At 74.0% G+C, this 46,808-nt stretch carries 31 protein-coding genes, 1 pseudogene and 1 riboswitch; of the genes and pseudogenes, 17 read left to right on the top strand and 15 right to left on the bottom strand.

Going from position 1 to position 46,808, the window contains the following annotated elements:
- Together ABZ576_RS27795 and ABZ576_RS27790 are read right to left on the bottom strand one after the other, a co-directional pair.
- Nucleotides 1-4,360, bottom strand: a 4,360-nt coding sequence (locus ABZ576_RS27795) for a beta-ketoacyl synthase N-terminal-like domain-containing protein (RefSeq protein ID WP_360746458.1), incomplete at its 3' end; no start/stop codon positions are given.
- Nucleotides 4,361-4,432: 72 nt separating this feature from the next.
- Nucleotides 4,433-20,449 (bottom strand): type I polyketide synthase, encoded by a 16,017-nt coding sequence (locus tag ABZ576_RS27790; protein WP_360746455.1) that lies wholly within the window; start codon nucleotides 20,447-20,449, stop codon nucleotides 4,433-4,435.
- A 149-nt stretch (nucleotides 20,450-20,598) separates the two neighbouring features.
- On the opposite strand from ABZ576_RS27790, the pseudogene ABZ576_RS27785 reads away from it, so the two are divergent.
- A pseudogene (locus tag ABZ576_RS27785) lies at nucleotides 20,599-21,423 on the top strand (SDR family NAD(P)-dependent oxidoreductase); the annotation flags it as partial.
- Nucleotides 21,424-21,572: 149 nt separating this feature from the next.
- On the top strand, nucleotides 21,573-22,292 hold the full coding sequence (locus ABZ576_RS27780; protein WP_360746452.1) for a lysophospholipid acyltransferase family protein: 720 nt from the start codon (nucleotides 21,573-21,575) through the stop codon (nucleotides 22,290-22,292).
- Between the two features lie 79 nt (nucleotides 22,293-22,371).
- On the opposite strand, the gene ABZ576_RS27775 is transcribed toward ABZ576_RS27780, so the two are convergent.
- From ABZ576_RS27775 to ABZ576_RS27740, 8 genes are all read right to left on the bottom strand, one after another.
- On the bottom strand, nucleotides 22,372-23,967 hold the full coding sequence (locus tag ABZ576_RS27775; protein ID WP_360746449.1) for an alpha/beta hydrolase: 1,596 nt from the start codon (nucleotides 23,965-23,967) through the stop codon (nucleotides 22,372-22,374).
- A 135-nt stretch (nucleotides 23,968-24,102) separates the two neighbouring features.
- Nucleotides 24,103-24,870: an urease accessory protein UreD gene (locus tag ABZ576_RS27770; RefSeq protein WP_360746445.1), complete on the bottom strand. Its 768-nt coding sequence runs from the start codon at nucleotides 24,868-24,870 to the stop codon at nucleotides 24,103-24,105.
- Nucleotides 24,858-25,535 carry an urease accessory protein UreG gene (gene ureG, locus ABZ576_RS27765; protein ID WP_360746442.1) on the bottom strand — a complete coding sequence of 226 codons (678 nt, stop codon included), beginning with the start codon at nucleotides 25,533-25,535 and terminating at the stop codon, nucleotides 24,858-24,860. The genes ABZ576_RS27770 and ureG overlap by 13 nt, the downstream gene beginning before the upstream one ends.
- 226 nt (nucleotides 25,536-25,761) lie before the next feature.
- Nucleotides 25,762-26,436: an urease accessory UreF family protein gene (locus tag ABZ576_RS27760; protein ID WP_360746464.1), complete on the bottom strand. Its 675-nt coding sequence runs from the start codon at nucleotides 26,434-26,436 to the stop codon at nucleotides 25,762-25,764.
- Between the two features lie 11 nt (nucleotides 26,437-26,447).
- Entirely contained in the window at nucleotides 26,448-28,169 is a 1,722-nt protein-coding gene (locus ABZ576_RS27755; RefSeq protein ID WP_360746439.1) for an urease subunit alpha, read from the bottom strand.
- Complete coding sequence (locus ABZ576_RS27750; protein WP_360746436.1) at nucleotides 28,162-28,473, bottom strand: urease subunit beta; 312 nt, start codon at nucleotides 28,471-28,473, stop codon at nucleotides 28,162-28,164. Before ABZ576_RS27750 ends, ABZ576_RS27755 begins: the two co-directional genes overlap by 8 nt.
- A 10-nt stretch (nucleotides 28,474-28,483) precedes the next feature.
- On the bottom strand, nucleotides 28,484-28,786 hold the full coding sequence (locus ABZ576_RS27745; RefSeq protein ID WP_360746432.1) for an urease subunit gamma: 303 nt from the start codon (nucleotides 28,784-28,786) through the stop codon (nucleotides 28,484-28,486).
- 224 nt (nucleotides 28,787-29,010) lie between these two features.
- Nucleotides 29,011-29,289: a type II toxin-antitoxin system Phd/YefM family antitoxin gene (locus ABZ576_RS27740; protein ID WP_360746429.1), complete on the bottom strand. Its 279-nt coding sequence runs from the start codon at nucleotides 29,287-29,289 to the stop codon at nucleotides 29,011-29,013.
- A gap of 85 nt (nucleotides 29,290-29,374) precedes the next feature.
- Here ABZ576_RS27740 and ABZ576_RS27735 point away from each other — a divergent pair, with 85 nt between their 5' ends.
- The 3 genes from ABZ576_RS27735 to ABZ576_RS27725 all read left to right on the top strand — a co-directional run bounded on the left by ABZ576_RS27735 (nucleotide 29,375) and on the right by ABZ576_RS27725 (nucleotide 31,372).
- Nucleotides 29,375-30,010 (top strand): ATP-dependent Clp protease proteolytic subunit, encoded by a 636-nt coding sequence (locus ABZ576_RS27735; protein ID WP_360746426.1) that lies wholly within the window; start codon nucleotides 29,375-29,377, stop codon nucleotides 30,008-30,010.
- Between the two features lie 7 nt (nucleotides 30,011-30,017).
- The gene (locus ABZ576_RS27730; protein ID WP_360746423.1) at nucleotides 30,018-30,323 is read left to right on the top strand and encodes a hypothetical protein; all 306 of its coding nucleotides are present in this window, start codon (nucleotides 30,018-30,020) and stop codon (nucleotides 30,321-30,323) included.
- Between the two features lie 341 nt (nucleotides 30,324-30,664).
- Nucleotides 30,665-30,895: riboswitch (cyclic di-AMP (ydaO/yuaA leader) on the top strand.
- A gap of 3 nt (nucleotides 30,896-30,898) precedes the next feature.
- Complete coding sequence (locus tag ABZ576_RS27725) at nucleotides 30,899-31,372, top strand: C40 family peptidase (protein WP_360746420.1); 474 nt, start codon at nucleotides 30,899-30,901, stop codon at nucleotides 31,370-31,372.
- A gap of 509 nt (nucleotides 31,373-31,881) precedes the next feature.
- Here the strand turns inward: ABZ576_RS27725 and ABZ576_RS27720 are convergent.
- Nucleotides 31,882-32,340, bottom strand: a complete 459-nt coding sequence (locus ABZ576_RS27720) for an ATP-binding protein (RefSeq protein WP_360746417.1) — start codon at nucleotides 32,338-32,340, stop codon at nucleotides 31,882-31,884.
- A 212-nt stretch (nucleotides 32,341-32,552) separates the two neighbouring features.
- Between ABZ576_RS27720 and ABZ576_RS27715 the strand changes: the two genes are divergently transcribed.
- Nucleotides 32,553-33,413: a helix-turn-helix transcriptional regulator gene (locus tag ABZ576_RS27715; RefSeq protein ID WP_360746414.1), complete on the top strand. Its 861-nt coding sequence runs from the start codon at nucleotides 32,553-32,555 to the stop codon at nucleotides 33,411-33,413.
- 9 nt (nucleotides 33,414-33,422) lie between these two features.
- Nucleotides 33,423-33,644, top strand: a complete 222-nt coding sequence (locus ABZ576_RS27710) for a DUF397 domain-containing protein (protein WP_360746411.1) — start codon at nucleotides 33,423-33,425, stop codon at nucleotides 33,642-33,644.
- Nucleotides 33,645-33,701: 57 nt separating this feature from the next.
- Here the strand turns inward: ABZ576_RS27710 and ABZ576_RS27705 are convergent, their stop codons facing one another.
- Complete coding sequence (locus tag ABZ576_RS27705) at nucleotides 33,702-34,829, bottom strand: 8-amino-7-oxononanoate synthase (protein ID WP_360746408.1); 1,128 nt, start codon at nucleotides 34,827-34,829, stop codon at nucleotides 33,702-33,704.
- A gap of 147 nt (nucleotides 34,830-34,976) precedes the next feature.
- Between ABZ576_RS27705 and bioB the strand changes: the two genes are divergently transcribed.
- The 4 genes from bioB (at nucleotide 34,977) to ABZ576_RS27685 (ending at nucleotide 39,127) form a co-directional block, all read left to right on the top strand.
- Entirely contained in the window at nucleotides 34,977-36,200 is a 1,224-nt protein-coding gene (gene bioB, locus ABZ576_RS27700) for a biotin synthase BioB (RefSeq protein WP_360746405.1), read from the top strand.
- On the top strand, nucleotides 36,193-37,473 hold the full coding sequence (locus tag ABZ576_RS27695; RefSeq protein WP_360746401.1) for an adenosylmethionine--8-amino-7-oxononanoate transaminase: 1,281 nt from the start codon (nucleotides 36,193-36,195) through the stop codon (nucleotides 37,471-37,473). Before bioB ends, ABZ576_RS27695 begins: the two co-directional genes overlap by 8 nt.
- Nucleotide 37,474: 1 nt before the next feature.
- Nucleotides 37,475-38,191, top strand: coding sequence for a dethiobiotin synthase (bioD, locus tag ABZ576_RS27690; RefSeq protein ID WP_360746398.1), 717 nt, complete (start codon nucleotides 37,475-37,477; stop codon nucleotides 38,189-38,191).
- A 228-nt stretch (nucleotides 38,192-38,419) separates the two neighbouring features.
- Nucleotides 38,420-39,127, top strand: a complete 708-nt coding sequence (locus tag ABZ576_RS27685) for a class I SAM-dependent methyltransferase (protein WP_360746395.1) — start codon at nucleotides 38,420-38,422, stop codon at nucleotides 39,125-39,127.
- Nucleotides 39,128-39,358: 231 nt separating this feature from the next.
- On the opposite strand, the gene ABZ576_RS27680 is transcribed toward ABZ576_RS27685, so the two are convergent.
- Together ABZ576_RS27680 and ABZ576_RS27675 are read right to left on the bottom strand one after the other, a co-directional pair.
- Nucleotides 39,359-39,733: a fic family toxin-antitoxin system, toxin component gene (locus ABZ576_RS27680; protein WP_360746392.1), complete on the bottom strand. Its 375-nt coding sequence runs from the start codon at nucleotides 39,731-39,733 to the stop codon at nucleotides 39,359-39,361.
- 45 nt (nucleotides 39,734-39,778) lie between these two features.
- Complete coding sequence (locus ABZ576_RS27675) at nucleotides 39,779-40,021, bottom strand: toxin-antitoxin system HicB family antitoxin (protein ID WP_360746389.1); 243 nt, start codon at nucleotides 40,019-40,021, stop codon at nucleotides 39,779-39,781.
- Between the two features lie 226 nt (nucleotides 40,022-40,247).
- Here ABZ576_RS27675 and ABZ576_RS27670 point away from each other — a divergent pair, with 226 nt between their 5' ends.
- From ABZ576_RS27670 to mug, 6 genes are all read left to right on the top strand, one after another.
- A complete protein-coding gene (locus ABZ576_RS27670; RefSeq protein WP_360746386.1) occupies nucleotides 40,248-40,673 on the top strand; it encodes a GNAT family N-acetyltransferase in 426 nt (141 codons plus the stop codon).
- 165 nt (nucleotides 40,674-40,838) lie between these two features.
- On the top strand, nucleotides 40,839-42,200 hold the full coding sequence (locus ABZ576_RS27665; RefSeq protein ID WP_360746383.1) for a hemolysin family protein: 1,362 nt from the start codon (nucleotides 40,839-40,841) through the stop codon (nucleotides 42,198-42,200).
- On the top strand, nucleotides 42,197-43,216 hold the full coding sequence (locus ABZ576_RS27660; protein ID WP_360746380.1) for a hemolysin family protein: 1,020 nt from the start codon (nucleotides 42,197-42,199) through the stop codon (nucleotides 43,214-43,216). The genes ABZ576_RS27665 and ABZ576_RS27660 overlap by 4 nt, the downstream gene beginning before the upstream one ends.
- Nucleotides 43,217-43,357: 141 nt before the next feature.
- Nucleotides 43,358-44,146 (top strand): SGNH/GDSL hydrolase family protein, encoded by a 789-nt coding sequence (locus ABZ576_RS27655; protein WP_360746377.1) that lies wholly within the window; start codon nucleotides 43,358-43,360, stop codon nucleotides 44,144-44,146.
- Between the two features lie 215 nt (nucleotides 44,147-44,361).
- Nucleotides 44,362-45,804, top strand: a complete 1,443-nt coding sequence (purB, locus tag ABZ576_RS27650) for an adenylosuccinate lyase (RefSeq protein ID WP_360746374.1) — start codon at nucleotides 44,362-44,364, stop codon at nucleotides 45,802-45,804.
- Between the two features lie 29 nt (nucleotides 45,805-45,833).
- A complete protein-coding gene (gene mug / locus ABZ576_RS27645) occupies nucleotides 45,834-46,397 on the top strand; it encodes a G/U mismatch-specific DNA glycosylase (RefSeq protein WP_360746461.1) in 564 nt (187 codons plus the stop codon).
- Here the strand turns inward: mug and ABZ576_RS27640 are convergent.
- Nucleotides 46,358-46,801, bottom strand: a complete 444-nt coding sequence (locus ABZ576_RS27640; RefSeq protein WP_360746371.1) for a hypothetical protein — start codon at nucleotides 46,799-46,801, stop codon at nucleotides 46,358-46,360. The genes mug and ABZ576_RS27640 overlap by 40 nt on opposite strands.
- Nucleotides 46,802-46,808 lie beyond the last annotated feature (7 nt).

Raw genomic sequence — 46,808 nt, 5'->3', positions numbered from 1 at the left:
CCAGACCCTCCACCCCCGGCCCGACCCCGACCACCACCCCCGCACCCTCACTCCCGATCCCCCACTGCCCCGGCACCATCCCCAACGCCACCAGCACATCCCGGAAATTCACCCCCGCCGCCCGCACCGCCACCCGCACCTGACCCGGCCCCAACACCCCCACACCAGCTTCCGACTCCACCACACCCACCCCCTCCAACAACCCCGACCCACCACACCCCACCCGCCACCCCGACCCTCCCGGCAACACCAACCCCCCACCCACACGCCCCAACCGCGCCACCCACACCCCACCACCACGCACCACCACCTGCTCCTCCCCACACACCACAGCACCCCCCACAACACCCCACACCTCACCCGACACATCAGCCGGCGCATCAGCCGACACCCCACCAACCCCCACCACATCCCGGCCCACGTCCACCAGAACAAACCGGCCCGGATGCTCCACCTGCGCAGAACGCACCAAACCCCACACCGCCGCCCCCGCCACATCCACCCCACCCTCACCAGGACCAACAACCACCGCACCACGCGTCACCACCACCAACCGCGCAGGCTCCGGATGGTCCTCCGCGAGCCAGCCCTGCACGGCCTCCAACGCAGCAGCCGTCACATCGGCCACCTCACCACCCGGGCACTCCCACACCGTGAACTCCGGCACACCACCATCACCCCGCGCCTCCCACGGAACCCACTGCACCTCGAACAACGCCCCACGCCCAGCCGCCAGTCCCGCCAACGACACCGGTCGCAGGACGAGGGAATCCAACGAGAAGACCGGCGCGCCCGCGTCATCGGCCACCCGCAGAGCCACCGTCGTACCGGCCTCGTCCGCAGGCGTCATACGCACCCGCAGCCTGCTCACACCCCGCGCATGCAGCGACGCACCACTCCACGCATACGGCAGGCACTCCTCGGAAGCCACCAGTCCGGCGAGCTGAACAGCAGCATCCAGCAGCGCCGGATGGATCCCGAACTCCCCGCAACTGACCAGCACTTCGTCCGGCAGCCCGACCTCGGCCACCAGCGACTCACCGCACCGCCAAGCCCCTGCCAGCCCCTGGAAGACGGGCCCGTAGACGAACCCGGCGTCCGCCAACCGGTCGTAGAACCGGTCGAGATCGACAGGCTCGGCACCCGCAGGCGGCCAGACGCCGGCCAAGAGCTCGTCCCCGACCGGCTGACCGACAGCAGACGCGCTCAGAGCGCCTTCCGCCTGCCGCGTCCACACACCGTCACTCCAGTCGTCACCCACCGACCGCGCGTACACGCTCAGCGCACGACGTCCGGACTCGTCCACCGCCGCGACCACCATCTGGATCATCACGTCACCCGCCTCGGGGATGACGAGCGGTGTGTGGAGCGTCAGTTCCTCCACGCGGGGGCAGCCGGTGCGTTCACCGGCATGCAGGGCCATCTCCAGCAGCGCGGCACCAGGAAGCAGGACCGTACCGGCGACGGAGTGGTCGGCGAGCCACGGATGAGTCGCCAGTGACAACCGACCGGTGAACACCACGGCGTCACCGTCGGCGAGTTCGACCAGGGCTCCCAGCAGAGGGTGCTCACTCGCCTGGACCCCCGCGGCCGCCAGGTCTCCCGCGCCGGGCTGCGCATCCAGCCAGTAGCGGGTGCGTTGGAAGGGGTAGGTGGGCAGGTCGAGGTGGGGGGTGGGCCGGGTGTGGTGGGCGGTCCAGGTGACGGTGTGGCCGGTGGTGTGGGCTTGGGCGAGGGCGGTGAGGAGGCGCTCGGTGTCGTTGTCGTGGCGGCGCAGGGTGCCGATGGCGGTGAGGTGGTCGCCGTGGTCGGCGATGGCGGGGGTGAGGGTGGGGTGGGGGCTGGTTTCGATGAAGGTGTGGTGGCCTTCGGTGGTGAGGGCGGTGACGGCCTGGGTGAAGCGGACGGGCATGCGCAGGTTGCGGTACCAGTAGCCGGCGTCCAGGGCGGTGGTCTCCAGCCAGCCGTCCTGGACCGTCGAGTAGAACGGCACCGCCGACTCAACCGGGCTGATGTCACCCAGCACATCGAGGAGTTCGTGTTCGATGGTCTCGGTGTGGGGGCAGTGGGAGGCGTAGTCGACGGGGATGCGGCGGGCGCGGGTGCCGGTCTCGGTGCAGTGGGTGAGGAGTTCGGCCAGGGCGTCGGTGTCGCCGGAGACGGTGGTGGCGTACGGACTGTTGCCCGCCGCCACCCACAACCGCCCCGCCCACCGAGCCCCGATCAACTCCTCGACCACACCCACCGGTTGCGCGATGGAGGCCATGCCGCCCAGGCCGCGCAGCGCGGCCAGGGCGCGGCTGCGCAGGGCGACCACCTTCGCCGCGTCCTGGAGAGTGAGCGCGCCGCAGACGTGGGCCGCGGCGATCTCGCCCTGCGAGTGCCCGAGGACGGCGTCGGGTTCGATGCCGTAGGAACGCCACAGCGCCGCCAGGGACACCATGACGGAGAAGAGGACGGGCTGGACGATGTCGGCCTGTTCCCATGCCGGGTCCTCGGCGTCGCGGTGCAGCATGCCGGTGAGTGACCAGGACACGTACGGCGCCAGCGCCTTCTCGCACGCCTCGATCCGCTCCGCGAACACCGGCGAGGTGTCCAGCAGGTCCAGGCCCATACCCGCCCACTGCCCACCCTGCCCCGGAAACACAAACACCACCCCACCGCGCCCGTCCACCGCCCTGCCCCGGACGACGGCCGGATCGGGCTCACCCGAAGCGATCGCTCCCAGCGCCCGCACGAACTCCGCACGCCCGGAAGCGACCACCACCGCACGGTGCTCCAGCACCGCCCGCCCCCGCGCCAACCCCGCACCCACCGCCACCGGCCCGGCCTCGGGGTTCTCCCGGACGAAATCCCGCAGTGCCGCCGCCTGTGCCCGGAGCGCGGGCTCGGAGCGGGCGGAGAGTACCCACGGGAAGGGCGGTTCGTGGTCCGCCGTCGCTGCCTCCTCGGGGATGACGAGCGGGGCCTCTTCCAGGATCACGTGGGCGTTGGTGCCGCTCACCCCGAACGACGACACTCCGGCGCGCCGTACCCGGCCCTCTTCCGCGGTCCACGGCCGGTCCTGCGTGAGCAGCCGCACGGCGCCCGTCGACCAGTCCACCTGCCGTGAGGGCTCATCGACGTGCAGGGTCCTGGGCAGCGTCCCGTGGCGCAGGGCCATCACCATCTTGATGAGTCCGCCGACGCCCGCCGCGGCCTGCGCGTGGCCGATGTTCGACTTCACCGAGCCCAGCCACAACGGCGTTTCCGGCGGCCGTGCTTGCCCGTAGGTGTCGAGCAGGGCCTGGGCCTCGATCGGGTCGCCCAGCGTGGTGCCCGTCCCGTGCCCCTCCACCGCGTCCACGTCCGCGGGCCTCAAGTCCGCGTCGGCCAGCGCCTCACGGATCACCCTTTCCTGGGAGGGGCCGTTGGGGGCGGTCAGGCCGTTCGACGCGCCGTCCTGGTTGACCGCGCTGCCCCGCACCACGGCCAGTACCGGGTGCCCCGACCGCAGGGCGTCCGAGAGCCGTTCGAGGAGGAGCATGCCGACGCCCTCGCCCATGCCCGTGCCGTCGGCGGCCGCCGCGAAGGACTTGCAGCGCCCGTCCGTCGACAGCCCCCGCTGCCTGGAGAACTCGACGAACAGGTGCGGGGTGGACAGCACGGTGACGCCGCCCGCCAGGGCCAGGTCGCACTCGCCCGCGCGCAGTGACCGGCAGGCGAGGTGGAGGGCCACCAGGGAGGACGAGCACGCCGTGTCGACGGTGACCGCCGGGCCTTCGAGGCCGAGCGTGTAGGCGACGCGTCCGGAGGCGACGGCGCCGCCGCTGCCGTTGCCGATGTAGCCTTCGAACCCTTCCGGGATGGTCGTCAGGCGGGCCGCGTAGTCGTGGTACATCATCCCGGCGAAGACGCCCGCCCGCGTTCCGCGGGCCGAGGAGGGGTCGATCCCGGCCCGTTCGAACGCCTCCCAGGAGGTTTCCAGCAGGAGTCGCTGCTGCGGGTCCATGGCGAGGGCCTCGCGGGGCGAGATGCCGAAGAAGCCGGCGTCGAACTCGGCGGCGTCGTGGAGGAATCCGCCGTGGCGGGTGTAGGTGGTGCCGGGGTGCTCGGGGTCGGGGTGGAAGAGCTTGCCGAGGTCCCAGCCGCGGTCCGTGGGGAACTCGTCGATCGCGTCCCCGCCCGATGCCACCAGTCGCCACAGGTCCTCCGGCGAGCGGACCCCGCCCGGGAAGCGGCAGGCCATGCCCACGATGGCCAGCGGTTCCCGGGTGGCCTCGGCGGCGGCGGTGAGCTGTTGGTTGTGCCGCCGCAGTGTCTCGTTGGCCTTCAGGGATGCCCGCAGCGCCTCTACGAGCTTCTCGCTGGGCGTAGCCATGGGTGTCTCCAAGTCTGGTGGTGCCGAGTACGGGGAGGGGGAGGCCGGTGGTGGGGAGGGGGGGGGAGTGCGTCAGTGGGGCCCGTCGGCGAGGTCGGTCAGCCATGCGTGGACGTGCCGTGCGGTGGCGTCCGCGTACTGTTCGAGCATCGTGAAGTGGTTGCCGTCGACGTCGTGGACGGCGTGCGGCCGTCCCCACGCCGGGGGCGGCTCCTCGCTGTCGCGGGCGCGGAGGAAGAGCGCGGGTGTCGTGAGGTCGGGTGGCCGCCAGCCGGCGAAGATGCGGAAGTAGCCGCCCATGGCGACCAGGCGGGCGTAGTCGAGGTCCACGAACTCGGTGACCCGGTCGAAGATCTCGTTGGTGAGGGCGGCCGCGACGGGCTTCATCCCTTCGTCGGGCAGGTAGGCGTCCATGGCGATCACGGCTCGCGGCGGGACGCCCAGCTGTTCGAGGCGGCTGGTGACGGCGTAGGCGAACCAGCCGCCCGCGGAGTGTCCGGCGAGGGCGAAGGGCGCTCCGTCGGTGTGGCGGAGGACGGCCTCGGCGAACAGCTCGGTGACGGTGCCGACGTCGGCGGGGAGGGGTTCGCCGTCGATGAAGCCGGGTGCGGGCAGATACCAGACGTCGCGCAGCCCGTCGAGGGCGGCGGCGAACCGCGAGTACTGGTAGACGCTGGAGACGGCGGCGACGGTGGGCAGGCAGATCAGCGGGGGGCTGGTGTCGCCCTGGGCGATCCGGACGAAGGACGGCGTGGGCACCGCCGTGGGGTCGGTGAAGGCCGGCCGGAAGGCGGAGGCCGCGGAGAGCAGGGCCATGGACTCCTCGACGCGCCCGCTGTCGTGGCCGATCCAGAAGAGTGCCTCCACGGTGTCGGCGGACGGTCCGGCGCCGGTGTTCTCCCGGGTGTCGTCGGTCCGCGCCGTCTGCGGCGTCCGTGCCTCGGCGGCGGTCACGTCCGCGGCGAGCTGCGCGGCCAGGTGGTCGGCCAGGGCCTGGGGGGTGGGGTGGTCGAAGACGAGGGTGGTGGCCAGGCGGAGGCCGGTGAGGGCGTTGAGGCGGTTGCGGAGTTCCACGGCGGTCAGGGAGTCGAAGCCCAGCTCGCGGAACTCGTCGTCGGGCGGCACCGTGTCGGTCCCGGAGTGGCCGAGGACGGCGGCGGCGTGGGTGCGGACCAGCTCGGCGAGGACGGCGGCGCGTTCGGCGGGCGTGGGGGTCGCGGCCAGCCGCTCGCGCAGTTCGGCGGGGGCGTCGGTGGCGACGGCGTGGTCGGCGGTCGGGCGGGCGGGGGTGCGGACCAGCCCGCGCAGGACGGGCGGCAGCGTGCCGGTGGTCGCCTGTCGGTGCAGGGCGCCCGGGTCGAGCGGGGTGGCGAGCAGCAGGGGTTCGTCGCGGCCGAGGGCGGTGTCGAGGAGGGTGAGCCCGTGCGCGTCGGTGAGGGGGAGCAGTCCGCCGCGGGCCATCCGGGCGAGGTCGGCCGTGGCGAGGTGTCCGGCCATGCCGCCGGCTTCGGCCCAGCGCCCCCAGGCGAGGGACTGGCCGGGCAGGCCGAGGGCGTGGCGGTGGTGCATCAGGGCGTCGAGGAAGGCGTTGGCTGCCGTGTAGTTGCCCTGGCCGGGGCTGCCGAAGGAGGCGGCCGCGGAGGAGAACACGACGAAGGCGTCGAGTTCGGTGTCGCGGGTGAGCTCGTGCAGGTGTGCGGCGCCGTACGCCTTCGCGCTCAGGACGGCGTCCAGGCGGTGGGGGGTCAGTGAGGTGAGGATGCCGTCGTCCACGACGCCCGCGGTGTGGATCACGGCCCGGAGCGGGTGCCGGGCCGGGATCCCGGCCAGCAGTGCGGCGACGGCCGTGCGGTCGGCGATGTCGCAGCCGACGACCGTGACCTTCGCCTGCGACTCGGCGAGTTCGGCGACGAGTTCGCCGGCGCCGGGTGCGGTGGGGCCGCTGCGGCTGGTCAGCAGCAGGTGCCGGACGCCGTGGTGGTGGACGAGGTGGCGGGCGACGAGCCGGCCGAGGTAGCCGGTGCCGCCGGTGATGAGGACGGTGGCGTCGGGGTGCCGGTGGACGACGGGTTCGCTCCGCGTGTGGGCCGGGACCCTGGCCAGCAGCGGGGTGTGGGCGGCTCCGCCGCGCAGGGCCGTCTGGGGTTCGGCGGAGTGCAGGGCGGCGGTGAGGGCGTGCCGGCTGGCGTCGGTGTCGTCGAGGTCGACGAGGAGGAACCGGCCCGGGTGCTCGGTCTGCGCGGACCGGACCATGCCCCAGACGGCGGCGTGGGCGAGGTCGGGGACTGCTTCGCCCGGTGTCGTGGCCACGGCGCCGCGGGTGACGAACGCCAGGCGGGAGTCGGCGAACCGCTCCTCGGCGAGCCAGCCCTGGAGCAGTTCCAGCGCCCGGGTGGTGGCCTGCCGGGTGGTCTCGACCGGGTCGGTGGTGGCGTCGCCGGGTTCGCAGTGGACGACGACCACGTCGGGCGGGCCGTCGGCCGCGAGCTCCGCCAGGTCGGCGTACTCCCGTGCGCCGGGGGTGCCGGGGTGGGCCGGGCCCGAGCCGAGTACCGCCCGGACGGGGTGCGCCGGTGCCGCGGCGGGGAGTGGCGCCTTTGGCCAGTCGAGGTGGAACAGGGCGTTGTGCGTGTCGGTCCGGGCCGCTCGGAGCCGGTCGGCCGTGACCGGCCGGAAGGCCAGGGACGCGGCCGTGAGGACGGTCCGGCCGGCCGGGTCGGTGGCCGTCAGCGCGATCGTGTCGGGCGAACGGCGGCTGAGGCGGACACGGAGCGCCGACGCGCCGGAGGCAGCCACCGTGACGCCGTTCCAGGAGAACGGCAGCCAGCCGTGGCCGTCGGTGGTTCCGGCCTCGGCGAAGCCGGGGACGACGGGGTGGAGGGCCGCGTCGAGCAGCGCCGGGTGGACGGCGTAGCGTCCGGCGTCGCCGGCCGGGCCGTCGGGCAGGGACACCTCGGCGTACAGCTCGCCGCCGTCCCGCCACAGGGCGCGCAGGCCCTGGAACGCGGGTCCGTAGCCGAGGCCGGCGCCGGCCAGCGTGTCGTACCAGTGGTCGAGGTGCACCGGTGTGGCGCCGGTGGGCGGCCAGGGCCCGGCGGGGGTGCCGACGGGGGTGCCGGCGGTGGACCGGCCGCGGGTCAGGACGCCGGTGGCGTGGCAGGTCCAGTCCGCTCCGGTCAGCGCGGTGGGCGGGGTGAGGGCGTCGTCCTGGCGCGCGTGGAGGGCGAAGGTGCGCCGTTCCGTGCCGTCCGGCGTCGTCTCGGGCTCGCCGACCGTGAGTTGGAGGAGTACCGAGCCGCGTTCGGGCAGGGCCAGCGGGACCTGGAGGGTGAGTTCCTCGACGGCCGTGCAGCCGGCTTCGTCGCCCGCGCGTACGGCGAGTTCCAGGATGGCCGTGCCGGGGAGGAGGACGGTGCCGAACACGGCGTGGTCGGCGAGCCAGGGGTGGGTGCGCAGCGAGATCCGGCCGGTGAGCAGGAGTTGCTGGGACTGCGGGGAGCCGGCCAGGGCCACCGCGGAGCCGACCAGGGGGTGAGCGGCCGCGGAGAGTCCGGCGGCCGCGACGTCCCGGGCCGTCGTCGATGCGGGGTCCAGCCAGTAGCGGCGGTGGTCGAAGGCGTAGGTGGGCAGGGCGAGGTGGCGGGCCCGGGCCGGCACGGCGCCGGTGACGGCGGTCCAGTCGACGGCCGTGGCACGGTGGACGTGGAGCCGGGCGAGTGCGGTGAGCAGCGCCTGCGGCTCGGGGACGTCGGCGCGCAGCAACGGGATGGGCGGCGCGCAGGACGCATCGTCCGGGCACTCCTCCAGGCACTCCTCGGCGAGGGCGCAGAGGGTGCCGTCGGGGCCGAGTTCGAGGAAGGTGCGGACGCCGTGCTCGTGCAGGCGGCGGACGGCGTCGCCGAAGCGGACGGTGTGACACACCTGGCGGACCCAGTACTCGGGGTCCGTGAGTGTGGCGGCGGGGGCGAGGTCGCCGGTGACGGTGGAGACCAGGGGGATGGTCGGCTCGGTGTAGGTGACGGCGGCCGCGGTGCGCCGGAACTCCGCCAGGACCGGTTCGGTGAGAGGGGAGTGGAAGGCGCGGTCGGTGGTCAGGCGCTTGGTGCGGATGCCGCGGGCGGCGAGGGCGGCCGCGGCGTCCAGCACGTCCGGCTCGGCGCCCGACAGCACGACCGAGCGCGGCCCGTTGACCGCGGCGACGGCCAGCCGTGCCGTCCGTCCTTCGAGCGTCCGGGCCGCTTCGGCCTCGCTCGCGCGGACCGCCACCATCGCTCCGCCCGACGGCATCCGCTCCTGCATCAGGCGGGCCCGGGCGGCGACCAGCCGGGCGGCGTCGGCGAGCGTGAGCACTCCGGCGACGTGTGCGGCGGCGAGTTCGCCGATCGAATGGCCGGCGATGTGGTCCGGGCGGACTCCGGCGTGCTCCAGCAGCCGGAAGAGCGCGACCTGGAGGGCGAACAGTGCCGGCTGGGCGTCGCCGGTACGGTCCAGGGGTGCGGCCGTGTCGAGGAGCAGCGGGCGCAGAGGGCGGTCGAGCAGGGGATCCAGCTCGGCCAGCACCTGGTCCAGCGCCTCGGCGAAGACGGGCTGGGCCTCGTACAACTGCTTTCCCATGCCGGGCCGTTGGGTGCCCTGGCCGGAGAAGAGGAAGGCCAGTTTGCCGCGCGAGGGTCGGGCCGGGGGCGCGATCAGCCCGGTCGCGGGCGTGCCGTCGGCGAGGGCCTGGAGGGTGCGCAGGAGGTCGTCGCGGTCGCCGGTCACCAGCGCCGCCCGCCGGTCGAGGACCGGCCGGGTGGTCAGGGCGCATGCGACGTCGCCGAGCCGGACGTCCGGGTGGGTGGTCAGGTAGGTGTGGAGCCGTCGGGCCTGTGCGCGCAACGCGGACTCGGTCTTCGCCGAGAGGAGCCAGGGCAGCGGCGGCGCCGGGTTGGGGGTGGGGGTGGGGGTGGGAGCAGTGGCAGGAGGGGCGCCGGGGCGAGTGCCGGTGGCGTCGCTGGTGCCGGTGCCCGTACCGGCACCGCCGCCGGTGCCCGTACCGCTTCCCCTGCCGGTCTCGGTGCCGATCCCGGTCCCGGTCTCCGTGCCGGGCGGTCGGGCGTCGTACGGGGGCTCCCCCAGGGCGTCGTACGGGGGCTCCCCCAGGGTGTCGTACGGGGGCTCCCCCAGGGTGTCGTGCGGGGGCTCCCCCAGGGTGTCGTGCGGGGGCTCCTCCAGGGTGTCGTGCGGGGGTTCCTCCAGGATCAGGTGCGCGTTCGTGCCGCTCACCCCGAACGCGGAGATGCCCGCACGGCGGGTGCGGTCACCGCGCTGCCACGGCACCGCTTCCGTCAGCAGCCGTACCCCGCCCGCCGACCAGTCCACGTGGGGTGCCGGCTCGTCGATGTGCAGGCTCGCCGGGAGCGCCTCGCCGCGCAGCGCCATCACCATCTTGATGACCCCGGCCACGCCCGCCGCCGCCTGGGCGTGGCCGAGGTTGGACTTCACCGAGCCCAGCCACAGCGGCCGCTGCCCCGGCCGGTCCCGGCCGTACGTGGCGAGCAGCGCCTGCGCCTCGATCGGGTCGCCGAGCGTGGTGCCCGTCCCGTGCCCCTCGACGGCGTCCACGTCGGCGGCCGCCACGCCCGCGTTGGCGAGGGCCTGGCGGATGACGCGCTGCTGCGAGGGGCCGTTGGGCGCCGTCAGGCCGTTGGACGCACCGTCCTGGTTGACCGCGCTGCCCCGCACCACCGCGAGGACGCAGTGCCCGAGCCGCCGCGCGTCGGAGAGCCGTTCCAGCAGCAGGACGCCGACGCCCTCGGACCAGCCCACCCCGTCCGCCGCCGCCGCGAACGCCTTGCACCGGCCGTCCGGCGACAGGCCCCGCTGCCGCGAGAACTCCACGAACGCGCCCGGCGTCGACATCACCGTCACCCCGCCGGCCAGCGCCAGCTCCGACTCCCCCGACCGCAGCGACTGGCACGCCAGGTGCAGCGCGACCAACGACGACGAACACGCCGTGTCCACCGTCACCGCCGGGCCCTCCAGGCCGAAGGTGTAGGACAGCCGCCCGGAGAGCACGCTCCCGGAGACCCCGGTGAGCGCGTAGCCCTCCAGGTCCTCGCCGCCCTGCCGGACGAGGTCGGCGTAGTCCTGGTTCGCGACTCCCGCGAAGACGCCGGTGCGGCTGCCGCGCAGCTCCGCCGGATCGATGCCCGCCCGCTCCAGCGCCTCCCAGGACACCTCCAGCATCAACCGCTGCTGCGGATCCATCGCCAAAGCCTCACGCGGCGAGATCCCGAAGAACCCCGCGTCGAACTCCGCCGCCCCGGACAGGAAACCACCCCACCGCGTGTACGACCGTCCCGCCCGGCCCGGCTCCGGATCGTAGAGCGCCTCCAGATCCCAGCCCCGGTCCACCGGGAACTCCCCGATCGCGTCCCCACCCGAAGCCACCAGCTCCCACAACTCCTCCGGCGACCCCACACCCCCCGGGAAACGGCACCCCATCCCGACGATCGCGATCGGTTCGTCGGCGTTCGAGGGGGTGACGGCCGGTGCCGGGGCCGCCGGGGCCGTCCCGCACAGTTCGTCCCGGAGGAACCCGGTCAGCGCGAGCGGGTTGGGGTGGTCGAAGACCACCGTGGTCGGCAGCCGCAGCCCGGTGGCACCGTTCAGGCGGTTGCGCAGTTCGACGGCGGTGAGCGAGTCGAAGCCGAAGTCGCGGAAGGCGCGGTCCTCCGGGACGGCGTCGGCGTCCCGGTGTCCGAGGACGGCGGCCGCGTGGCCGCGGACCAGTTCGAGCAGGGCCTCGGTCCGGGCCTGTGGTGCGAGCGCGGCGAGCCGGTCGCGCAGGGCGGTGCCGTGGGCCGGGGCGTGGCCTGCGGTGCGGGCGAGGGCCCGCACCTCGGGAAGGTCTTCGGTCAGGGGCGTACGACGGCCGGTGGCGCCGGTGTGGGCGGTGAAGCGCTCCCAGTCGATGTCGGCCACGGTCAGGCCGCTCTCGCCGTGGGCCAGTACCTGGGCGAGGGCGGCGAGTGCGCGTTCGGGGGCCAGCTCGGCCAGGCCCCTGCGGCGGAAGCCGGCAGCCGCGTCCGGCCGGGCGGCGGCGCCGTGCCCCGCCCAGGGGCCCCAGGCCACCGCGGTGGCCGGCAGCCCGAGGCCGCGCCGGTGGGCGGCGAGCGCCTCCACGTACGCGTTGGCCGCGGTGTGGCCGCCCTGGCCGGCCGAGCCGAAGGTCGCGGCGGCGGAGGAGAAGAGGAGGAAGGCGGAGAGGCCGGCGTCCCGGGTGAGCTCGTGCAGGTTCCGCGCGCCGGCCGCCTTCAGCGCCAGCGCCTGCTCCAGTCGCCGCGGGGTCAGGACGTCGAGGGTGCCGTCGTCGACGGTCCCGGCGGCGTGGACGACCGCACCGAGCGGGCAGTCGGCGGGAACGGCGGTGGCGAGCAGGTCGGCGAGCGCCGCCCGGTCGGTGATGTCACAGGCCGCGCGCGTCACCTCGGTGCCGGGGACGGCCGGCACGCCGGTGTCCCCGAAGCCGTCGCCGGAAGCGTTGACCAGCAGGAGGTGTTCGGCCCCCCGTTCGGCCAGCCACCGGGCCAGGTGGGCGGCCGGCTGGTCGGCGTCGGCGTCCTCGCCGGTGATCAGGACGGTGCCGCGCGGCAGCCACTCGGCCGGCTCGGCTGCCTCGGTCGCCTCCGTGCGCGGTGACGGTGCACGCACCAGACGCCGTACGAACACCCCGGACGCCCGGACGGCGAACTCGCCCTCGTCGTCCGGGTCCGCCAGCACCGCGAGCAGGCGTTCCACCGCCCGCTCGTCCACCACCGGCGGCAGGTCGACCAGGCCGCCCCACCGGTCCGGCACCTCCACGCCGGCGACCCGGCCCAGCCCCCAGACCACGGCCGCGCCGGGATCCGGCAGCGGGTCGCCCTCCCCCACCGACACCGCTCCGCGCGTCACGCACCACACCGGTGCCCCGGCGGCCCCGGCCGCCTGGAGCAGGGTCAGCGCCCGGCCGGCGGCCGGAAGTCCCCCGCACAGCACCAGGATCCCGCGCGGGGCGTGGTCCGTCACGGCCTCGGCGAGCACCTCCCGGTCGGTGCACGCGGTGTGGACGGCGCGCAGTCCGCGGCGTGCCAGCTCGTCCCGCACCGGTGTGTGCCACGTCTCCTCGGAGGCGCCGACCACCAGCCACGTCCCGGGCGGAACCGGTGCCGCAGCGGTCCGGGCCAGCGGCTTCCACACCGGCCGGTACCGCCATCCGGCCACGAGGTCGCGTTCCCGGGCCGCCCGCCGCCAGGCGCCCAGGGCGGACACCACGGAGCCGAGCGGTGCGTCCTGGTCGACGGCGAGCAACCCGGCCACGGCCGCGGGGTCCGCCCGCTCGACCGCCTCCCACAAGGGGCCGTCGGCGGTCCCGGCGGCCGCGGTGGCCGATGGCGCCGGCTCGGTCACGTCGAGCCAGAAGCGCTGCCGCTCGAACGGGTACGTGGGCAGTTCCACCCGGTGCTCGGCACGGGCGGGCCCGCCGCCCAGCACCGTCGTCCAGTCCACTCCCACCCCGCGTACGAACAGCTCCGCGGCGGAGTCCAGGAACCGGCGCAGGCCGCCCTCGCCCCGGCGCAGCGAGCCGACGACGAGGCTGTCGGGCACGCCGAGTTCGTCCAGCGTCTCCTGGACGCCGACGGCGACGGCCGGGTGCGGGCTCGTCTCGACGAAGACGGTGAACCCGTCGCGGGCGAGCGCCCGGGTGGCGTCCCGGAACCGCACGGTCTCGCGCAGGTTGCGGTACCAGTACGCGGCGTCGAGTCCGGTGCCGTCGACGGGTTCGCCGGTGACGGTGGAGTAGAGCGGGATGTCGGCGGGACGCGGGGTGACGGGGGCGAGGAGGTCGTGCAGGCGGTCGCGGACGGCCTCGACCTGCGGCGAGTGCGAGGCCCAGTCGACCTTCAGCCGCCGGGCCGGGACCCCGTCCCGGGTCAGCTCCTCGACCAGTGCGGTGACCGCCTCCGGCGCGCCGGAGACCACGGCCGACCGCGCGCCGTTGTCGGCGGCGACCACCAGGCTCGGGCCCCAGGCGGCGAGCCGGGGTGCGAGTTCGTCCGCGGGGAGGCCGACGGAGGCCATGGCGCCCTGTCCGGCGAGCGCGGCGAGCGCCTGGCTGCGCAGGGCGGTGACGCGGGCCGCGTCCTCCAGGGAGAGGGCGCCGGCGACGCAGGCCGCCGCGATCTCGCCCTGGGAGTGCCCGGCGACGGCGTCGGGGTGGACCCCGCAGGAGCGCCAGAGCGCCGCCAGGGAGACCATGACCGCGAAGAGCACGGGCTGGACGACGTCGACCCGGTCCAACGGCGGGGCGTCCGGTCCGCCGCGCAGGACGCCGAGGAGGTCCCAGTCCAGGTAGGGGTGCAGCGCCTCGGCACAGTCGGTCATGCGGGCGGCGAACACCGGTGAGGTGTCGAGGAGTTCGGCGGCCATGCCGTCCCACTGGGTGCCCTGGCCGCCGAACAGCATCGCGAGTTTGCCGTCCGCCGCCGGGCCGGTGCGGCCGGTCACCACGGCGGCCGTCGGCAGGCCGGCGGCGAGGGCGTCGAGTCCGTTCCGCAGGCCGTCGAGGTCGTCGGCGAGCACGACGGCGCGGTGCTCGAACACCGCCCGCCCGGCCGCCAGGGCACGGCCGGTCCGGACCGGGTCCGGCTTCTCCCGCCGGGCGTGGTCACCGAGTCGGCGCGCCTGGGCGCGCAGCGCGGAGGCGGTCTTCGCCGAGACCACCCAGGGCACGACGGCGGGTCCGGTCCCCGGATCCGTGCCGGTCCCGGTGGGCGGTTCGTCGTGGGCCGGCGGTTCCTCCAGGATCACGTGGGCGTTCGTGCCGCTCACCCCGAACGCGGAGATGCCCGCACGGCGGGTGCGGTCACCGCGCTGCCACGGCACCGGGTCGGTCAGCAGCCGTACCGTGCCGCCGGACCAGTCCACGTGCGGGGTCGGCTGGTCCACGTGCAGGGTCCTCGGCAGCGACTCGTGCCGCAGCGCCATGACCATCTTGATCACGCCGGCCACTCCCGCCGCGGCCTGCGCGTGCCCGAGCTGCGACTTCACCGACCCCAGCCACAGGGGCCGTTGCGGTGCGCGTTCCCGGCCGTACGTGGCGAGCAGCGCCTCCGCCTCGATCGGGTCGCCGAGCGTGGTGCCCGTCCCGTGCCCCTCGACGGCGTCCACCTCGGCGGCCGGCACGCCCGCGGCGGCCAGCGCCTGGCGGATCACGCGCTGCTGCGAGGGGCCGTTGGGCGCCGTCAGGCCGTTGGACGCACCGTCCTGGTTGACCGCGCTGCCCCGCACCACCGCCAGCACCCGGTGACCGTTGCGCTCGGCGTCCGACAGGCGCTCCAGCAGCAGGACGCCGACGCCCTCGGACCAGCCCACCCCGTCCGCCGCCGCCGCGAACGCCTTGCACCGGCCGTCCGGCGACAGGCCCCGCTGCCGCGAGAACTCCACGAACGCGCCCGGCGTCGACATCACCGTCACCCCGCCGGCCAGCGCCAGCTCCGACTCCCCCGACCGCAGCGACTGGCACGCCAGGTGCAGCGCGACCAGCGACGACGAGCACGCCGTGTCCACCGTCACCGCCGGGCCCTCCAGGCCGAACGTGTAGGACAGCCGGCCCGAGGTGACGCTGTTGGACAGGCCGGTGAGGGCGTAGCCCTCCAGGTCGGCCGTGCCGCGCCGGACGAGGTCGGCGTAGTCCTGGCTGCACGTGCCGGCGAAGACGCCGGTGCGGCTGCCGCGCAGGTCCGCCGGATCGATGCCCGCCCGCTCCAGCGCCTCCCAGGACACCTCCAGCATCAACCGCTGCTGCGGATCCATCGCCAAAGCCTCACGCGGCGAGATCCCGAAGAACCCCGCGTCGAACTCCGCCGCCCCCGCCAGGAAACCACCCCACCGCGTGTACGACCGTCCCGCCCGGCCCGGCTCCGGATCGTAGAGCGCCTCCAGATCCCAGCCCCGGTCCACCGGGAACTCCCCGATCGCGTCCCCACCCGAGACCACCAGCTCCCACAACTCCTCCGGCGACCCCACACCCCCCGGGAAACGGCACGCCATACCGATGACGGCGACCGGCTCGTCGGCGCTCCCGACGGCGGCGGCCGGCACCGGTGGCACCGGGGCGGTGCCCGCGTCGGTGCCCAGCAGCGTGCCCAGGTGTCCGGCCAGGGCGGCCGGGCTGGGGTAGTCGAAGACCAGCGTGCTGGGCAGCCGCAGGCCGGTCGCCGCGTTGAGGTGGTTGCGCAGTTCCACGGCGCTGAGCGAGCCGAAACCGAGGTCGCGGAAGACGTGGTCGGGCCGGATGGCGGCGGCGGTACGGTGGCCGAGCACGGTGGCGGCGTGGGTGCGGACGAGGTCGAGGAGTGTGCGTGCGCGCTCGGCCGGGTCCAGGGCGGCGAGTCGCGCGCGCAGCGTCCCGGACGGCTCCGGGGCGGCGGCCGGCAGGGCGCGGGCCGCTTCGGGGATGTCCGCGATCAGCCGGGCGGGGCCGCCGGTGGCCGCGCCGGCGAGGCGTTCCCAGTCGATGTCGGCGACGGTCAGGCAGGTCACGTCCTGGTCCAGCACCTGGCCGAGGGCCGTCAGCGCCGAGCCGGCGTCCATGGGCCGGACCCCGCGGCGCCCGAGGTGTGCCGCCGCGGCCGCCTGCCCGGCCATGCCGTCGCCGGCCCAGGCGCCCCATGCCACCGCCGTACCCGGCAGCCCGAGGCCGCGCCGGTGCCGGACGAGTGCCTCCACGTACGCGTTGGCGGCCGCGTAGGCGCCCTGGCCGCCGGAGCCGAGGGTCGCTGCGGCGGAGGAGAAGACGAGGAAGGCGGAGAGGCCGGCGTCCCGGGTGAGCTCGTGCAGGTTCCGCGCGCCGGCCGCCTTCGCCCCGAGGACGCGGGCCAGGCGGTCGGGCGTCAGCGTGTCCAGTACGCCGTCGTCCAGGACGCCGGCGGTGTGCACCACCGTCCCGAGCGGGCAGTCGGCGGGCACGGCGGAGGCGAGCAGGTCGGCGAGCGCCGCCCGGTCGGCCACGTCGCATGCCGCGATGGTCACCCGGGCGCCCGCGGAGACGAGTTCGGCCCGTAGCGCCGCCGCGCCCTCGGCCTCCGGGCCGCTGCGGCTGACCAGCAGCAGGTGCTCCGCGCCGCGCCGGGCCAGCCACCGGGCGACGTGTCCGCCGAGTTCTCCGGTGCCGCCGGTGATCAGCACGGTGCCCCGCGGCCGCCATCCGCCGGCCGTCTCCCGCAGGGCCGCGCGCACCAGCCGCCGTACGTACGCGCCCGACGGGCGGACGGCGAACTCCTCCTCGCCGTCCGGATCGGCGAGCACGCCCGCCAGACGGTCCGCCGTCCGCTCGTCGACGACGGGCGGCAGGTCGAGCAGGCCGCCCCACCGGTCCGGCAGTTCCCGGCCGGCGACCCGGCCGAGGCCCCACACCGGGGCGGCGTCCGGGTCGGACAGCGGGTCCCGGTCGCCGACCGACACCGCACCCCGGGTCACGCACCACACCGGTGCCGGGACGTCGGCCAGTGCCTGGATCAGCGTCAGCGTGCCCCCCACGGCGTCGTCGCAGAGCGCAAGCACTCCGGTCGGCTCCTCGTCGCCGAGCGCCTCGCGCAGGCGCGCGCCGAGGGTCTCCCGGTCGGCGCGGGCCGCGTCCAGGGCCACCGTGCGGACGCGGGCGCCGGACCGCTCCAGACCCGCGGCCACGGCCACGGCGGCCTCGGCGTGCCCAGCGCATCCGAGGTACCGACCGTGCCCGGACCGCCCTGCGTGCTCCTCGTCCTCGACATGCTCGGCGCGCTCGGCGTGCCCGGCGTCCTCGGCGTGCCCGGTCTCCTCGGCGTGCTCCTCGTCCTCGGCGTGCCCGGCGTGCCCGGCGTGCCCGGCGTGCCCGGCGTGCCCGGCGTGCCCGGCGTGCCCGGCGTGCCCGGCGTGCCCGGTGTGCCCGGCGTGCCCGGCGTGCCCGGTGTCCTCGGCGTGCCCGGTGTCCTCGGCGTGCCCGGTGTGTTCCGGTGTCACCAGCAGCCAGGTACCGCTCCCGGTCACCGCGTCGGGGCGGGACAGAGGGCGCCATTCCTCCCGGTACAGCCACGTCCCGACCGTCTGCCGCGTCCGGGCCGCCCGGCGCCACTCGCCCAGCGCCGCCACCACGGAGCTGAGCGGCGCGTCCTCGTCGACCTCCAGCAGCGCCGCCACCTCGGCGGGTTCCGCCCGGTCGACCGCCTGCCACAGCGGTCCGTCGGCGGTCGTGGCCGCCGCGGCCCGCGGCTCGCCCGCGTCGAGCCAGTACCGCTCGCGCTGGAAGGCGTACGTCGGGAGATCCACGCGCGGCCGGGCGACGGCGGGTCCGGGGCCCAGTACGGCGGTCCAGTCCACCCGCGTCCCGCGCACGGCCAGCCCGGCCACGGCGGTGAGCACGGACCTCTCCTCGGGACTGTCGGGGCGCAGGGCGGCCAGCAGGGCGGCATGGTCCCCGAGGGCGTCCTGGCCGAGGGCGGTGAGGACACCGTCCGGGCCGAGTTCGAGGCAGGCCGTGACCCCTTGCGCCCGGAGCCAGGCGAGGCCGTCGCCGAAACGGACGGTGTCGCGGGCGTGCCGCACCCAGTAGTCCGGGGTGCCCATGGTCTCGAAGGGGAGCGGGTCGCCCGTGACGTTGCTGACGACGGGGATGGCCGGCGGGCCGAAGGAGACCTGTGCGGCGGCGCGGCGGAAGTCGTCCAGGACGGCGTCCAGGTGCGGGGAGTGGAAGGCGTGGCTGGTGTGCAGCCGTCGGGTCCGGCGGCCCTCGGCCGTCCAGCGTCCGGCCAGCAGGGAGACGGCGTCCTCGTCGCCGGAGAGGACGACCGCGCGCGGACCGTTGACCGCGGCGAGGTCGACGCGGTCCGCGAACTCCGCGATCAGCGGGCGGACTTCGTCCTCGGCGGCTTCGACGGCGATCATGGCCCCGGTGCCGGGCAGGGTCTGCATCAGCCGGCCGCGGGCGGCCACGAGGGCGGCCGCGTCGGCCAGGGACAGCATCCCCGCGACGTGTGCGGCGGCGAGTTCGCCGACGGAGTGCCCCAGGACGTAGTCGGGTGTCACACCCCAGCTCTCGACGAGCCGGTAGAGCGCGACCTCCAGGGCGAACAGGGCTGGTTGGGCGTACTCCGTCCGGTCGATCAGCTCGCTCTCGGGTGAGCCGGGGGCGGCGAACACGACTTCGTCCAGGGTGTGGCCGGCCGCGCCGAGCGGGCCGAACCGCGCGCACACCTCGTCGAAGGCGCGCGCGTAGACGGGGAACGTGCGGTGGAGCTCCCCGCCCATGCCCGCCCGCTGTGTGCCCTGGCCCGGGAAGAGGAACGCCAGCGGGCCGGGGGTGGTCGAGGTGCCGCCGACGACCTCCGGCGCGGGCCGGGCCGCGGCGAGGGCGTCGAGACCGTGCCGCAGGCCGTCGGGACCGTCGGCGAGTACGACGGCCCGGTGCTCGAACACCGCCCGTTCGGCCACCAGGGCCCGGCCGATCTCGGCCGGGTCCGCCTCCCCGCGCCGGGCGAGGTGGCTCAGCCGCCGCGCCTGCGCGCGCAGGGCGGACTCGGTACGTGCCGAGAGGAACCACGGCACGACGGCCGGTCCTGTCTTGTCGGGTGCCGGCCGTTCGCCGGCCGGCGGCGCCTGCTTCGGGCCGGGTGGCGGCCCCGGGCGCCCGGAGCGGTCGGCCGGTGGCGCCTCCTCCAGGATGACGTGCGCGTTCGTTCCGCTCACCCCGAAGGAGGACACCCCCGCTCGGCGCACGTGTGCGTCGTCCCAGGGCCACGACCGCGGCCGTGTCAGCAGCCGGACGGCGCCGCCGGACCAGTCGACGTGCGGTGACGGTTCGTCGACGTGCAGGGTCTGGGGCAGCACGCCGTTGCGGAGCGCCATCACCGTCTTGATGATCCCGCCCACGCCCGCCGCCGCCTGGGCGTGCCCGATGTTCGACTTCACCGAGCCCAGCCACAGCGGGCGTTCGCGCGGGCGTTCGCGGCCGTACGTGGCGAGCAGCGCCTCCGCCTCGATCGGGTCGCCCAGCGTGGTGCCCGTGCCGTGGCCCTCCACCGCGTCCACGTCCGCCGGTGACAGCCCCGCGCTCGCCAGCGCCTGCTGGACCACCCGCTGCTGCGAGGGGCCGTTGGGTGCCGTCAGGCCGTTGGACGCACCGTCCTGGTTGACCGCGCTGCCCCGCACCACCGCCAGCACCCGGTGACCGTTGCGCACGGCGTCCGACAGGCGCTCCACCAGCAGCATTCCGACGCCCTCGGACATGCCGGTGCCGTCGGCCGCCGCCGCGTACGCCTTGCACCGGCCGTCCGGTGCCAGCCCCTGCTGGCGGGAGAACTCCACGAGCACGGTGGGCGTGGACATCACGGTGACGCCGCCGGCGAGTGCCAGTGTGGACTCGCCCGACCGGACGGACTGGCAGGCCAGGTGCAGCGCCACGAGGGACGAGGAGCACGCGGTGTCCACGGTCAGGGCCGGGCCCTCGAACCCGAAGGTGTAGGCGAGCCGTCCGGACAGCACACCGGCCGCGTTGCCGTTGCCGAGGTAGCCCTGGAGTTCGTCCGGGACGCAGAGCAGGCGGGAGGCGTAGTCGTGCGACATGGTCCCGGCGAAGACGCCGGTGCGGCTGCCGCGCAGCTCCGCCGGATCGATGCCCGCCCGCTCCAGCGCCTCCCAGGACACCTCCAGCATCAACCGCTGCTGCGGATCCATCGCCAAAGCCTCACGCGGCGAGATCCCGAAGAACCCCGCGTCGAACTCCGCCGCCCCGGACAGGAAACCACCGCACCGCGTGTACGACCGTCCCGCCCGGCCCGGCTCCGGATCGTAGAGCGCCTCCAGGTCCCAGCCCCGGTCCACCGGGAACTCCCCGATCGCGTCCCCACCCGAGACCACCAGCTCCCACAACTCCTCCGGCGACCCCACACCACCGGGGAAGCGGCACGCCATGCCGATGACGGCGACCGGCTCGTGCCGGCCGGACTCGACCTGTTCCAGCCGGCGCCGGACGCGCAGCAGGTCGGCGGTGGCCCGCTTGAGGTACTCGCGGAGCATTTCCTCGTTGGCCATGACCGGGAACTCCTCACCGCTGCACTGGAGATGGCACGGGACCCCACAGCCTAGGGAGGACAAGTCCCCCTCAATACCCCTAGATGCCCCAGACTCATGACGTAGCGTGAACACCTCGGCACGTAGGGGGAAGAGTCGCCCTCATGGATCGTTACGCGAAACGCTTCGACGGCCGGCTGGTCCTGGTCACGGGTGCGGGCAGCGGCATCGGGCGGGCCACGGTCTGCAGGTTCGCCTCGGCCGGGGCCCGCGTGGTGTGTGTGGACCGCGACGGCCCCGGGGCGGAGGAGAGCGCCGCTCTGGCACGCCGGCTGGGCGCCCGGGCGGCCTGGGCGGAGGTGGCCGACGTGTCGGACGAGGCGTCCATGGAAGGTCTCACCCACCGCGTCGCGCGGGCGTACGGGGTCGTGGACGTGCTCGTGAACAACGCCGGCATCGGCATGTCGGGCAGGTTCCTGGACACCTCGGTGGAGGACTGGCGGCGCACCCTGGGTGTCAATCTGTGGGGGGTCATCCATGGGTGCCGGCTGGTCGGCCGGGGCATGGCCGACCGGGGGCGGGGCGGCCACATCGTGACCGTGGCCTCGGCGGCCGCGTTCCAGCCGACGCGGGCGATCCCGGCGTACGCGACGAGCAAGGCCGCCGCGCTCATGCTGACCGAGTGCCTGCGCGCGGAGTTCGCGGAGTTCGGGATCGGGGTGAGCGCCGTCTGCCCCGGCATGGTGCGCACCTCCTTCCCGGCCGGTATGCACTTCGCCGGCGCGTCCCCCGACGAGCAGACCCGGCTGCGGGCCGCCGCCGCCCGCCGGCTCGGGAGCCGCGGCTGCCCGCCGGAGAGGATCGCCGGGGCCGTGCTGCGCGCGGTGGTCCGCGACCGCGCGGTGGTCACCGTCACCCCCGACGCCCGCGCGGTCCGCCTGCTGGGCCGTTTCAGCCCCCGGCTGCGCGCCGTCGTGGCCCGCATGGATCCATGAGGGCGCCGACTCGGCGCGGGATCGGCATGAGACCCGCCGAACAGGGTTACAGATGACTGAAGGCGCACGCGGGTCACGTTCGGTGACCCCTGCGTCGTCCTGCGGACATCCCCGGTCAGCAGCGGACCTGCCAGAGGGAGAGGCGAGCCGTGTTCTACCACTTGCTCAAGTACGTGTTCCTGGGTCCGCTGCTCCGGCTGGCGTTCCGGCCGCGGATCGAAGGTCTGGAGCACGTACCCGCGTCGGGTGCGGCGATCGTCGCCGGCAACCACCTGTCCTTCGCGGACCACTTCCTGATGCCGGCCATGCTGAAGCGCCGCATCACCTTCCTGGCCAAGGCGGAGTACTTCACCGGCCCCGGGGTGAAGGGCCGGCTCACCGCGTTCTTCTTCCGCAGCGCCGGGCAGATCCCGGTGGACCGCTCCGGCAAGGAGGCGGGGCAGGCCGCGATCCGGGAGGGGCTGGGGGTGCTGCGCAAGGGCGAGCTGCTCGGCATCTACCCGGAGGGCACGCGTTCGCACGACGGCCGGCTGTACAAGGGCAAGGTGGGGGTCGCCGTGATGGCGCTGACGGCCGGGGTCCCGGTGGTGCCCTGCGCGATGATCGGCACGTTCGAGGCGCAGCCGCCGGGGAAGGTCGTCCCCCGGATCCGTCCGGTGACCATCCGCTTCGGTGCGCCGCTGGACTTCTCCCGCTATGCCGGCATGGAGCACGAGAAGGCAGTGCTGCGGGCGGTCACCGACGAGATCATGTACGCGATCCTGGCGATGTCCGGGCAGGAGTACGTGGACGAGTACGCGGCCGTCGTCAAGGAGCGGCAGGCGGCGCTGGACGCGCGGGAGCGCAGGTTCCCCCGAGCGCGCCGCTGAGCCGGCCGCCACCGGCGGCGGAAGGAGAAAAGGGGCGGCCGGAGGTCCGGCCGCCCCTTCCTCGCCTGCGACGGCGTCGTTACGGCTTGGGCGTGGCGTGCGGGGCGCAGGTCACGTCCGCGGCGTCCAGCTTGCCGTCGAGCAGGTAGGCGTCGACGCGCTGGTTGATGCAGGAGTTGACCAGGCCGGTCACGCCGTGGGAGCCCGCGTCCTTCTCGGTGATCAGGCGGGAGCCCTTGAAGCGCTTGTGCAGTTCGACGGCGCCCTCGTACGGGGTGGCGGCGTCCCGGGTGGACTGGACGATCAGCACGGGCGGCAGGCTCTTGTGCGTCCGGACGTCGACCGGGGTGAGCTGCTTGCCGGGCCAGGTGGCGCAGGGCAGGTTCATCCAGGCGTTCGCCCAGGTCAGGAAGGGGTGGTCGCGGTGCAGCCGGGTGTTGTCCCGGTTCCACTTCTGCCAGCTGGTGGGCCACTTGGCGTCGGTGCACTCGACGGCCGTGTAGACGGCGTTGCCGTTCTCGGCGGCGATGTTGCCGGCGGTGTCCGACAGGTCCGGGGCGGCCGCGTCGACGAGTGCCTGGGTGTCACCGGCGACGTACTTGCTGAAGACCGTGGCGACCGGCACCCACGAGGAGTCGTAGTACGGCGCGCTCTGGAAGAAGGAGACCAGCTCGGCCGGGCCGACGACCCCGCCGATCGGGTTCTTCTTCGCCGTGGCGCGCAGCTCCAGCCACTTGGCCTGGACGGCGGCGCGGGTGGTGCCGAGGTGGAACGCGGCGTCGTTCGCGGCGACCCAGTCCTGCCAGTCCTGCCAGCGGTGCTCGAAGGCGACGTCCTGGTCCAGGTTGGCCTCGTACCAGATCTTCTCGCGGGAGGGGTTGACCACGCTGTCGACGACCATGCGGCGCAGGTGGCCCGGGAAGAGCGTGCCGTAGACGGCGCCGAGGTAGGTGCCGTACGAGACGCCGAGGTAGTTGAGCTTCTTCTCGCCCAGCGCGGCGCGGATGACGTCGAGGTCGCGGGCGGTGTTCGGCGTGGTCATGTGCGGCAGCATGGCGCCGCTGCGCTCGGCGCAGCCCTGCGCGTAGGCGCGGGCCAGCTTGCGCTGCGCGGTCTTGTCGGCCTCGCTGTCCGGCACCGGGTCGGGCTTCGGGGCCTTGACGAACTCCTGCGGGTCGACGCAGGAGATGGGCGCGGAGTGGCCGACACCGCGCGGGTCGAAGCCGACGAAGTCGTAGGCCTTGGCGACGTTGGCCCAGACGGGGTTCTTGGTGGTGACCCGGCGCGGGAAGCGCAGGCCGGAGCCGCCGGGGCCGCCGGGGTTGTACAGCAGGGCGCCCTGGCGGGCCGCCTTGCCGCCGGTGTTGCCGATGCGGTCGACGGCCAGCTTGATCTGCTTGCCGTACGGGTGGGCGTAGTCCACCGGCACGCTGACCCAGCCGCACTGGATGGGCTTCTCCAGGCCCCAGTCGGCGGGGCAGTCGTGCCAGTCGATGCCGGCCTTGGCGGCCCGGGCGGCGGCGATTTGCGCGCCCTTGGCCTCCCGGTCCGGCGCGGGCCGGGACGCCGCGCCGGCCGTCGGGGTAGCCAGCGCGCCGGCGACCAGGGTGGCGGTGACGAGTACTCCGGCCGAACCGAGCGCCGTCAGGCGGCTCTTGGCTCTGTGCTGCTTCAAGTGGGCCCCTCCCCGAACCTTGCTGCAAGTGGTCAGGCGGGGATCCTCTCGGCTGTGCGCCCGCCGGGAACAGGGTTCCCGTGCGTTCTTTACCAATCCGATAACCGGATGATCATGTTCGGGTCGCGCGGTGCTTCAGCCGAGCCGGGTGAGGGCCTCGTCCAGGAGCCGTCGCAGCCGCAGGGCGTCCGGTGCCACGGCACTCACCAGGACGGCCGGGCCGGCCAGCGGTATCAGGGCCGCGCACTCCCCCACCATCCGCGCCTCGACCGCGTGATCGGTGAACTCGGGTCGCACGACGACCAGTTGGCCCACCGCCCGGTGCCCGGCCAGTACCGCGGGCCCGTCCCAGCCGCCCGGCGCGCCGGGGCCGCAGGCGAGTTCCTGGTCCAGCACGGTCCGGCCCGCGACGCACACGGTCAGCCGGCTGGTGAGCCGCCCGGGCTGCTCCCCTGCCCGGCCGAGCACCTGCTCCTCGCGCAGGACGAGCCGGGCGCCGGCCCCGAGGTCGGCCCGGGTCGTGACGTGCAGGTCGCTGCCGGCGACGGAAATCAACTGCTCGGGCAGCCAGTGCAGTTCGCCTCCTGCGGCCACGTCGAGCCGGACGTCGTACCGGGCCTCCCCCTTGGCCTGGCCCGGCAGGGCGAGGGTGGCGGCGGCCGACCCGACGTGCAGCCGGGCGCCCTCCTCGACCCGTGCGGTCAGCGTGAAGCGGTCGCCGCCGAGCGGTCCGCTCATCGCGCCGACCACCATGACCCGGGCCTCGGATCCGGTCGACCGGGTCCGGCGCAGCGCCAGCGGTCCCTCGCCGTCCAGTACGGGCAGGGCGGTGCCGCCGCGGCCGTCGGCGCGGGCGGTGATCCGGGCGCTCGCCCGGACCCCGGTGGTGGTCACGCCGTCCACGCGGCGAGCCGCTCCCGGACCCACGCGGCCACGTCCGCGACTCCGGACTCGCCGCGCAGCGACTGGAAGACGACGGGAAGTCCTGCCCGCTGCGCCTTGGCGTCGGCGGCCATCCGGGCGAGGTCGGAGCCTACGTACGGGGCGAGGTCGGTCTTGTTGACGACGAGCAGGTCGGCGGTGGTGACGCCGGGTCCGCCCTTGCGCGGGATGTCGTCTCCGCCGGCGACGTCGATCACGAAGATCTGCGCGTCCACGAGTCCCCTGGAGAAGGTGGCGGTGAGGTTGTCGCCGCCGGACTCCACGAGGATCAGGTCCAGCGGGCCCACCGCGTCCTCCAGGTCCTCGACGGCTTCGAGGTTGGCGGAGATGTCGTCGCGGATCGCGGTGTGCGGGCAGGCGCCCGTCTCGACGGCGGCGATCCGCTCGGGTGGCAGCACGGCCTCCCGCAGCAGGAACTCGGCGTCCTCGCGGGTGTAGATGTCGTTGGTGACGACCGCGAGGGACAACTGATCGCGCAGCGCGCGGCAGAGGGCGGCGACGGTGGCGGTCTTCCCCGACCCGACGGGCCCGCCGAGACCGATACGCAGGGCCCGCCGGCTTCCGTCGGCACGGCGCGCGTCCGCGCTGACGGCCGCGGGACCGGGGTGGTCGTGGTCGAGATGCATGTACGGCTCCTTGTACGAGTGCCCTCACACCGGCGAGGGACTACTGGTCACGCCCGGAGCACCGGCACCGGGCGGTCACTGTGCGGTGGGGCGAGTCGAAGGCGGCTACGGGTCCGGGAATGCCCGCGCCGAGCGAGTCCAGGACGGCTACGGACCCGGGAGGTGCTGCGCCCGCGCGGTCACTGTGCGGTGGGGCGAGTCGGGTGGGCGGGCGGGGGTGCGGGGCTCATGACGCGAACAGCCGTACCGGCCAGCCGGCATGGGCCTCGGCCATGACTTCGAGCAACGGCGCCGAAGCGGCGGGCAGGGCGTCCACCCCCTCGGCGGCCACCGACCGCGCCGCTTCCACGGCCGCGTCGGCGACACGGTCCAGCTCCGGTGCCAGCCGGGCCAGCACACCCGTCGCGTCGAACGGGTCAAGGCTCAGCAGGCGGACGGTGGCCGTCGCCGGCCCGCTGACGCTCTCGTAGGCCGCGCAGTGGGCCGCGTCCCCGGGCCCGAGTCCGGCTGCCCGGGCGGCCAGTCCGAGGACCACGGGCTGGTGGGCGCCTCGCGGGAACCGCCGGGCCAGGGCGTCGAGTTCGGCGGACGGCCAGCTCGCCCGGGCGGCCCGCAGCAGTTGCCGGCCCAGGCGCCGCGCAGCGGCCCGCAGGGCCGGTGACGGGGTACGGGCGTCCGCCGCCGCGTCCAGCTCCCCGGGATCCGCGCCGAGCGCGGCGGCGGCCGCCAGCGCCCCCGCGACCAGCCCGGCGGTGTGCAGCCGGCCCCGGCAGAACGCCTCCAGGCTCGCGGCGTCGGTGACGCGGCCCGCCTTGACGGCGGCCTCCGCCCCGCCGGAGTGCGCGTGTCCTCCGGCGGGGAACCGGCCGTCGGCCAGGACGAGCAGGGCGGCCCGTGACATGAGCGGCGCCATCAGAAGAGGAAGTAGCGCTGGGCCATGGGCAGTTCGGCCGCCGGAGTGGCCTCGACCAGTTCACCGTCGATGTGTACGGCGAAGCTGTCGGGGTCGATCCGCACGTCCGGCCGGGCGTCGTTCTCACGCATGTCGGCCTTGGTGACCGCGCGCGTGGACTCGATCGCCGCGAACCGTTTGCCGAGCCCCAGCCGCTCGGGCAGTCCGTCCTCGATCGCCAGGTCGGCGACGAAGTTGACGGAGTTGGCGGCGGGGGCCCGCCCGATCGCGCCGTACATGGGGCGGGGCAGGATCGGCTGCGGGGTGGGGATGGAGGCGTTGGCGTCGCCCATCTGCGCGTACGCGATCTGGCCGCCCTTGACGACGAGGAGCGGTTTGACCCCGAAGAACGCCGGCTCCCACAGCACGAGGTCGGCGAGCTTGCCGGTCTCGACGGATCCGATCTCGGCGGCGAGCCCCTGCGCGAGCGCCGGGTTGATCGTGTACTTGGCGACGTAGCGCCGCACCCGGTGGTTGTCGGCGCGGCCGTCGCCGGGCAGCGCGCCCCGCCGGCGCTTCATGACGTGGGCGGTCTGCCAGGTGCGCAGGACGACCTCGCCGACGCGGCCCATGGCCTGGGAGTCGGAGGAGATGATCGAGATCGCGCCGAGGTCGTGCAGGACGTCCTCCGCACCGATGGTGGACGGGCGGATCCTGGACTCGGCGAACGCCAGGTCCTCGGGGACGGCCGGGTTGAGGTGGTGGCACACCATCAGCATGTCGAGGTGTTCCTCGGTCGTGTTGACGGTGAAGGGCCGGGTCGGGTTGGTGGAGCTGGGCAGGACGTTGGGCTGCGAGACCACGGTCATGATGTCGGGCGCGTGGCCGCCGCCGGCGCCCTCGGTGTGGTACGAGTGGATGCCCCGGCCCGCGATGGCGGCGAGGGTGTCGCCGACGAAGCCCGCCTCGTTCAGGGTGTCGGTGTGGATGGCGACCTGGATGCCGGTCCGGTCGGCGACCGTGAGCGCGGCGTCGATGACGGCGGGCGTGGAACCCCAGTCCTCGTGCAGCTTCAGGCCGACGGCGCCGCCGCGGATCTGCGAGAGCATCGCCTCGTGGCTGACGGTGTTGCCCTTGCCGAGGAAGCCGACGTTGACCGGGTAGGCCTCCATCGCCTCCAGCATCCGGGCCAGGTGCCAGGGGCCGGGGGTGACCGTGGTCGCCTTGGATCCCTCGGCGGGCCCGGTGCCGCCGCCGACCAGGGTGGTGATGCCGGAGGCCAGTGCCTCGTCGGCGACCTGCGGGCAGATGAAGTGGACGTGCGCGTCGATGGCGCCGGCCGTGAGGATCCGCCCGTTGCCGGCGATGATCTCGGTCTCGGGGCCGATGACCAGGCGGGGGTGGACGCCGTCCATGGTGTCGGGGTTGCCGGCCTTGCCGATCGCGGTGATCCGGCCGTCACGGATGCCGACGTCGGCCTTGACGATCCCCCAGTGGTCGACGATGACGGCACCGGTGATCACGGTGTCGGGGGTGCCCTCGGCCCGGGTGGCGCGGGACTGGCCCATGGACTCGCGGATGACCTTGCCGCCGCCGAAGACCGCCTCGTCCCCGGAGTTGCCGGGGCCGCCGGAGCGGTCCTCCTCGATCTCGATCAGCAGGTCGGTGTCGGCGAGCCGGATCCGGTCGCCGGTGGTGGGCCCGAACAGGTCGGCGTAGGCGGCGCGGGAGATCTCAGGCATCGAGGGCACCCCCGGTCTCCCCGCGCAGTCCGGGCACGACGCGGGCGCCGGCCAGCGGTACGAGTTCGACCTCGGCGGGGATGCCGGGTTCGAAGCGGACGGCGGTGCCGGCGGCGACGTTCAGCCGCTTGCCGCGGGCGGCCGGGCGGTCGAACTCCAGACCGGGGTTGGCCTCGGCGAAGTGGTAGTGGGAGCCGACCTGGACCGGCCGGTCGGCGGCGTTGAGAACAGTCAGACGGGTGATGTCACGACCGTCGTTGACGGTGACGGGGCCGTCCGCGAACAGGATCTCTCCGGGAATCATCACGGCCCCTTCAGATGATCGGCTCGTGGACGGTGACCAGCTTGGTGCCGTCCGGGAAGGTGGCCTCCACCTGGACGTCGTGGATCATCTCCGCGACGCCGTCCATGACGTCGTCCCGGCTCAGCAGCTTGCGGCCGGAGGACATCAGCTCGGCGACGCTGCGGCCGTCCCGCGCGCCCTCCAGGATGTGCGACGTGATGAGGGCGACCGCCTCCGGGTGGTTGAGCTTGAGCCCGCGGGCCCTGCGCTTCTCGGCCACGTCGGCCGCCACATGGATGAGCAGCCTCTCTTGCTCGTGCGGGGTCAGTTGCACGTCACCTCACAGTCCTTGCTCCGGACCGTGCGGGGTCCGGTCGCCGCTGCCACACGACGGGGATAGGTGTAACACACAGACAAATCCCCGGAGCGTCGTCAATCCGGGCAGAAAAACCCCTGGTGGCGTGGATCGGCAGGCTAGAACGCCGGAGTTTCAACGACGTTAACCAGACTTTGATCGGCCCATGACCGGCCGATGGGCTCCCGCGGAGAAAGGGCGGCTCAGGACGCGCCCGGCCGGCGGTGCTCCGCCGCGATGCCGAAGCGCTGCTGTTCACGCGGAGCGGAACCGGCCTCACGGACCCGGGAGACGGAGCTGACTATCTGCTCCTCGGCCGGCTCGTCCAGCGCGTCCAGCCGCTCCAGGTCGGCGGCCGAGACCAGCGCGACCAGCGGCTTGCCGTGCCGGGTCACGACGACGCGCTCACCGCCGTACACCACGCGGTTGATCAGGTCGGCGAGCTCAGCCCTGGCTTGCGTCACCGGAATCTCGTAGGCCATGCCCCCATTCTAACGTCACGTACGTCCTGTACATTTTTTACAGAAGCCGAGCCCCTCGGGGGCGCGAATGAGGAGGCGTATGCCCATGGCCCGGACGCTTGCCCGACATGTCCTGCCCGAGTTCACCGAGCGCGCCGGGGCCACCGTGCGCACCCTCGACCCGTACGGGAAGCTCTTCGAGGACCGGATCGTCTTCCTCGGCACCCCGGTCGACCACGCGGCGGCGCACGACGTCACGGCGCAGCTGATGTACCTGGAACACGCGGCGCCGGACCGGGACGTCACGCTGTACGTCAACTCGCCCGGCGGCTCCTTCGACGCCATGACCGCGATCTACGACACCATGCGGTACATCAGCTGTGACGTCGTCACCTACTGCCTCGGACAGGCCGCCTCCTCGGCCGCCGTGCTGGTCGCGGCCGGCGCCCCCGGCAAGCGGTTCACCCTGCCCGGGGCCCGGATGGTGATCGAGCAGCCGGCGCTCACCGAGCCGGTGCGCGGCCGGCTCGGCGACCTCGCCGCCCGGGCCGAGGAGTTGGCCCGGGTGCGCGCGACCCTGGAGGGGATGCTCGTCCGGCACACGGGGCGCACGGCGGAGCAGGTCCACGCGGATCTGGAGCGTGACCTGATCCTGGACGCCCGGGCGGCACTCGCCTACGGTCTGGTCGACGGCATCGTGCCCACCCGCCGGGACACGCTCGGCGCACCGGACGGGAGGTGAGCCGCCCGTGCTGCCGGACCTGCCGCCCCTGCCCGCGCTGACCCGCGCCGAGGGCGAGTTGCTCGACCGCTACCTGGAGGCGGTCGACCTGCTGGGCCGTATCAACCCGGCCCGGCCCGGGGACACCTACCGCGGGCTGCGTGCGGCCCAGGCCCTGGTGCACAAGGCGGCACAGCTGCGCGACGCGCTCGCGTCGATGCACCAGCGGGGCGAGACGGAGCTGCACGGGGACACGCTGGCACGGGCGTTGCGGGTGCTGGACGGCGAGCGCCGTGCCGCTCGCGTCGCGCTCCCGCCGGTCGTCGCGGACTGAGACGGACGCCCGTCCGGGCCGACGGTGCCCACGCGTCGACACGCGCCGTTCGGGCCGGTGTTGAAACGGCCCGAACGACGTACCCCCGACCGGTGTACATGCAGATCGTTTTCCGTGCTTCACGACTTGCGCGGCACGCCGGTCCAGGGGCCGCCGAAAACTGCTCCGCCCCAGGTCCGGGGCTACGTACGGGACCTGACGGGCACTCGAACAGAGCAGTGTCCACCCGAACGGGTGAGTGGTGAGTAACACCACAAATCCCCGATTCCATTGGGATTTTCAGACACTCGTGAGTGAAGATCCCTGTCTGACGACAAGCCCCCGCCACCGCGGCGGGGCGGTCCGGGCGGACGCCGAGTCCTGCCGCCGCCCGGATGACCGGTCGACAGGAGTGGATCGGCAGGAGTGGAGGACCCAAGCAAGGCGGGTCACCGGAACGAGTGTTCGTCTGTTCGACAGGGCGGGCATCGGCTCCGAGCGACCCTTGGGGTGAAGCCGCGGCAACGCGGCCGGGCAACTTCGCCAGCCCGAATCCGACAGGTCATCCTTCACAGGCGGCTGACGAAGGGTTGCGCATGACTGCGCTCAATCGTGTCCCGTCGCTGATGGCCCGGGCCGGCACGGCCTCGGCCCTCACCCTCGCCGCCGTGGGCGGCTCGATCGCGGTACCCGGTCTCGCCACCGACGCCTCCGCCGCGACCTCGGCGACGAAAGCACTGCAGGTCGCGGCCTCCAAGAAGGGCGCGCCGTACGCGTGGGGAGCCACCGGGCCGCGGAGGTTCGACTGCTCGGGGCTGACGCTCTACTCGTACAAGAAGGCGGGCAAGAAGCTGCCGCGCACCGCCGCGCAGCAGTACAACAAGACGCACCACATCTCCGCCAAGCACCGCAAGGCGGGCGACCTGGTCTTCTTCCACTCGGGTTCCAGCGTCTACCACGTCGGCATCTACGCCGGCCACGGCAAGATCTGGCACGCCCCCAAGACCGGAGACGTGGTGAAGCTGCAGAAGATCTGGACGAAGAGCGTCTGGTACGGCCGGGTCAGCTGACCCGCCGCCAGAGCGGGAGCGGCTCGAACGACAGGGCCGCTCCCAGCGCCCTCAGCGCCACCCCGGCGCCCGCCTGAAGCCCTCGGGCGCCCCGGGGCCGGCCCGGCCGGTCAGCGCCACTCCGGTGCCCGTCTGAAGCCCACGGGCGGCCCGGGGCCGGCCCGGCCGGCCGGTGGCCCCGTGCCGGCGCGGCGGTCGGACGGCGGCCCGGGTGGCGAGCCCGACGAGCCGCCGCTGCCGCACGCCCCGCCCCCCACCGGCCGTGCGCCGCGGCCGGGCACCTTCCCGCGCCGGTACGCGTCTGCCGCCACCGGCGCCGAGCGCGTCACCGCCGGGTACGACCCGAAGCCGGAGCGCGCCCCCACCGCCGGTGCGCGTCTGCCGCAAGCGGCGCCGGGCCCGGGCGATCAGCTCGCGGACGGCGGCGATCGTCCCGTCGACCGGCGCGCGCAAGGGCGTCACCGCCGGGTACGACCCGAAGCCGGAGCGCCCTCCCCGGCCTCGGCCCGCTACGGCTCCTGCTGGCCGGCCGCCGGGACCGGTGCGGCCGGGACCGTCCAGGGGAGTTCGATGGAGACCGTCTTGCCGCCCTCCCGGGTGGGGCGGACCCGGAGCCTGCCGCCGCACTCCGCGGTGAGCCAGCGGATGATGACCATGCCGCGGCCGTTGTCCTGCTGCACGGCGGCGGGCAGTCTCTTCGGGAAGCGGGGATGGCTGTCCGTGACGCCGATGCGCAGGTGTTCGTCATGGTGCAGCGCGATGTCGACGGTGAAGGTGGGTGACTGACCGAAGGTGTGCTGCACGGCGTTGGTGGCGAGCTCGGAGACGATGAGCCGGACGGTGTCGGCGGTCTCGGTGTCCGACGGCAGGCCCCACTCCGCGAGGGTGCCCACGACGTAGGAGCGGGCGGCCGAGACCGAGGCGGGATCGCTCGGCAGAGTGACGGATGCTTCCAGATGGTCTGCCATGGCGACGTCGTCCCTTTCCCACGGGACCGCGGTCCGACATACAGCGGATGGTTCGAGTACGGTCCCGGACTGGTGCTTGCTCGCCAGACTGCCACCAACGAGCCGTCACGGGGAGCGATCCACCAAGATATGCATATATCTGTCGCCCGAAGCGGTGAACTCTGCGACGCGAGACCGTATTTGGGCGGCCCGGAAGGAGTAAGGAGGAGCCCATGCAGAACGGTCCGGCGGTGCGCCGTCGTAAATTGGGCGCCGAACTGCGCACGCTGCGTACCGGCGCTGGGCTCACAAGCGGTGAGGCGGCCCGGCTGGTCGGCTGGCACCAGTCGAAGGTGAGCCGTATCGAGACCGGCGCCAGCGGTGTGAAACCGGCCGATCTGCGGTTACTGCTCGACGCCTATCAGGTGCGGGACAGACACTTGCGCGAGTTGCTGCTGATGCTGGCGGGGTCGGAGGACGCGGGGGGCCGGCACCGCTGGTGGCACGCCTATCGCGGGGTGCTGCCGCCCACCTACCGCGACTTCATCAGTCTGGAGTCCCAGGCGAGCGCCATGCGCACCCTGGAGACCACGGTCGTGCCCGGGTTGCTCCAGACGGCCGAGTACGCCCGTGCGGTCACCCGGGCGGCCGTCAAGGATCTGGACGAGGACCGCCTGGACACGCTGGTGGAAGTGCGTCTGGCCAGGCAGGACGTGCTGCGTTCGGATCCGCCGCTGGTGCTGAGCGCCGTACTGGACGAGGCGGTGCTGCGCCGCGAGGTCGGCGGTCCGGGGGTGATGGCCCGGCAGCTGGAACGGCTGATGGAGGCCGCCCGTCTGCCCCAGGTCCGCCTTCAGGTGCTGCCCTTCACGGCGGGAGCGCATGTCGGCCTCACCGGGCCTTTCGTTATTTTCTCATTTCCGAGCACTTCTGATCTGGATGTTGTTGTTCTCGACCAGTTGACGAGTAGCCTCTACCTGGAACGGAAAGAAGACCTGATGGCCTACTCCGAGGCCTTCGACACTCTTCAGTTCCACGCCCTTTCCCCCGAGGAATCGTTGGACTACATCGCCGGGATAGGTGACGGCGTGTAAGGAGGCACCATGTCAGCTCTGCCTCGGAACGTGACTGCCAGTACCGATCTGCACGACGTGCGCTGGCTGCGCAGCAGCTACAGCACGGGAGCCAACAACTGCGTGGAGGCGGCCCGGCCGCGCTCCGGTCCGGGGGCCGGAGCGCTCGCCGTGCGCGACTCGAAGAATCCGGCCGGGCCCGCCTTGCTCTTCTCCGCCGAGAGCTGGACCGGATTCATCACCACGCTCTGATCAGAATCGGTCAACTTCTCATCATTTTCGCGCGAGACACGGCCGTGTCACGCCGACTCATGGTCGCGTTTCGCCGATGACTCGTACAGCGCGTTCGATCTCCGCCCCGGAGAGGTCCGCGCGGGCGGTCAGCCTCAGCCGTGAGACGCCGTCGGGCACGGAAGGAGGACGGAAGCAGCCCACGGCCAGCCCCGCCGTACGGCAGTCGGCCGCCCAGCGCACCGCCTGTTCCGGGGACGGAGCCCGCACGGAGACCACCGCGGCGTCCGGACGCACCGCTTCCAGACCCGCGGCGGTCAGCCGTGCGTGCAGTTCGGCGGCGACCTCGCGGGCCCGCGCCGCCCGCGCCGGCTCACGCTCCAGCAGCCGCAGCGCCGCCAGCGCGGCGCCGGCCGCCGCCGGTGCCAGACCGGTGTCGAAGATGAAGGTGCGGGCCGCGTTGACCAGATGGTCGATCACCCGCGCCGGGCCGAGCACCACCCCGCCCTGGCTGCCCAGCGACTTGGAGAGGGTGGCCGTGACGACCACGTCCCCGGCGCCCGCGAGCCCGGCCGCGTGGGCCGCGCCCCGGCCGCCGTCGCCCAGCACGCCGAGTCCGTGGGCGTCGTCCACGACCAGTCCCGCGCCGTGCTCCCGGCACGCCGCGGCCAGCGCGGCCAGCGGCGCCCGGTCCCCGTCGACGGAGAACACCGTGTCCGACACGACGATCGCCGCGCCCTCGTGCGTGGCCAGGGCCTTGCGCACGGCCTCGGGATCGGCGTGCCCCACGACCTGCTTCTCGCCCCGGGCGAGCCGGCAACCGTCGATGAGGGAGGCGTGGTTGCCCGCGTCGGAGACGACCAGCGAGCCGTGCGGACCGAGGGCGGTGACGGCGGCCAGGTTGGCGGCGTACCCCGAGGAGAACACCAGGGCCGCCTCGAACCCGCAGAACGCGGCCAGCGCCCGCTCCAGCTCGGTGTGCAGCTCGGTGGTGCCGGTGACCAGCCGGGAGCCGGTGGCGCCGCCGCCCCAGGTCCGGGCGGCCCGGGCGGCTCCCTCGGTGACCTCGGGGTGGCGGGCCAGGCCTAGGTAGTCGTTGCTCGCCAGGTCCAGCAGCGGCGAGTCGGCGGGGCGCGGGCGCAGGGTCCGTACGAGTCCGGCGCGGCCACGCGCCTCGGCCTGCTCGTCGATCCAGCCGAACACCATGGGTCCTCCGGTGCTTTTGTAGGTAGCGGACAGACCTTAGCGGCACGGCCGTCCGCCCATGGTGTGGCAATACCCACACGGTGATCCGGCTTCGTTGTGCGAACTCTCCTTGGCCCGAAGCGGTCCCGTAGGACAGGATCGGGCCTCATGGACCTGCTGAAGACGCTGGTGGACAAGGGGCTGCGGCGCGAGCTGCCGGCCCGCGAGGAAGCACTCGCCGTACTGGCCACCTCCGATGACGACCTGCTCGACGTGGTGGCCGCGGCCGGCAAGGTGCGCCGGCACTGGTTCGGGCGCCGGGTGAAGCTCAACTATCTGGTCAACCTGAAGTCCGGCCTGTGCCCGGAGGACTGCTCCTACTGCTCCCAGCGGCTCGGCTCCAAGGCGGAGATCCTCAAGTACACCTGGCTCAAGCCGGACGAGGCGTCCGAGGCCGCCGCCGCGGGCCTGGCGGGCGGCGCCAAGCGGGTGTGCCTGGTGGCCAGCGGACGCGGCCCGACCGACCGGGACGTGGACCGGGTCTCGCAGACCATCAAGGCCATCAAGGAGCAGAACGAGGGCGTCGAGGTGTGCGCCTGCCTCGGCCTGCTCTCCGACGGACAGGCGGAGCGGCTGCGCGAGGCGGGGGCGGACGCGTACAACCACAACCTCAACACCTCGGAGTCCACGTACGGGGACATCACGACCACCCACACGTACGCCGATCGGGTGGACACGGTGCAGAAGGCGCACGCGGCCGGTCTGTCGGCGTGTTCGGGTCTGATCGCCGGCATGGGCGAGTCCGACGAGGACCTGGTCGACGTCGTCTACTCGCTGCGTGAGCTGGACCCCGACTCGGTGCCGGTGAACTTCCTCATCCCGTTCGAGGGCACGCCGCTGGCCAAGGAGTGGAACCTCACCCCGCAGCGCTGCCTGCGGATCCTGGCGATGGTCCGGTTCGTCTGCCCGGACGTGGAGGTCCGGATCGCGGGCGGCCGCGAGGTCCACCTGCGCACGATGCAGCCGCTGGCGCTGCACCTGGCCAACTCGATCTTCCTCGGCGACTACCTGACCAGCGAGGGCCAGGCCGGCAAGGCCGACCTGGAGATGATCGCGGACGCCGGCTTCGAGGTGGAGGGCGCCGGAGAGGTCACGCTGCCGGAGCACCGGGCGACGGCCGCCGGGACCGGCGGATGCGGGTCGCACGCGGAGGCCGGATGCGGGTCGCACGCGGAGGCCGGATGCGGGTCGCACGCGGAGGCCGGGTGCGGGTCGCACGCCGGTGGCGGGGTGTGCGGTACGGCGGCGGCACCCGCCGCGCAGGAGCCGCGGACCGACCTCGTCGCCGTCCGCCGCCGGGGTGCCGGTACGGACCTCGCGCCCAATGCCTGATCTCGGTGTGCCGCAGCTGCTGGAGCTGGACCGGCGGCACGTGTGGCATCCGTACGGCCCGATGCCCGGGCGTGCCGAACCGCTCGTCGTGGAGGCGGCGAGCGGGGTCCGGCTGCGGCTGGCGGACGGTTCCGGCGAACTGGTCGACGGCATGTCGTCGTGGTGGTCGGCCATCCACGGCTACAACCACCCGGTGCTCAACGCGGCCGCGCGCGAGCAGCTGGGGCGGATGAGCCACGTCATGTTCGGCGGGCTCACCCACGAGCCCGCCGTCCGGCTCGCGAAGCTGCTCGTCGACATGTCGCCGGACGGTCTGGAGCACGTCTTCCTCGCCGACTCGGGGTCCGTGTCGGTCGAGGTCGCGGTGAAGATGTGCCTCCAGTACTGGCGTTCGCTCGGCCGGCCGGGCAAGCAGCGGCTGCTGACCTGGCGCGGCGGCTATCACGGGGACACCTGGAACCCCATGTCGGTGTGCGACCCCGAAGGCGGGATGCACGAGTTGTGGACCGGCGTGCTGCCGCGCCAGGTCTTCGCGGACGCGCCGCCCGCCGCGTACGAGGAGTCGTACGCCGAGCACCTGCGGGAGCTGATCGCGCGGCACGCGGACGAGCTGGCCGCGGTGATCGTGGAGCCGGTGGTGCAGGGCGCGGGCGGGATGCGCTTCCACTCCCCCGGCTATCTGCGGGTGCTGCGCGAGGCGTGCGACGCGCACGACGTCCTGCTGGTCTTCGACGAGATCGCCACCGGTTTCGGTCGCACCGGCGCGCTGTTCGCGGCGGACCACGCGGCCGTCACCCCTGATGTGATGTGCGTGGGCAAGGCGTTGACCGGCGGCTATCTGACGATGGCGGCCACCTTGTGCACCGCGCGGGTCGCCGACGGGATCTCCCGGGGCGAGGTGCCGGTGCTCGCGCACGGCCCGACGTTCATGGGCAACCCGCTGGCGGCGGCCGTCGCCTGCGCCTCGATCGAGCTGCTGCTGGGCCAGGACTGGCCGGCGGAGGTCAAGCGGATCGAGGCGGGGCTCGGGGAGGGCCTGGCGCCGGCCCGGGATCTGCCCGGGGTGCGGGACGTCCGGGTCCTCGGGGCCATCGGGGTGGTCCAGCTCGACCACGAGGTCGACATGAAGGCGGCCACCGACGCCGCCGTGCGGGCGGGCGTGTGGCTGCGCCCGTTCCGCGACCTGGTCTACACGATGCCGCCGTACGTCACCTCGGACGAGGACGTGGCACGGATCGCGGGCGCCGTGTGCGCCGCGGCACGGGAGGGATGACATGCCGGTACTGGTGATCACGGGCACGGGCACGGAGGTCGGCAAGACCGTCACCACCGCCGCCGTCGCCGCGGCGGCGCTCGCCGCCGGGCGTTCGGTGGCCGTGCTCAAGGCCGCCCAGACGGGCGTACTGCCGGACGAACGCGGGGACGCCGACGAGGTCGCGTGGCTCGCCGGCCCGGTCACGGCCGACGAACTCGCCCGGTTCCCCGAGCCGCTGGCACCGGGTACGGCGGCCCGCCGGGCCGGGATGGCGCCGGTGCGCCCGCACGAGGTCGCCGAGCGGGCCGCCAAGCTGGCCACCGGGCACGACCTGGTGCTGGTGGAAGGCGCGGGCGGGCTGCTCGTCCGGTTCGACGCGGCGGGCGGGACCCTGGCCGACGTGGCCCGGCTGCTGCGCGCGCCGGTGCTGGTCGTCGCGCAGGCCGGGCTGGGCACGCTCAACGTCACCGAGCTGACGGCCCGCGAACTGCGGCGCCAGGGGCTGGAGCCGGCCGGAGTGGTGATCGGCAGCTGGCCCGCCGAGCCGGACCTGGCGGCCCGCTGCAACGTGGCCGACCTGCCGGAGGTCGCCGGCGCCCCGCTGCTGGGCGCGCTGCCCGCACGGGCCGGTGCACTGCCCCCCGCCGAGTTCCGATCGGCGGCACCGGGCTGGCTCGCCCCTCGGCTGGACGGCACCTGGGACGCGGAGGCGTTCCGGCTGCGCGAGGCGCCGTAGCACCGCGCGGGGGTACGGCGACGCCGCCCACCCCTCGGCCGCCGTCCGGGGGTGGCCGTCACCCCGGGGCCGGCGAACGGCTCGCACCGGGTGAGGCGAGCCGCGAGCACCCGTGCCCGCCCCCGAGCCCGGCGGGCCTCGGGTGCTGCGCGGCCCGTTCGGGGCGGGTGGGTCGGTGGGTCTCGGGGGAGACTCTTCCCAGGGCCCGTCCTGTGCAGGGAGGTCGCCATGCGGCTGCTGTCCACCCGCTCCACCCGGCTGGCGCGGAGTCCCGTCCGCCATCCGGTGTTCGCCCGTTACTACGCCCGGGTCAGCGTGAGCGCGGACGCCCGGCTCGGGATGACCGCGCTGCGGGAGCGGCTGCTCGCCGGGCTGTCCGGGCGGGTGATCGAGATCGGCGCGGGCAACGGGCTGAACTTCCGGCACTACCCCGGCACCGTCGCCGAGGTCGTCGCGATAGAACCGGAGCCGCTGCTCAGACAGCTGGCGCTGGAGGCGGCGCTGCGCTGCGAGGTTCCGGTCGACGTGGTGCCGGGCACGGCGGAGGCCCTCCCGGTCAAGAGCGAGGCGTTCGACGCGGCCGTGCTGTCGCTGGTGCTGTGCAGCGTGCGGGACGTGGAGCGGGCGCTCGGCGAGGTACGGCGGGTGCTGAGGCCCGGCGGCGAGGTGCGGTTCTTCGAGCACGGGCAGGGCGGCGGCCGGATGATGACGCTGACCCAGCGGGCGCTGGACCACACCGTGTGGCCCGTCCTCGCCGGTGGCTGCCATCTGTCCCGACGGCCGGTCGCCGCGCTGCGCGACGCCGGGTTCCGTCTCGGGCCGCAGCGGCGGGTGATGCTGCCGGAGAAGGGGCCGGCGCTGCCGGCCTCCTACTGCGCGCTGGGCGTCGCCTGGCGACCGGACGAGCCGGACGCGCGCTCGTCACAGGACCGCTGAACGCCGACGCCTGCCCGGCCGCCGCACCGGACGCCGCACGCGCCGGGCCGGAGGCACGGTGACCTGGCCGGAGGCACGGTGACCTGGCCGAAGGCACGGTGACCTGGCCGGACGGACGTGCGGTGAACGGGCCGGACGGACGTGCGGTGACCGGGCCGGACGGACGTGCGGTGACCGGGCCGGACGTGCGGTGAACGGGCGCGGGGTGTGCCGTGGCCGGTGGCGGCGTGGTCAGACGCTCCAGCCGCGCAGCTCGCGCGCGATGTCGTCCACGCTCGCCGTGCCGTCCTTCACCAGCCGGGCGAGGTCCCTGACCTGATCCGGTGTGGGCAGCACCTTCACCCCGCTGGCAACCAGGTAGGCGTAGGCGACCGCGGAGGCGAACAGCGCGTTGGAGCGTTCCAGCGCCGGTACGTGGATCAGCAGCTGGAGCAGGGAGGCGGCGCGGGCCTGCGGGGTGTCGTAGACGGGCACGCCGAATATCTCCGCCCGGTGCCGGGCGACGGCGGCGACCAGGGCGCCCCAGTCGGTGACTTGCGGGTCCCCCGGGGTGCGCTGTTCGGCGAGCATGAGGAGCCAGGGCAGGTCGATGCTGAGGTCGTTCAAGGGAGCGGTTCCCGGGGAGCGGCTCGCACGGTCGGCTGCACGGGATCAGCGGCGGCCTTCGCCGGTGTCGGCGGCGCGGTTCTCGGAGAACTCCTCGGCGAAGACCGACTCGTACTGCCGCATGAAGTCGGCGGCGGCCTCGACGAAGGTACGGCCCGCCTCGCCGGTGTCCTGCTTGACCAGCTCTTCGATGTAGCGGTTGACGCTCATGCCGCGGGCCAGGGCCCGCTCGCGGGCCGCCCGGGCGGTGCCCTCGTCCACGCGCACGTTCAGCTGGGTCTTCGCCATGCCTCGACGCTAGCGCCACAACGCTAGCGTCGACAAGGGCGCACGGTGGCGCGGCGCCGGGGCGTTCGGCCGGCGGACCGACAGCGGCGTCGGCGGTACGGCTGCACGTGCCCGACCGCCCCGGGAGCCCTGCACGGAGGCGTGCGCGGTGCCGGAGCGGGCGCGCGAGGAGTCCGCGTGACGGAAACCCGGGGCGGGCCCGGCCGTTGGCGATCATGATGGTGGCATGAGTGATCTACGCATACGTGCCGCCGTCGCGGACGACCTCGACGGCGTCCTCGCCTTCTGGCGGACGGCCGCCGAGGGGACGAGCATCAGCGACGACCGCGCCGGTGTGGAGCGGCTGGTCGAGCGGGACCCCGAGGCGCTGATCCTGGCGGAGCTGGGCGGTGAGCTGGTGGGCACGGTGATCGCCGGTTTCGACGGCTGGCGGTGCCATCTGTACCGGCTCGCGGTGCACCCGCGGCGGCGCCGGCAGGGCATCGCGTCGGCGCTGCTGGCAGCCGCCGAGGAGCGGTTCGCGGGGCTCGGCGGCCGGCGCGCGGACGCGATGGTGCTGGTCCGCAACGAGACCGCGCACCACGCCTGGGGTGCGGCCGGGTACGGGCCGGAGGAGCACTGGCGGCGCTGGGTGAAGCCGCTCACCGGCTGAGCCCCGGATCGCCCCACGCGGAGCTTCTTTGCACATCCTTTACCCTTGAGGGAGCACTCGGCTCTCTATGAAAGGTTGTGAGCGTCCGCCCATGGGCGAGCCTCCCAGTACGCGACACCGCGCGTTCTCCCCTGCCCTGTCCGACCATGGGACGGGGGTGACCCGATGACCGAAGTGCTCCTTCTCCTGGTGGCGATCCTGCTGTCGCTGGCCTGCGGTGCCTTCGTGGCGGCGGAGTTCTCCCTGACCACCGTGGAGCGCGGCGAGCTGGAGCGGGCCGCCGCGCGTGGCGAGCGGGGGGCCGCGGGCGCCCTGAAGGCCACGCGCAACCTGACCTTCCAGCTCTCCGGCGCGCAGCTCGGCATCACCGTCACCAACCTGGTGGTCGGCATGCTCGCCGAGCCGTCGATCGCCGCGCTGCTGGCCGGGCCGTTCCGCGCGATGGGCCTGTCCGGCGCCACGGCCGGTTCCGTCGCGCTGGTGCTGGGCACGGCCCTGTCGACGGTGTTCCTGATGGTCGTCGGCGAACTGGTGCCCAAGAACTGGGCGATCTCCTCACCGCTGACCGTGGCCAAGCGGGTGGGCAGCGCACAGCGCTGGTTCAGCGCGGCCTTCCGGCCCTTCATCACCCACCTGAACAACACCGCGAACCATTTCGTCCGCCGGCTGGGCATCGAGCCGGCCGAGGAGCTGGCCTCCGCGCGCGGCCCGCAGGAACTGGCCGCACTCGCCCGGCACTCCGCCAAGGAGGGCGCCCTGGAGCCGGACACCGCCGAGCTGTTCGTGCGGACGCTGAACCTGGCCGATCTCACGGCCGAGAACGTGATGACCCCGCGCGTGCAGGTCGTCGCCCTGGACACCCAGGCGACCTGCGAGGACGTCGCCAACGCCACCCGGGCCACCGGTCTGTCCCGGTTCCCGGTCTACCGGGGCAGCCTGGACTCCGTCGTCGGCACCGCCCACATCAAGGACGTGCTGGCCGTCCCGGCGGACGAACGGCGCCACCGCACGGTCGCCCAGGTGATGCGCGAGCCGCTGCTGGTGCCCGAGTCGCTCACCGTCGACCGGCTGCTGGACCGCCTCGGCGGCCGGCGCACCATGGCCGTCGTCATCGACGAGTACGGCGGCACGGCCGGCGTGGCCACCCTGGAGGACATCGTGGAGGAGGTCGTCGGCGAGGTGCGGGACGAGCACGACCCGCACGAGACGCCCGACCTCGCCCCGGCGGGCGCCGACGAGGAGGGCCGGGCGCTGTACCTGGCCGACGGCGCCACCCGCACCGACCAGCTCGCGCGGGTGGGCCTGCGCGTGCCGGAGGGGCCGTACGAGACGCTGGCCGGCCTGGTCGCCACCGAGCTGGGCCGGATACCCGCGAAGGAGGACAGCGTCGGCGTCGCCGGCTGGCGGCTGGACGTGGTCGACGCCTCGGGCCGCCGGGCCGCCCGGGTGCTGCTGCACGCACCGCTGGACGACGAGCCCGGTGACGGGACCGGCAAGGTGCAGGGGACCCGGGAGGGCACGCGATGACCGCCGTACAGCTGCTGATCGGTCTGGCGACCCTCGTCGTCAACGCCTTCTTCGTCGGCGCCGAGTTCGCGCTGATCTCCGTACGCCGCTCGCAGGTGGAGCCGCTCGCCCAGGAGGGCGACCGGCGGGCCCGGAGCGTGCTGTGGGGACTGGAGCACGTGTCCGCGCTGCTGGCCGCCGCCCAGCTCGGCATCACGCTGTGCACGCTGGTGCTGGGTGTGGTCGCCGAGCCGGCGATCGCGCACCTGCTGGAGCCGGCCTTCCACACGCTGGGCGTGCCGACGAGCGCGGGTCACGCCGTCTCCTTCGTGATCGCGCTGACCCTCGCGACCTATCTGCACATGCTGCTCGGCGAGATGGTGCCCAAGAACATCGCGCTCGCCGAACCGGTGCGCAGCGCGCTGCTGCTCGGTCCGCCGCTGGTCGCGCTGTCGCGGGCGCTGCGCCCGGTGATCTTCACCGTCAACGCCTTCGCGAACGCGCTGCTGAAGCTGCTGCGGGTGGAAGCGAAGGACGAGGTCGCGGCGACCTTCACGGACACCGAACTGGCCGAGATCGTCAAGGACGCCAGCGAGGCCGGACTGATCGACAACCGGGCGCAGGAACGGCTGCACGACGCCCTGGAGCTGGGCAGCCGGCCGGTGCGGGACGTGGTCGTACCGCTCCAGCGGGTCGTGTACGCCCGCGTGGGCGTGACGCCGGAACAGCTGGAGCGGCTGTCGGCGGAGTCGGGCTTCTCCCGCTTCCCGGTGGTCGACGCCGGCCGCCGGATCGTGGGGTACCTGCACGTCAAGGACGCGCTGGACGCGTCGCCGCGGGACATGCCGTTCCGGTTGCGGGACATGCGGCCGATCGCGCGCGTGCGGGAGGGGACCCCGCTGGACGACGTGCTCACCGCGATGCGCGGCGGCCGGACGCACCTCGCGGCCGTGCTCGGCGACGACGGGCGGCTGGCGGGCCTGGTGACCATGGAGGACGTGCTGCGGCAGCTGTTCGGCCAGCCGGCACCGGGCTGACAGGAGGGCGCCGGCGGCGCGGGCCGGTGCCGGGCCGGCACGGCCCGGGGGTGAAGCGCGGCCCGGGGGCAGAGCGCGGCCCCGGCCGCGCCGTACCGACCGACCGGCAGGTATTGGCCTCGGGATACCATCTCTGTCGCCATGCAGACGAACCCCACACCTCCCCCGTACACCAGCCTGGTCGCGGTCGGCGACTCCTTCACGGAGGGCATGTCGGACCTGCTGCCCGACGGCTCCTACCGGGGCTGGGCCGATGTGCTCGCCGCCCGGATGGCCGCCCGCACGCCCGGCTTCCGGTACGCGAACCTCGCCGTGCGCGGGAAGCTGATCAGGCAGATCGTCGACGAGCAGGTGGACGTGGCGGCGGCCATGAAGGCCGACGTCGTCACCCTCGTCGGCGGGCTCAACGACACCCTGCGCCCCAAGTGCGACATGGGCCGGGTCCGGGACCTACTCACCGAGGCCGTGGAGCGGCTGGCCCCGTCCTGCAAGCAGCTGGTGCTCATGCGCAGCCCCGGCCGCCAGGGCCCGGTGCTGGAGCGGTTCCGGCCCCGCATGGAAGAGCTGTTCGCCTGCGTCGACGAGCTGGCCGCGCGGCACGGCGCCGTGGTGGTCGACCTCTACGGGGCGCCCGCGCTGGCCGACCCGCGGCTGTGGGACGTGGACCGGCTGCATCTGACGGCGGAGGGGCACCGCCGGGTCGCCGAGGCGGTGTGGCAGAGCCTCGGCTACGGCGCGGAGGACGCGGAGTGGCACGTGCCGATGCCGGCGACGCTGCCGCCGGGCTGGGTGACGCGCCGGGCCGCCGACGTGCGGTTCGCCCGGCAGCACCTGCTGCCCTGGATAGGCCGCCGGCTGACCGGCCGCTCGTCGGGCGACGGCCGCCCGCCGAAGCGCCCGGAGCTGCTGCCGTACGAGGGCTCGGCGTAGGCCGTGTACGAGGGCTCGGCGCAGGCGGTACTGCGGCGGCCATGCGGACGTCCGGGGGCCCGTGGACGAGTCGGGCCGGGGCCGGTACCCGAGGAAGGCCGGGGCCGGTCACCGGCGTGCCCGCACCGCCGCGCCGACGTGACGGGGCTCTCGTAGCTTCGACCGAAGGCACCCGTGGCGCTGGCCTGCACGAACCGCCAGTAGAATCTGGACACGTGACTTCTGCGCCCGCCAAGCCCCGCATCCCGAACGTCCTCGCCGGACGCTACGCCTCCGCCGAGCTCGCCACGCTCTGGTCCCCCGAGCAGAAGGTGAAGCTCGAGCGGCAGCTCTGGCTCGCCGTGCTGCGGGCCCAGAAGGACCTCGGCATCGAGGTGCCCGACGAGGCGATCGCCGACTACGAGCGGGTCCTCGACACCGTCGACCTGGCCTCGATCGCCGAGCGCGAGAAGGTCACCCGGCACGACGTGAAGGCCCGGATCGAGGAGTTCAACGACCTCGCCGGGCACGAGCACGTGCACAAGGGCATGACCTCCCGTGACCTCACGGAGAACGTCGAGCAGCTCCAGATCCGGCTCTCGCTGGAGCTGATGCGCGACCGCACGGTGGCCGTGCTGGCGCGCCTCGGCAAGCTGGCCGGCGAGTACGCCGAGCTGGTCATGGCCGGCCGTTCGCACAATGTGGCCGCGCAGGCCACCACCCTGGGCAAGCGCTTCGCGACCGCCGCCGACGAGCTGCTCGTGGCCTACGGCCGGGTCGAGGAGCTGCTCGGCCGCTACCCGCTGCGCGGCATCAAGGGCCCGGTCGGCACCGCGCAGGACATGCTGGACCTGCTCGGCGGCGACGCGGCCAAGCTCGCCGAGCTGGAGGACCGGATCGCCGGGCACCTGGGCTTCTCGCAGGCGTTCACCTCGGTCGGCCAGGTCTACCCGCGCTCGCTGGACTACGAGGTGGTGACCGCGCTGGTGCAGCTGGCCGCGGCGCCCTCCTCGCTGGCGAAGACGATCCGGCTGATGGCCGGGCACGAGCTGGTCACCGAGGGCTTCAAGCCGGGCCAGGTCGGCTCCTCCGCGATGCCGCACAAGATGAACACCCGCTCCTGCGAGCGCGTCAACGGGCTCATGGTCATCCTGCGGGGCTACGCCTCCATGACCGGTGAGCTGGCGGGCGACCAGTGGAACGAGGGCGACGTGTCCTGCTCGGTGGTGCGCCGGGTCGCCCTGCCGGACGCCTTCTTCGCCCTCGACGGTCTGCTGGAGACCTTCCTGACCGTCCTCGACGAGTTCGGCGCCTTCCCGGCCGTCGTCTCCCGCGAGCTGGACCGCTACCTGCCGTTCCTGGCCACCACCAAGGTGCTCATGGGCGCGGTGCGGGCCGGTGTCGGCCGCGAGGTCGCGCACGAGGCGATCAAGGAGAACGCCGTGGCCACCGCCCTCGCCATGCGCGAGCAGGGCGCCGAGCGCAACGACCTGCTCGACAAGCTCGCCGCCGACGAGCGGCTGCCGCTCGACCGCGAGCAGCTGGCCGAGCTGATGGCCGACAAGCTCTCCTTCACCGGTGCCGCGGCCGACCAGGTCGGCCTGGTCGCCGGCCGGATCGAGGAGATCGTCAAGCGGCACCCGGAGGCCGCCGGCTACACCCCCGGAGCGATCCTCTGACCCGCACCCCCCGCTTCACCAAGGCGGAACTGGAGGCCGCCCGCGACCGCCTCGTCCCGGACGTGGTCGCGGACGGCCTCCGCGTGCTCTTCTGCGGTATCAACCCCGGGCTGATGACCGCGGCGACCGGCCACCACTTCGCCCGCCCCGGCAACCGCTTCTGGCCGGTGCTGCACCTGTCCGGCTTCACCCCGCGGCTGCTGAAGCCGTCCGAGCAGCGGGAGCTGCTGTCCTACGGGCTGGGCATCACCAACGTGGTGGCGCGGGCCACCGCCCGGGCGGACGAACTGACCGCCGAGGAGTACGTCGAGGGCGGCCGGCTGCTGGCCGAGAAGGTCACCCGGCTCAGGCCGAGGTGGCTGGCCGTGGTCGGGGTGACGGCGTACCGCGCCGCGTTCGGCGACCGCACCGCCCGGGTCGGCCCGCAGGAACGGGTCATCGGGCACAGCCGGGTGTGGGTGCTGCCCAACCCCAGCGGGCTGAACGCGCACTGGACGGCGGCGACGATGGCGCAGGAGTTCGCCCGGCTGCGCGAGGCGGCGGGCGCGGACGGTCACGGCGGGTCGGTCTCCGTCACTATCCCGAGCAGCTGAAACGGCAGCTCCTTGTCCCACTGGGACACCCCGAGGGCGAACCAGCGGCCCGCCCGCGGTACCCGCCACAGCTGGACGTCGGGGACGTGGCCGCCGAGTCCGGCCCACGGCTCCGCCAGGTCCTCGCCCGCCATGGTCCGTTCCAGCACGCTGTACAGGCTGACGTGCTGCGGCTGCCCCCAGCGCTCGCCGAGGCGCTGCGCCAGGCCGTCCCGGTCGGCCTCGTACTGCGCCTCCGTCTCCTCCCGTTCGCTGCCGTCGTCGTCCCAGAACTCGGCACTCGTCTGTAAGGCGGCTATGTGGTAGCCGGGCCCGCTCTCGCCGTGCTCCGTCCTGCCGTGCGCCGCCGGGAACTCCCGGGCGCACAGCAGGTCGATGAGGGTCAGGCACTCCGCGATGTCCATGCGGTCC

Origin of the sequence: Streptomyces sp. NPDC013455 (assembly GCF_040632975.1) — a bacterium.
Taxonomy (GTDB): Bacteria; Actinomycetota; Actinomycetes; order Streptomycetales; family Streptomycetaceae; genus Streptomyces.
Note: the sequence above shows the minus strand (reverse complement) of the source record. Positions and strands in the feature narration are given on the sequence as shown.

What these genes read in the sequence shown, in the direction of transcription:
- ABZ576_RS27790 (WP_360746455.1), bottom strand. Translation starts at nt 20,449, where the DNA reads ATGGCCAACGAGGAAATGCTCCGCGAGTACCTCAAGCGGGCCACCGCC.
- ureG (WP_360746442.1), bottom strand. Translation starts at nt 25,535, where the DNA reads ATGCATCTCGACCACGACCACCCCGGTCCCGCGGCCGTCAGCGCGGAC.
- ABZ576_RS27760 (WP_360746464.1), bottom strand. Translation starts at nt 26,436, where the DNA reads ATGTCACGGGCCGCCCTGCTCGTCCTGGCCGACGGCCGGTTCCCCGCC.
- ABZ576_RS27755 (WP_360746439.1), bottom strand. Translation starts at nt 28,169, where the DNA reads ATGCCTGAGATCTCCCGCGCCGCCTACGCCGACCTGTTCGGGCCCACC.
- ABZ576_RS27750 (WP_360746436.1), bottom strand. Translation starts at nt 28,473, where the DNA reads ATGATTCCCGGAGAGATCCTGTTCGCGGACGGCCCCGTCACCGTCAAC.
- ABZ576_RS27740 (WP_360746429.1), bottom strand. Translation starts at nt 29,289, where the DNA reads ATGGCCTACGAGATTCCGGTGACGCAAGCCAGGGCTGAGCTCGCCGAC.
- ABZ576_RS27735 (WP_360746426.1), top strand. Translation starts at nt 29,375, where the DNA reads ATGGCCCGGACGCTTGCCCGACATGTCCTGCCCGAGTTCACCGAGCGC.
- ABZ576_RS27725 (WP_360746420.1), top strand. Translation starts at nt 30,899, where the DNA reads ATGACTGCGCTCAATCGTGTCCCGTCGCTGATGGCCCGGGCCGGCACG.
- ABZ576_RS27720 (WP_360746417.1), bottom strand. Translation starts at nt 32,340, where the DNA reads ATGGCAGACCATCTGGAAGCATCCGTCACTCTGCCGAGCGATCCCGCC.
- ABZ576_RS27715 (WP_360746414.1), top strand. Translation starts at nt 32,553, where the DNA reads ATGCAGAACGGTCCGGCGGTGCGCCGTCGTAAATTGGGCGCCGAACTG.
- ABZ576_RS27710 (WP_360746411.1), top strand. Translation starts at nt 33,423, where the DNA reads ATGTCAGCTCTGCCTCGGAACGTGACTGCCAGTACCGATCTGCACGAC.
- ABZ576_RS27705 (WP_360746408.1), bottom strand. Translation starts at nt 34,829, where the DNA reads ATGGTGTTCGGCTGGATCGACGAGCAGGCCGAGGCGCGTGGCCGCGCC.
- bioB (WP_360746405.1), top strand. Translation starts at nt 34,977, where the DNA reads ATGGACCTGCTGAAGACGCTGGTGGACAAGGGGCTGCGGCGCGAGCTG.
- ABZ576_RS27695 (WP_360746401.1), top strand. Translation starts at nt 36,193, where the DNA reads ATGCCTGATCTCGGTGTGCCGCAGCTGCTGGAGCTGGACCGGCGGCAC.
- bioD (WP_360746398.1), top strand. Translation starts at nt 37,475, where the DNA reads ATGCCGGTACTGGTGATCACGGGCACGGGCACGGAGGTCGGCAAGACC.
- ABZ576_RS27685 (WP_360746395.1), top strand. Translation starts at nt 38,420, where the DNA reads ATGCGGCTGCTGTCCACCCGCTCCACCCGGCTGGCGCGGAGTCCCGTC.
- ABZ576_RS27675 (WP_360746389.1), bottom strand. Translation starts at nt 40,021, where the DNA reads ATGGCGAAGACCCAGCTGAACGTGCGCGTGGACGAGGGCACCGCCCGG.
- ABZ576_RS27670 (WP_360746386.1), top strand. Translation starts at nt 40,248, where the DNA reads ATGAGTGATCTACGCATACGTGCCGCCGTCGCGGACGACCTCGACGGC.
- ABZ576_RS27665 (WP_360746383.1), top strand. Translation starts at nt 40,839, where the DNA reads ATGACCGAAGTGCTCCTTCTCCTGGTGGCGATCCTGCTGTCGCTGGCC.
- ABZ576_RS27660 (WP_360746380.1), top strand. Translation starts at nt 42,197, where the DNA reads ATGACCGCCGTACAGCTGCTGATCGGTCTGGCGACCCTCGTCGTCAAC.
- ABZ576_RS27655 (WP_360746377.1), top strand. Translation starts at nt 43,358, where the DNA reads ATGCAGACGAACCCCACACCTCCCCCGTACACCAGCCTGGTCGCGGTC.
- ABZ576_RS27640 (WP_360746371.1), bottom strand. Translation starts at nt 46,801, where the DNA reads ATGGACATCGCGGAGTGCCTGACCCTCATCGACCTGCTGTGCGCCCGG.